The sequence below is a fragment of the Helicobacter sp. 23-1046 genome, assembly GCF_053654635.1.
Map to the genome: position 1 here is coordinate 801960 of NZ_JBSIUS010000001.1, position 57219 is coordinate 859178.

Annotated in this window: 59 protein-coding genes and 1 other RNA gene (2 of these 60 running past the window's edge); 28 read left to right on the forward strand and 32 right to left on the reverse strand. The window is 40.1% G+C overall.

What is annotated here, in order from left to right:
* Positions 1-134: the end of a glutamine-hydrolyzing GMP synthase gene (guaA, locus tag ACWIUJ_RS03910; RefSeq protein ID WP_454169718.1), read on the forward strand. The gene continues 2368 nt to the left of window position 1, outside the view; the window shows 134 of its 2502 coding nt (coding positions 2369-2502); its start codon lies beyond the left edge, outside the window; its stop codon occupies positions 132-134.
* 72 nt (positions 135-206) lie between these two features.
* Here the strand turns inward: guaA and ACWIUJ_RS03915 are convergent, their stop codons facing one another.
* Positions 207-1340 carry a hypothetical protein gene (locus ACWIUJ_RS03915; RefSeq protein ID WP_454169090.1) on the reverse strand — a complete coding sequence of 378 codons (1134 nt, stop codon included), beginning with the start codon at positions 1338-1340 and terminating at the stop codon, positions 207-209.
* Between the two features lie 267 nt (positions 1341-1607).
* Between ACWIUJ_RS03915 and ACWIUJ_RS03920 the strand changes: the two genes are divergently transcribed.
* The gene (locus ACWIUJ_RS03920; RefSeq protein WP_454169092.1) at positions 1608-2423 is read left to right on the forward strand and encodes a peptidylprolyl isomerase; all 816 of its coding nucleotides are present in this window, start codon (positions 1608-1610) and stop codon (positions 2421-2423) included.
* Positions 2424-2591: 168 nt separating this feature from the next.
* Positions 2592-3989, forward strand: a complete 1398-nt coding sequence (locus tag ACWIUJ_RS03925) for a coproporphyrinogen III oxidase family protein (RefSeq protein WP_454169094.1) — start codon at positions 2592-2594, stop codon at positions 3987-3989.
* 81 nt (positions 3990-4070) lie between these two features.
* Here the strand turns inward: ACWIUJ_RS03925 and ACWIUJ_RS03930 are convergent, their stop codons facing one another.
* The 4 genes from ACWIUJ_RS03930 to ACWIUJ_RS03945 all read right to left on the reverse strand — a co-directional run bounded on the left by ACWIUJ_RS03930 (position 4071) and on the right by ACWIUJ_RS03945 (position 7478).
* Positions 4071-4733 carry an outer membrane beta-barrel protein gene (locus tag ACWIUJ_RS03930; protein WP_454169096.1) on the reverse strand — a complete coding sequence of 221 codons (663 nt, stop codon included), beginning with the start codon at positions 4731-4733 and terminating at the stop codon, positions 4071-4073.
* A gap of 141 nt (positions 4734-4874) precedes the next feature.
* Positions 4875-5516 carry a hypothetical protein gene (locus ACWIUJ_RS03935; protein ID WP_454169098.1) on the reverse strand — a complete coding sequence of 214 codons (642 nt, stop codon included), beginning with the start codon at positions 5514-5516 and terminating at the stop codon, positions 4875-4877.
* Positions 5517-5820: 304 nt separating this feature from the next.
* On the reverse strand, positions 5821-6864 hold the full coding sequence (locus ACWIUJ_RS03940; protein WP_454169100.1) for a UDP-N-acetylglucosamine--N-acetylmuramyl-(pentapeptide) pyrophosphoryl-undecaprenol N-acetylglucosamine transferase: 1044 nt from the start codon (positions 6862-6864) through the stop codon (positions 5821-5823).
* Positions 6864-7478 (reverse strand): rhodanese-like domain-containing protein, encoded by a 615-nt coding sequence (locus ACWIUJ_RS03945; RefSeq protein ID WP_454151544.1) that lies wholly within the window; start codon positions 7476-7478, stop codon positions 6864-6866. The genes ACWIUJ_RS03940 and ACWIUJ_RS03945 overlap by 1 nt, the downstream gene beginning before the upstream one ends.
* Before the next feature lie 96 nt (positions 7479-7574).
* Between ACWIUJ_RS03945 and ACWIUJ_RS03950 the strand changes: the two genes are divergently transcribed.
* From ACWIUJ_RS03950 to ACWIUJ_RS03960, 3 genes are all read left to right on the forward strand, one after another.
* Entirely contained in the window at positions 7575-9080 is a 1506-nt protein-coding gene (locus tag ACWIUJ_RS03950) for an anthranilate synthase component I family protein (protein WP_454169102.1), read from the forward strand.
* A 197-nt stretch (positions 9081-9277) separates the two neighbouring features.
* Positions 9278-10387, forward strand: a complete 1110-nt coding sequence (locus tag ACWIUJ_RS03955) for a BspA family leucine-rich repeat surface protein (RefSeq protein WP_454169104.1) — start codon at positions 9278-9280, stop codon at positions 10385-10387.
* A 28-nt stretch (positions 10388-10415) separates the two neighbouring features.
* On the forward strand, positions 10416-11009 hold the full coding sequence (locus ACWIUJ_RS03960; protein WP_454151538.1) for an anthranilate synthase component II: 594 nt from the start codon (positions 10416-10418) through the stop codon (positions 11007-11009).
* Positions 11010-11087: 78 nt separating this feature from the next.
* Here the strand turns inward: ACWIUJ_RS03960 and tsf are convergent, their stop codons facing one another.
* The 4 genes from tsf to ACWIUJ_RS03980 all read right to left on the reverse strand — a co-directional run bounded on the left by tsf (position 11088) and on the right by ACWIUJ_RS03980 (position 15327).
* The gene (gene tsf / locus ACWIUJ_RS03965) at positions 11088-12149 is read right to left on the reverse strand and encodes a translation elongation factor Ts (RefSeq protein ID WP_454169106.1); all 1062 of its coding nucleotides are present in this window, start codon (positions 12147-12149) and stop codon (positions 11088-11090) included.
* A 17-nt stretch (positions 12150-12166) separates the two neighbouring features.
* Positions 12167-13048, reverse strand: a complete 882-nt coding sequence (gene rpsB / locus ACWIUJ_RS03970) for a 30S ribosomal protein S2 (RefSeq protein WP_454151532.1) — start codon at positions 13046-13048, stop codon at positions 12167-12169.
* A 234-nt stretch (positions 13049-13282) separates the two neighbouring features.
* Complete coding sequence (locus ACWIUJ_RS03975) at positions 13283-14944, reverse strand: cation acetate symporter (RefSeq protein ID WP_454151530.1); 1662 nt, start codon at positions 14942-14944, stop codon at positions 13283-13285.
* Positions 14941-15327, reverse strand: coding sequence for a DUF485 domain-containing protein (locus ACWIUJ_RS03980; protein WP_454169108.1), 387 nt, complete (start codon positions 15325-15327; stop codon positions 14941-14943). The genes ACWIUJ_RS03975 and ACWIUJ_RS03980 overlap by 4 nt, the downstream gene beginning before the upstream one ends.
* Before the next feature lie 423 nt (positions 15328-15750).
* Here ACWIUJ_RS03980 and ACWIUJ_RS03985 point away from each other — a divergent pair, with 423 nt between their 5' ends.
* Complete coding sequence (locus ACWIUJ_RS03985; protein WP_454169109.1) at positions 15751-16731, forward strand: hypothetical protein; 981 nt, start codon at positions 15751-15753, stop codon at positions 16729-16731.
* A gap of 122 nt (positions 16732-16853) precedes the next feature.
* On the forward strand, positions 16854-17315 hold the full coding sequence (locus ACWIUJ_RS03990; protein WP_454151525.1) for a low molecular weight protein-tyrosine-phosphatase: 462 nt from the start codon (positions 16854-16856) through the stop codon (positions 17313-17315).
* Between the two features lie 8 nt (positions 17316-17323).
* On the opposite strand, the gene hemE is transcribed toward ACWIUJ_RS03990, so the two are convergent.
* The 11 genes from hemE to ffh form a co-directional block, all read right to left on the reverse strand.
* On the reverse strand, positions 17324-18343 hold the full coding sequence (hemE, locus tag ACWIUJ_RS03995; protein ID WP_454169720.1) for a uroporphyrinogen decarboxylase: 1020 nt from the start codon (positions 18341-18343) through the stop codon (positions 17324-17326).
* Complete coding sequence (locus ACWIUJ_RS04000; protein ID WP_454169111.1) at positions 18343-19374, reverse strand: aspartate-semialdehyde dehydrogenase; 1032 nt, start codon at positions 19372-19374, stop codon at positions 18343-18345. The genes hemE and ACWIUJ_RS04000 overlap by 1 nt, the downstream gene beginning before the upstream one ends.
* Before the next feature lie 114 nt (positions 19375-19488).
* Positions 19489-20136 carry a YiiX/YebB-like N1pC/P60 family cysteine hydrolase gene (locus ACWIUJ_RS04005; protein ID WP_454169113.1) on the reverse strand — a complete coding sequence of 216 codons (648 nt, stop codon included), beginning with the start codon at positions 20134-20136 and terminating at the stop codon, positions 19489-19491.
* A gap of 50 nt (positions 20137-20186) precedes the next feature.
* Positions 20187-20588: a DUF4878 domain-containing protein gene (locus tag ACWIUJ_RS04010; protein WP_454169115.1), complete on the reverse strand. Its 402-nt coding sequence runs from the start codon at positions 20586-20588 to the stop codon at positions 20187-20189.
* A gap of 110 nt (positions 20589-20698) precedes the next feature.
* Positions 20699-21580, reverse strand: a complete 882-nt coding sequence (gene fdhD, locus ACWIUJ_RS04015) for a formate dehydrogenase accessory sulfurtransferase FdhD (protein WP_454151518.1) — start codon at positions 21578-21580, stop codon at positions 20699-20701.
* 87 nt (positions 21581-21667) lie between these two features.
* A complete protein-coding gene (gene rplS / locus ACWIUJ_RS04020) occupies positions 21668-22033 on the reverse strand; it encodes a 50S ribosomal protein L19 (protein WP_454151517.1) in 366 nt (121 codons plus the stop codon).
* Positions 22034-22043: 10 nt separating this feature from the next.
* A complete protein-coding gene (gene trmD, locus ACWIUJ_RS04025; protein WP_454169117.1) occupies positions 22044-22754 on the reverse strand; it encodes a tRNA (guanosine(37)-N1)-methyltransferase TrmD in 711 nt (236 codons plus the stop codon).
* Positions 22755-23387, reverse strand: coding sequence for a ribosome maturation factor RimM (rimM, locus tag ACWIUJ_RS04030; RefSeq protein ID WP_454169119.1), 633 nt, complete (start codon positions 23385-23387; stop codon positions 22755-22757). It abuts the gene before it with no gap.
* A complete protein-coding gene (locus ACWIUJ_RS04035) occupies positions 23344-23601 on the reverse strand; it encodes a KH domain-containing protein (RefSeq protein ID WP_454151511.1) in 258 nt (85 codons plus the stop codon). The genes rimM and ACWIUJ_RS04035 overlap by 44 nt, the downstream gene beginning before the upstream one ends.
* A 55-nt stretch (positions 23602-23656) precedes the next feature.
* Positions 23657-23890 carry a 30S ribosomal protein S16 gene (gene rpsP / locus ACWIUJ_RS04040; protein ID WP_454169121.1) on the reverse strand — a complete coding sequence of 78 codons (234 nt, stop codon included), beginning with the start codon at positions 23888-23890 and terminating at the stop codon, positions 23657-23659.
* Positions 23891-24026: 136 nt separating this feature from the next.
* Positions 24027-25367 carry a signal recognition particle protein gene (ffh, locus tag ACWIUJ_RS04045; protein ID WP_454169123.1) on the reverse strand — a complete coding sequence of 447 codons (1341 nt, stop codon included), beginning with the start codon at positions 25365-25367 and terminating at the stop codon, positions 24027-24029.
* Between the two features lie 195 nt (positions 25368-25562).
* Between ffh and ACWIUJ_RS04050 the strand changes: the two genes are divergently transcribed.
* The 15 genes from ACWIUJ_RS04050 to ACWIUJ_RS04120 all read left to right on the forward strand — a co-directional run bounded on the left by ACWIUJ_RS04050 (position 25563) and on the right by ACWIUJ_RS04120 (position 42871).
* Entirely contained in the window at positions 25563-27080 is a 1518-nt protein-coding gene (locus ACWIUJ_RS04050) for a CDP-glycerol glycerophosphotransferase family protein (protein ID WP_454169125.1), read from the forward strand.
* Positions 27080-30196: a YidC/Oxa1 family membrane protein insertase gene (locus ACWIUJ_RS04055; protein WP_454169127.1), complete on the forward strand. Its 3117-nt coding sequence runs from the start codon at positions 27080-27082 to the stop codon at positions 30194-30196. Before ACWIUJ_RS04050 ends, ACWIUJ_RS04055 begins: the two co-directional genes overlap by 1 nt.
* 38 nt (positions 30197-30234) lie before the next feature.
* The gene (locus ACWIUJ_RS04060) at positions 30235-31032 is read left to right on the forward strand and encodes a class I SAM-dependent methyltransferase (RefSeq protein ID WP_454169129.1); all 798 of its coding nucleotides are present in this window, start codon (positions 30235-30237) and stop codon (positions 31030-31032) included.
* Between the two features lie 181 nt (positions 31033-31213).
* Positions 31214-32509, forward strand: coding sequence for a phosphoenolpyruvate mutase (aepX, locus tag ACWIUJ_RS04065; RefSeq protein ID WP_454169721.1), 1296 nt, complete (start codon positions 31214-31216; stop codon positions 32507-32509).
* The gene (locus tag ACWIUJ_RS04070) at positions 32461-32715 is read left to right on the forward strand and encodes a hypothetical protein (protein WP_454169131.1); all 255 of its coding nucleotides are present in this window, start codon (positions 32461-32463) and stop codon (positions 32713-32715) included. Before aepX ends, ACWIUJ_RS04070 begins: the two co-directional genes overlap by 49 nt.
* A 31-nt stretch (positions 32716-32746) precedes the next feature.
* Positions 32747-33649, forward strand: a complete 903-nt coding sequence (locus tag ACWIUJ_RS04075) for a TylF/MycF/NovP-related O-methyltransferase (protein WP_454169133.1) — start codon at positions 32747-32749, stop codon at positions 33647-33649.
* Positions 33650-33669: 20 nt separating this feature from the next.
* The gene (locus ACWIUJ_RS04080) at positions 33670-35172 is read left to right on the forward strand and encodes a thiamine pyrophosphate-dependent enzyme (RefSeq protein ID WP_454169135.1); all 1503 of its coding nucleotides are present in this window, start codon (positions 33670-33672) and stop codon (positions 35170-35172) included.
* Positions 35173-35187: 15 nt separating this feature from the next.
* A complete protein-coding gene (locus ACWIUJ_RS04085; protein WP_454169137.1) occupies positions 35188-36243 on the forward strand; it encodes a phosphonoacetaldehyde reductase in 1056 nt (351 codons plus the stop codon).
* Between the two features lie 173 nt (positions 36244-36416).
* Positions 36417-36866: a Fur family transcriptional regulator gene (locus ACWIUJ_RS04090; protein ID WP_454151499.1), complete on the forward strand. Its 450-nt coding sequence runs from the start codon at positions 36417-36419 to the stop codon at positions 36864-36866.
* Between the two features lie 33 nt (positions 36867-36899).
* Positions 36900-38165: a molybdopterin molybdotransferase MoeA gene (locus ACWIUJ_RS04095; protein ID WP_454169139.1), complete on the forward strand. Its 1266-nt coding sequence runs from the start codon at positions 36900-36902 to the stop codon at positions 38163-38165.
* 3 nt (positions 38166-38168) lie between these two features.
* Positions 38169-38585 carry a universal stress protein gene (locus ACWIUJ_RS04100; RefSeq protein WP_454151495.1) on the forward strand — a complete coding sequence of 139 codons (417 nt, stop codon included), beginning with the start codon at positions 38169-38171 and terminating at the stop codon, positions 38583-38585.
* A gap of 67 nt (positions 38586-38652) precedes the next feature.
* The gene (locus ACWIUJ_RS04105; RefSeq protein ID WP_454169141.1) at positions 38653-40383 is read left to right on the forward strand and encodes an McrB family protein; all 1731 of its coding nucleotides are present in this window, start codon (positions 38653-38655) and stop codon (positions 40381-40383) included.
* Entirely contained in the window at positions 40376-42175 is a 1800-nt protein-coding gene (locus ACWIUJ_RS04110; protein ID WP_454169142.1) for an McrC family protein, read from the forward strand. Before ACWIUJ_RS04105 ends, ACWIUJ_RS04110 begins: the two co-directional genes overlap by 8 nt.
* Positions 42176-42270: 95 nt before the next feature.
* Entirely contained in the window at positions 42271-42474 is a 204-nt protein-coding gene (locus ACWIUJ_RS04115; RefSeq protein ID WP_454151489.1) for a hypothetical protein, read from the forward strand.
* Positions 42446-42871, forward strand: coding sequence for a hypothetical protein (locus tag ACWIUJ_RS04120; protein ID WP_454169144.1), 426 nt, complete (start codon positions 42446-42448; stop codon positions 42869-42871). The genes ACWIUJ_RS04115 and ACWIUJ_RS04120 overlap by 29 nt, the downstream gene beginning before the upstream one ends.
* Before the next feature lie 16 nt (positions 42872-42887).
* On the opposite strand, the gene surE is transcribed toward ACWIUJ_RS04120, so the two are convergent.
* From surE to ACWIUJ_RS04160, 8 genes are all read right to left on the reverse strand, one after another.
* Positions 42888-43661, reverse strand: coding sequence for a 5'/3'-nucleotidase SurE (surE, locus tag ACWIUJ_RS04125; RefSeq protein WP_454169146.1), 774 nt, complete (start codon positions 43659-43661; stop codon positions 42888-42890).
* Positions 43658-44581, reverse strand: coding sequence for a polyprenyl synthetase family protein (locus ACWIUJ_RS04130; protein WP_454169148.1), 924 nt, complete (start codon positions 44579-44581; stop codon positions 43658-43660). Before ACWIUJ_RS04130 ends, surE begins: the two co-directional genes overlap by 4 nt.
* A gap of 15 nt (positions 44582-44596) precedes the next feature.
* Positions 44597-45877, reverse strand: coding sequence for a DUF7488 domain-containing protein (locus tag ACWIUJ_RS04135; RefSeq protein ID WP_454169149.1), 1281 nt, complete (start codon positions 45875-45877; stop codon positions 44597-44599).
* Positions 45878-45887: 10 nt separating this feature from the next.
* The gene (locus ACWIUJ_RS04140) at positions 45888-46196 is read right to left on the reverse strand and encodes a YbaB/EbfC family nucleoid-associated protein (protein ID WP_454169151.1); all 309 of its coding nucleotides are present in this window, start codon (positions 46194-46196) and stop codon (positions 45888-45890) included.
* A gap of 17 nt (positions 46197-46213) precedes the next feature.
* Positions 46214-46576, reverse strand: a complete 363-nt coding sequence (gene panD / locus ACWIUJ_RS04145) for an aspartate 1-decarboxylase (protein WP_454169152.1) — start codon at positions 46574-46576, stop codon at positions 46214-46216.
* Between the two features lie 53 nt (positions 46577-46629).
* Positions 46630-47916 (reverse strand): hypothetical protein, encoded by a 1287-nt coding sequence (locus tag ACWIUJ_RS04150; RefSeq protein ID WP_454169153.1) that lies wholly within the window; start codon positions 47914-47916, stop codon positions 46630-46632.
* 114 nt (positions 47917-48030) lie between these two features.
* Positions 48031-48399, reverse strand: a transfer-messenger RNA (tmRNA) gene (gene ssrA / locus ACWIUJ_RS04155).
* A gap of 77 nt (positions 48400-48476) precedes the next feature.
* On the reverse strand, positions 48477-49481 hold the full coding sequence (locus tag ACWIUJ_RS04160; protein WP_454169723.1) for an agmatine deiminase family protein: 1005 nt from the start codon (positions 49479-49481) through the stop codon (positions 48477-48479).
* A 96-nt stretch (positions 49482-49577) separates the two neighbouring features.
* Here ACWIUJ_RS04160 and tsaD point away from each other — a divergent pair, with 96 nt between their 5' ends.
* The 3 genes from tsaD (at position 49578) to ACWIUJ_RS04175 (ending at position 52628) form a co-directional block, all read left to right on the forward strand.
* Positions 49578-50645, forward strand: a complete 1068-nt coding sequence (tsaD, locus tag ACWIUJ_RS04165; RefSeq protein ID WP_454169155.1) for a tRNA (adenosine(37)-N6)-threonylcarbamoyltransferase complex transferase subunit TsaD — start codon at positions 49578-49580, stop codon at positions 50643-50645.
* Between the two features lie 79 nt (positions 50646-50724).
* Positions 50725-51822, forward strand: a complete 1098-nt coding sequence (locus ACWIUJ_RS04170) for a tyrosine-type recombinase/integrase (RefSeq protein ID WP_454151472.1) — start codon at positions 50725-50727, stop codon at positions 51820-51822.
* The gene (locus ACWIUJ_RS04175) at positions 51822-52628 is read left to right on the forward strand and encodes an endonuclease (RefSeq protein WP_454151470.1); all 807 of its coding nucleotides are present in this window, start codon (positions 51822-51824) and stop codon (positions 52626-52628) included. The genes ACWIUJ_RS04170 and ACWIUJ_RS04175 overlap by 1 nt, the downstream gene beginning before the upstream one ends.
* A 66-nt stretch (positions 52629-52694) precedes the next feature.
* On the opposite strand, the gene ACWIUJ_RS04180 is transcribed toward ACWIUJ_RS04175, so the two are convergent.
* Positions 52695-54371, reverse strand: coding sequence for a methyl-accepting chemotaxis protein (locus tag ACWIUJ_RS04180; RefSeq protein WP_454169157.1), 1677 nt, complete (start codon positions 54369-54371; stop codon positions 52695-52697).
* A gap of 203 nt (positions 54372-54574) precedes the next feature.
* Between ACWIUJ_RS04180 and ACWIUJ_RS04185 the strand changes: the two genes are divergently transcribed.
* On the forward strand, positions 54575-54967 hold the full coding sequence (locus tag ACWIUJ_RS04185; RefSeq protein ID WP_454169159.1) for a hypothetical protein: 393 nt from the start codon (positions 54575-54577) through the stop codon (positions 54965-54967).
* 78 nt (positions 54968-55045) lie between these two features.
* Here ACWIUJ_RS04185 and vapD read toward each other — a convergent pair whose 3' ends face one another.
* Positions 55046-55468, reverse strand: coding sequence for a VapD family protein (vapD, locus tag ACWIUJ_RS04190; protein ID WP_454169161.1), 423 nt, complete (start codon positions 55466-55468; stop codon positions 55046-55048).
* Positions 55459-55791 carry a hypothetical protein gene (locus ACWIUJ_RS04195; RefSeq protein WP_454169163.1) on the reverse strand — a complete coding sequence of 111 codons (333 nt, stop codon included), beginning with the start codon at positions 55789-55791 and terminating at the stop codon, positions 55459-55461. The genes vapD and ACWIUJ_RS04195 overlap by 10 nt, the downstream gene beginning before the upstream one ends.
* A 318-nt stretch (positions 55792-56109) precedes the next feature.
* Between ACWIUJ_RS04195 and ACWIUJ_RS04200 the strand changes: the two genes are divergently transcribed.
* Positions 56110-57084: a hypothetical protein gene (locus ACWIUJ_RS04200; protein ID WP_454169165.1), complete on the forward strand. Its 975-nt coding sequence runs from the start codon at positions 56110-56112 to the stop codon at positions 57082-57084.
* A 59-nt stretch (positions 57085-57143) separates the two neighbouring features.
* Here ACWIUJ_RS04200 and acnB read toward each other — a convergent pair whose 3' ends face one another.
* Positions 57144-57219, reverse strand: the 3' end of a protein-coding gene (gene acnB, locus ACWIUJ_RS04205; RefSeq protein ID WP_454169167.1) for a bifunctional aconitate hydratase 2/2-methylisocitrate dehydratase. Its footprint extends 2498 nt past the window's final position; only the last 76 of its 2574 coding nucleotides appear in the window; the start codon falls outside the window, past its right edge — the gene reads right to left on this strand; its stop codon occupies positions 57144-57146.

Sequence of the window (57219 nt, forward strand, 5' to 3'; positions counted from 1 at the left end):
CAGCGAGATTTTCGCATTTGAGCTTTGAGTTTTTAGAAAAAGTCAGTAATAGAATCATAAACGAAGTAGAGGGGATAAATCGCGTAGTCTATGACATAAGCTCCAAGCCCCCAGCCACGATAGAGTGGGAGTGAGTAAACCCAATCGTTTCATAGCGATTGGGTGAGAATCCAAGTCCTTAAAGGAGTGTAAAACTCCCTTAAGCCTTATATATCAAAGCGGAATCGCACGATACCAATAGCACTGCCTCTATGCACATCTGCTCTTCGCAAATATGCGTTATAGTAGCCAATTTGTGGGACTATGCTAAAGTTCTTAGACACTTTGTAAGGTGTTTGGAGAGAGACTTTATAGCTTAGGATATGCTCGTCCGCTCCTGAGGCGGTATATCCTGTGCCTCCACCATTACCACCATAAGTAAGCTGGAATCCTGAGCCAAGTGTAATGGCGAGCTTTTGTGAAGCCGCATAGCTTAACTCAAAAAATCCACCACCGCGCTTCGCATTTAGCCCAGCATCGATAGTAGCGTAGTTAAACTCGCCCTGCCCCGCGCTTGTGCGCATTTCTCCATACAGATGTGCATTCACACCATAGCTAAGGAATACAGAGAGAGAGAGAGGACCAAATTGTGGCTTAATCCCCGCAAGCACATTCCACGCGTGCGCTCCACCTACACCTGTGGGAGTTGTTACATTTGTGGGAAGTGGCCCTACGCTGTGGTTGTAATACTTATAAGTCGCACCAACTTTGAAGTTTTTGATTATGCCTTTGTTGCGAAATTGATATGCCATTGAGATTCTAGGAATCTCGCTCTTTCTATAATGGTCAGTGATAAGGGCTACTTTATACCCTCCGTTACTGTATGCTACTTGCATATCGCGATTCCCCGTGATGACAGAGCCAAAACCTGTGCTCCCTGTATCGGTGGCCAAGAAGTCAGAGTTGAACCCTCCCTCAACGGTAGGGCTATCATCTCTCCCCACAGAAATTTTCCCAGCTGAGCCAAGGTCATACTGCCAGAAAAATTTACGAATCCCTGGTGCGTTTGTAGTAGCTCCAGTGAGTATATTTGGCTCTACTGCACCAAGCTCAAAACGGATAAAGAACTTATCAATCGTAGTATCAAAGCCCAAGCGAGAATTGAGCTGTAATCCTTGTAAATAATCCGCTCCTACCGTGCTCTCCTGCCCTGTCTTGCCAGCCGCCCCACTATAGCCATAAAGCACACCATACATTTTCACACTTGTCTGTGTCTCGCTATCGCTATACACCTCTACTGCTGCCATTGCTGGCATTGCCATTGCCGCGCTTAATGCGCAAGAAACCATAAGTTTCCTCATATTCAACTCCTTAGTAAAAATTCGCCTCCTTAAAGATAGCAAGGCTTAGGAGTCATTGTAACGAAATGTGAAAGAAAAGTGAAATTTTTATAAAGAGTTATGAGGGGGGGGGGGTAAAAATGTTACATTATAATTTCACAATGATTTCACAACAAAGATTCACGCAAAAGAAAAGAGATTAACTTTTTGTTAGCTTTCGCGGGATAGAATGCGCGTGATTGTCATAGCACAAATCGCACAAATCCACTCAAACTAAAGGAGCTGTCAATGAAAAAACTCGCTATCGTATGTTTATTAAGCCTATTAAGTTTGCCAGCTATGGCGAAAACTTATGCCACGCTTAATGGCAAGGCTATCACGGAAAAGGACTTTGAGATGTATAATGTCAAGCAATCTGACTTTGAAAAACTCCCAAAAGAGCAAAGAGAAGCATTCCTCAACACTATCATCAATGATAAACTCGTGCTAGAATCTGCCCGCACTGAGGGAATCGAGCGGAGCAAAGACTACACGCAGGCATTAGAGGGCTTCAAAATGCAAATGCTCTTCCAAATGTGGCAACAAAATCTTGCCAAAAAGGCAAAAATGCCAAACATCAGCGACTCTCAACTACGAGAAATCTACAACAACAACAAAGACCAATTTGTCGACCAAACAGGTAGAGCGCGTCATATCCTCGTAAATAACGAGCTTGAAGCAAAAAACATCATCGCCGAGCTTAACAAGGTGCGAGGCAAGGCTGAAGCGAAGTTCATCGACTTAGCAAACCAAAAAACGCTCGACCCAGCAGCAAAGCAACAAAAAAATGGTGGCGACTTGGGCGAGTTTCACCGCTCGGCTATGGACCCTATATTTTCCAAAGCAGCGTTTGACTTAAAGCCGGGCACTTATACTAAAGAGCCTGTGAGGACGCAATTTGGCTACCATATCATTTATTTAGAGAGCAAGAGCGAGGCTAAGACGATTCCCTACGAGCAGGCAAAGCAAATCATCTTGCAAAATGCGCAAATGCAAGCCGTAGGCAAAGTCATCAATGATAAAATTATGGAGCTCCGCTCTAAAGCACAAATCAAAATCAATTAACTTCTCATATCCTATAAACCACATAGATTCTCTAATCGCAGGGAATTTATGTGGATTTTACAATTCCTTTGTATCTTTTTGATTTATTTTGGTTATAATCGCCTCTTTGTTTCAAATAGCCTCAAATTTCAATTTCACGCCTTATATTTAAACGAATGGAGCTAAGCTATGTTTGCCACTTTTATCCAATCCCTTGCTACGCGCTATGCGAGCCACTCTATGCAAAGAGTGCTTAAGCGCAGTTTCAAAGTGCGCTTGCACGCGAGCGAGATTCTCCCAAATGGCAAGCCCACAATGCTTTATATCCACATTCCCTTTTGCCACACGCTTTGCCCCTATTGTAGTTTCCACAAATACATTTATGATGAGAACTTAGCGCGGGCGTATTTTGAGGCATTGAGAGAAGAGCTAAAACTCATTAAGGCAAAGGGCTTTGATTTCCACACGCTTGTGGTGGGTGGCGGGACTACGCTTATCAATGAGGACGAGCTATTAAAGACTTTGGAGCTGTGTAAAAATCTCTTTGGCATACAAGAGATTTCGTGTGAGAGCGACCCGACACATATCGCACCTGCGCAATTAGAGCGATTTAAGGGGCTTATCACGCGTCTAAGCTGTGGGGTGCAGAGCTTTGATGATGAGATTTTACGCAAAATTGGGCGATATGAGAAATTTGGCTCAAGTGCGCAGTTGCAAGAAAAACTCGCAAAAGCGCAAGGAATCTTGCCAACTTTAAGCATTGATTTAATTTTTAACTTCCCAAACCAAACAAAAGAGCAACTTTTGCGTGATTTAGCTATCGCTAAATCGCTAGGTGCGGAGCAAATCACCACTTACCCGCTTATGCGCTCCGCACTCACGCGCTCCAAAATCCAATCCGCGCTAGGCGTGGCTCTAAGCGACAATGAACGCGAATTTTATGAGCTCATTTGCGCGGAATTTAGCGGGTGGAAGCGCAACAATGCGTGGGGGTTTGGCAAAATAAATCCTAATGCAACAATCAAAGGCGATACCCCACAAAGCAATCTTAGCGATGAATATGTAAGCTCCAATCATCAATATTTGGGCGCGGGCAGTGGGGCGTTTAGCTTTATCAATGGCAAACTGTATATCAATACATTTAACCTCAAAGACTACTGCTCGGCTATCGCGCACAAGCACAATGCAAATATGGCAAACGCAGAATTTAGCAGGCGCGATATTTTGCGCTATGTGTTTTTGTGTGAGCTATTTGAAGGCAGGCTTAATGTAGCGGAGTTTAACGCAAATATGCAGTGTAATTTGGAGTGGGATTTGGCATTAGAGTTAGCGGGCTTGCGACTAAGCGGGGCGATAACAAATGCGACAAATAGCGCGGGGGAGAAGATATTGCAATGCACGGATTTTGGGCATTATGTCTGCGTGGTGCTGATGAAAGAATTTTACGCGGGAATGGACTTGGTGCGTGCGACATTTCGCGATGAAGCGAGACTAGAAAATGCGCAAAAAGAGGAGCTCCAAAACCAAAGCAGGATTAGTGTCATTGACATTATGAAAAACGCACACGAATACGCAAAAAGTATCTAAAAGTATGTAAAGAGGGAATCTCCCAAACAATAAGCACGGCAAGAGGGCAATGCCACTTACTCAAGCATTGCCCTAAGATTCTTAGAATTTATAAGAATATCCTAGCGTAATGATGAGATTTCTCACCTCTGTCGTAGTAGCGGCGGTATCTGTGCCTTTGTAAGCAATCGTTGGAATCTTAAAGTTTAAGCCCAAAGTGTGATTGCCTCCTATGTAAGTCTCCACACCGACATTCACAGGGATAACCATTCCACTTGCGACATTAGTCGTGGTGGTTACATTATCCGTAGTGCTAACGCTACTATAAGAGCCATAGCCCACGCCCGCACCTATATACGCGCCAAACATATCTGTAAATTTCCATAGCACATCGACATTACCCGCGATTTGATGATATGAAAGCAAAGTCCCTTCGTTCGTAGCTGCAGTCCCCTGCGCTGGGTCTGCTGGGGTGCTGGTATTGCTTGTGCTATAAGCCCAATTATAGCCAAGATACACCCTTAGTCCAAATTTATCATTAAGCGGGGCTATATAGCCAAACTTCGCACCGAGATTCCCAAGTGGGAAAGTTGAAGCAGATTTATTATCTAGTGTAGTCTTGCTAAATATCGCACTGTATCCTAGCTCACCACCGATAAAAAACCCTGCTCCACTATCAGCTGGCTTCAGCGTGCTCAAACCTGATAAGCCCACGCCAGCCACAACGACTACACGAAATAGAACCTTTGCGATGAAATTTTGCATTTTGTCTCCTTTTGAAGTGTTTTTCAACTTCTTTATGAAAATGTAGCACTTTTGTGAATTTTTATAAAAAAAAAACACCACTAAAGGCAAGTTGCATTCTCGTGTAGTATGGTTAATAAAAAGTTAATACTTTATTGTAATTTAATGCGATAAATGTCTGGAATCTCGCGCCCTATTATACGCTTCTAACACGATGTCTGCCACAGGCTGCCATAGCGTAATCTCGCCATACTCCTCCTCGAAAACTTTGCCGTGATTGGTGGGAAGCATATTACGCATATTATGGTAGTTGGTGATGAAATTTGAGACATCTTTACACGATTCTTCGAGCTCATATCGCTTGACGGGGCGCGTATTTTGCGCGGAGAGCTCTAAAAATCGCACCAAAATTGTCCCGTTGCAAGGGTTTAACCCAGCGAAATATTTGTGAATCCAAGTCGCCACACGCTTTTGCACCTTTTTGACTTGCCTTTTTTCCTCGACTATCGGCACGCCTGCGTTTGTGCTATCGTCATTTGTTTGAGCACTAAGCTCAAAGTGTGGTTGCTCTACTTGGGCGAGCATTTCTTTGAGAGATTGCTTTTCTTGGGCGAGAGATTCTATAAGTTTGATTTTGTTGGTTAAATCGCTGGCTTGGGCTATGCGAGATTCCAAACTTGTGATTTTTTCTTGGAGATTGAGAGATTCGAGCACTTCGAGTTGCTTTTTAAGCGCGGTGAGTGCGGAGAGCATTTGTAATGTATGGGTCTCAAAGTCCCTATTTATCGCATCTATGTAAGTCATAGTAACTCCTTTAAGTGGTATTTTGCCTAAGCATTCCTTAAAAACACAAAAATCTCAATGCAAAGAATCTAGGCGGTATAAAAATGCTATAATTCTACTAAATAAAAGTAAATTAAAATAAATAAATTAACAAAATATAAATTTTATAAATAAAACTAAAATAAGATAATAATATAAATAATAAATGAAATATAAAAATTACAAAAAAAGGCGAAAAACTTTTTATTTAAGAGAGAAAACAGCGTTTATTTCAGTAAATGTGAAGTTTATTGGGGTTGGGGAGGCAATCACAAATCCCGCTACCTTAAGAAGTCAAATCCTTAATGCGTGCGATGATTTCCCTCGCACCATTTGGAGTGATTTTGCTTTGTAGGGTGCTTGAAATATCCGCTATATTGCCTTGTTTAAGAGAATCTATAAACTCCAACACCTTTTGCGCGCTTAACTCCGCTTGCGGACAAAGCCCGCATAGCCACTCATCGGCTAATGTCCGCGCATTGAGATATTGATGATTTTTATGCGCGTAAGGATAGGGGATAAAAAAGCACGGAAGTCCATTCGCGCAAGATTCCCATACGCTAGAAGCACCCGCTCGTCCAACGCACACATCAGCTTGACAAAGTGCTTCTACGATATTAGGACTAAAGGCAAAGAGATTGATAGAATCGAGCAATCCAAGATTCTTATACTGCTCGCTCACTCGCTCAAAATCGCGCTCTCCGCATTGATGTGCTATGCTTAATCCCTGCTTGATAAGCATAGGCGCGAGCTCTAATGCTAAATCGTTAATCGCTAGCGCACCCTGCGAGCCTCCCAAAAATAGAATGTGCCTTATCGTGCTTCTTGTGCGCGCTTTAGTGAAAAATTCCTCTCTCACGGGATAATCACAAGCCACAAACTTCGCACTAGGCAAAGCAAAAGAGCCAAAAACCGCCTTACAAAAAGGGAAAAGCACACTATTAAGCGTGCCAGATACGGCATTTTGCTCGTGGATAAAAAGCGGGATTGACTTACTTATCGCTGCCACAGACGCACCAGCCGCACTAAATCCCCCGACACTAATCACCGCCTTTATGCTATGTACCTTAAAAATCGCCCTACACTCACACACAGCCTTATAAACTTTATACAAAGCCTTGATTTTGCCAAGTCCGTGCTTATTTACCACGCCCGTGCTATCAAGAAAATGTGTCTGTGTGAATACATCGCTCCCCTCAAACCACTGCCTATCCTGCCCGCTAAGCGAGCCTATGTAAATACAGGGGATTTGTTGGGATTTGAGCTCTAAAGCCAATGCCTTAGCAATCGCTAAATGCCCGCCTGTGCCACCACCTGTGATGACAAACATTAGTATTTATGCTCGCTTGTGTGAGAATCTTTGGCGTGTGGATTCACACAGCATTCTGGCATTTGGGTAGTAATAGGCAACCCAAGCCCTTTCCACGCACCAAATCCTCCAACCAAACGATAGAGATTCTCATATCCTAAATGTCGCGCCCAAATCAACGCTGTGTGCGCACTACCAAAAGGCGCGAAAATATCCTCGCCCTCATCATAAAAGACAATCATCGCACCCTTATCCTCTCCCAAAAATTCAACAAACTCGCTTTTATCCCTGCTTAACGCGTCCTTATCCCAATTCCACTCGCTCCCATTGTCATTAAATGTAATGCTTTTAGCAAATTCAAAATGCTTCGCGCCCTCTATAAGTCCTAGATTGTAGATTCCACGCGGGAGGGTAGCGATGATAATCGCCTCCTGTGCCTCCTCAAGTTGTGGCGCAGTGATGAGCTTATATCCGCTCGCGTTTGCTCTTTGTTGTAGTGCTACGACTTCTTCACTTTGCTTTTGCGCGACAAAGTCATTATGCAACGCTAGAGCCTTATTTGCCTCGCCCTGCTCCTTTTCCCCGCACGCGATAAACACCACTGCTACTATCACACAAGAGAGAAATTTTTTCATACCTGCACTCCTAATTTTTACTTAACATTATAACCTAATAAATTCCTTGATTTTGCTATAATTCACACACAAATCACTTAAACATAAGGAAACTAAATGCCACAAATCTATCCTACGATTAGTGAAATCCGTGCGATTCCAAATCTACACATATATAAGCGTGTAAGCGTGGCAATGGAGCTTTTGAGCGACTTTATCACACCCATAGAAGCTATGCGGATTTTAAAATCACACTCCACGCATACATTTTTGCTTGAGAGCGTGGAGGACAGAAAACAATGGGGGCGATGGAGCTTTTTGGGATTTGAGCCAACGCTAGAAATCACTGCGAGGGGCGAAAGTGTCTATCTAAATGGCGTTGAATCTCCTGCGCACAAAGGCAATCCAAATGCATTAATCCGCGAGATTCTCGCGGAATATAAAAGCCCAAAGATTGATTCGTTGCCCCCATTTTGTGGCGGACTTGTGGGGTATTTTTCATATTCATATTTGCGATATAGCGAGCCTAAATTAGATAAAATGTTTGCAGATTCTGTGCGAAACACAGAATCTAGCCCATTTAACGACATAGATTTAATGCTCTTTGATTCGCTCATCGCCTTTGATAATTTGCGCCAAAAAATCGTCCTTATCACAAATGTCGCCCTTGATAATTTGGAAAACTCTTACCAAAAGGCGCAAGATAAGCTCGAAAATTTATGCGCGATTCTCACAAAACGCAAGGCATTAGGCACAATTCCTCCGCCATTGCCACTCAAACTCACAAGCGACATTACGCCAGACTTCACGCAAGACGCATTTTGTGCTATGGTAGAGAGAGCAAAGGATTACATTAAAGAGGGTGATATTTTCCAAGTGGTGCTTAGCAACCCACTTCGCGCAAAGGCGAGTGGTAGCCTCTTTGATACTTATCGAATCTTGCGTAGCACAAATCCTTCGCCGTATATGTTTTATTTTAGTAGCGATTGTATCGAAATGGCTGGGGCTTCGCCTGAGACGCTTACCAAACTTCAAAATGGGATTTTACGGACTTATCCGCTCGCTGGGTCGCGTCCGCGTGGGGCAAATGAAATCGAGGATAAAGCCTTAGAGTGCGAACTTTTGAGCGATGAAAAAGAATGCGCGGAGCATAATATGCTCGTGGATTTGGGGCGCAACGACATTGGCAAAGTGGCTAAAATAGGCTCTGTGGCGGTGGAAAAATATATGCAAGTCGTGCGCTACTCTCACATTATGCACATCGCTTCAAGTGTGCGGGGCGAAATACGCGAGGATTTGGACGCACTTGATGCACTTAGCGCGGTGCTACCTGCGGGGACACTCTCTGGTGCGCCTAAGATTCGCGCGTGTGAGATTATCAACGAGTTAGAAAAAAGTCCGCGCGGTGTGTATGGTGGAGCGATTGGGTATTTGGATTTTAGCGGAAATATGGATAGTTGCATTGCGATTCGGCTGGTGTATAAAAAGGGTGATGAGCTTGTGGTGCGCTCAGGTGCGGGAATCGTAGCTGATAGCGTGGGTGAAACCGAACATACAGAGTGCCTAAACAAAGCCAAAGCCGTCCTAAATGCACTCAATGAAGCAAATGACGGGATACAATAAAGTCAAAACACCTAAAAATACGAAAATCTGGCAAAAAAATTTTAGATTCCACTAATTAAAGCCCAAAAATGCTACAATCATACAAGTTAAACAAGGCGAGATTAGCACGAGTAGCATACAGATATGAGTTTTTGTTTCTAAAATAGAGATGTGTCTTGGTGCAATAATTCTCAAATGAGATGATTTAAGGAGTAAAAATGCGTTTATATAACATTATGACACTTGTGTGGATTCTCGTTGTAGCAGGCTATATAAACGGGTGCTCGATTATACAAAACTTGCAAAATATGGATTTAGGCACAAATGCTAAGCCAGATTCACAAATACAATCTAAATCTTCCTGTCCCAAAAAATACTGCCCCAACACGAGAGATAAACTCGTAAGACTCCTTAAAAATCAAAATGTCTCTTTAAGCGACATTGACACGAGCAAAATTACTGATATGAGTTTTTTGTTTGCTAATTTCAATGATGAAAATGGGAAAAATCTATGTGATAAAATTTCTACATTTTCAAAAAAACAACAAGAAAAATGCGAACACTCCGCGTCATATAGAAGGGATTTTAGCGGGATAGAATCGTGGGATACAAGCAAGGTCAAAAATATGAGCTATATGTTTTACAATCAACCTACATTTAACCAAGACATACAAATATGGAATGTGAGTAAGGTTACGAATATGGATTCTACATTTGCCAAAGCACAATCATTTAACCAGCCTTTAGAATCTTGGAATGTCGCTAATGTAAAAAATATGGATTCGTTATTTGCCTATGCGGAGTCATTTAACCAGCCACTTGATAAATGGAATGTAAGCAATGTGGAAAATATGGCACTTTTGTTTAGCGGAGCGAAGTCCTTTAACCAGCCTTTAGTATCGTGGAATGTGAGTAAGGTTAAAAATATGAGCTATATGTTTTCTTACGCGCAAGCCTTTAACCAACCGCTCAATAATTGGAATGTCAGCAAAGTAGAAAAAATGTATAATATGTTTAGCTACGCGCACAATTTTAACCAGCCATTAGATAAATGGAATGTGAGTAAGGTTACAGATATGGCAAATATGTTTTTTGAGGCGAAGTCCTTTAATCAGCCTTTAGTATCGTGGAATGTCGCTAATGTAAGGGATATGTCTTTTATGTTTGCTCACGCGCATTCTTTCAACCAAAACATACAATCGTGGAATATTGCAAAAGTCCAAAATATGTCGTGGATGTTTGAATACTCGCCATTGCGATATAATCCACCAAAATGGTATGCCCCGTGGAAAAGACACAAAGTGGCAAAACAAACAGAATCTAAGTAGCTAATAAAACAAAGAAAGTGGGGAAACAATGACATTACTTATTGATAATTACGACAGCTTTGCTTATAATCTCTATCAGTTACTCGGAGATTCCTTGCGTGAGATAGGCGATGAAAGCCACCAAGAAATTCGTGTAGTGCGAAATGATGAGCTGACATTGAGTGAAATCGAAGCACTATCTCCAAGCCTTATCGTCCTCTCACCGGGTCCGGGTAAGCCTGAAAATGCAGGGATTTGCGTAGATGTGGTAAAACACTTCACGGGGAAGATTCCTATTTTTGGCGTGTGTTTAGGACACCAAGCAATCGCCATAGCCTTTGGTGCGAAAGTAAGCTATGCCAAAAGTATAATGCACGGCAAAACCTCACAAGTTACGCTTGATACAAGCTCGCGACTTTTTGCAGGATTCCCATCTATGACAAGTGTAGCACGCTACCATTCTTTAGCCGTGGTAGAATCCACTCTGCCACAAGAGCTTATTGTTACTGCTAGAAGTAATGATAATGAAATAATGGCATTAGAACACAAAGATTACGCACTTTTTGGTGTGCAATTCCACCCTGAATCTGTGCTCACACAAAAAGGCAAAATGATGATGAAAAATATTTTGGGGAAGCAATAACTTGTTTTGTTGTGGAGATTTAGATTCTTAAAGCAATGCGACACACCTCAAGTGCCACATTGCCATATTGTGTCAAAATTAAAGCTGTGCTGCGACTTCAGCAGCGAAGTCCTCGACCTTTTTCTCAATACCCTCACCAAGCTCAAAGCGCACATATTTTGTGATTTCTAGCTCATCGTTGATTTCTTTTGACACACTTTGGAGCACTTGGGCTATGGTCTTTTTATCGTCCATTACATAAAACTGCCCTAAAAGTGTAAGTCTTTGGTCTAATAATGTGCTATCTGCGATAAATCGCTCCATTTGTCCGGGCAAAATCTTATCCCAAATTGCTTCAGGCTTGTTTTGCGCTTTGAGATTCTCTTGGAGTTCTTTTTTCATAGAATCCAACACTTCTTGTGTCAGCTCACTCGCGCTTACATATTGTGGGATTTTGTGTAACGGCTTGCCAAGTCGCTTCAACTCCTCATTTTCTTTAGTAAGTTCTGCGATGAGTGCAACTTTTTCTTTTTGGATAAATTCGCTATCAAGCTCCTTGTAGCTCAACACTTGTGGCTTCATCGCTGCAGCGTGCATACAGAGATTTCTTGCAAGCTCGCTTGCTTTTGACTTAGAATTTGCGTTATTAAACTTCATTGCTATAAGCACGCCCACGCGTCCGTTTGAATGCACATACCCATTGACTATCGCGTTTCCTTGCACTTGGATACTATCAATCCTGCGCACGACAATATTCTCACCAATCTTAGCGATATTTTGCTGTAAAAACTCCGTAAAATTTGTGCCATCAATACTCGCGTTATGCAAAGAATCAATCTCCCTTAAGCCATTGTCAAAGACAATTTTTGTGCTTTTTGCTACGAGTTCTTTGAAGTTATCATTTTTCGCTACGAAGTCTGTTTCAGAGTTAATCTCAAGCATTGAGGCTTTAGAAAAATCACTTGAGACTTCCACGCTAATAATACCCTCGCTCGCTACTCTATCGGCTTTTTTTGCTGCTTTACTTAGTCCTTTTTCGCGGAGATATTCTACCGCCTTATCAATGTCTCCACCGACTTCTACAAGGGCTTTTTTACAATCCATCATTCCTGCATCAGTCATATCGCGCAGTTGTTTTACTAATTGTGCTGAAATTTCCATTGCCTAGCTCCTTTACACTACTCTGCTGTGCTAGCTTTTTTGGTTGCGCGAGGTTTTCTTGTCTTTGGTTTGGTTTCTTTCTCCTCTTGCAACTCACTTTCTAACATTTCTGGATTCTCGCTCAAAGTCTCTTCGATTGCTTCTTTGATGACTTCTTGCATTTCCTCTTCACTCGTGCTTAATGGTGCATTTTGCGTGAATTCTTGCTCTATATTATCCTTATTTTGCGCCCTACCCTCTACGATAGCCTCTGTGATTTCTTTACAAAAAAGCTGGATAGAACGAATCGCATCATCATTTCCCGGAATCGGATAATCCACAAGGTCTGGGTCGCAGTTCGTATCAAGTGGCGCGACTACGGGGATATTCAGTCGTCTTGCCTCTTCTACGGCGATTCTCTCTTTCACCACATCGATGACAAACAACACATCAGGCACACCTTTAAGGAATCTCACACCACCCAAATACTTTGTTAGTTTATCTTTTTTGCGCATAAGCATAAGTTTTTCTTTCTTTGTAAGTAAGTCAATCTGTCCGCTTTCTTCCATTTGTTCGATAATCTCAAGTTTGCGCACAGATTTTCTAATCGTGCTAAAGTTTGTAAGCATTCCGCCTAACCAGCGGAAATTCACATACGGAGCATTGATAGAATCTGCATATTGTCTAATAGTCTCGCTTGCTTGCTTTTTTGTGCCTACAAACATTATCGTCTTGCCACTAGCAGCATATTCCTTGACGATATTGTAAGTATATCGAAAGTATCGTAAGGTCTTTTGTAAGTCAATAATGTGGATATTCTTGCGCTCGCCAAAGATAAATCGTTGCATCTTTGGATTCCATCTTCTTGTTTGATGCCCGAAATGCACGCCACATTCCAGCAAATCTTTCATTGTTACCATTTGTTCTCCTTGTTTGTAAGTTTGGTTTATCCGCCATACCCATTAGCGCGCACTCGTTGCACGCGCAACCACTTAAAGGATTGGTATGTGTGAATTTAAAGATAAGCGTGAATTGTAGTAAAAAAAACTTTAAAAAAGACTTAAAGTAAGTAAAAAATTAGAAATTTCTTAAAAATCTCGCGCAAGATTCTGTCAAAAGACAGAATCTTAAAAACATAGCGGTAGCGTAGAGGTTTAATGCGCCACTGCTTCGCTAGCACCTATGCCACTTTGTGCGCGGAAGTCTTGCGCGCTAAATCCAGCCTTATCGATTTTAGCGCGTTTGCTTACATCCATCTTTGAAATCGCCCAAATTGCCACAAATGTGAGAGGCATAGAAAAAATCGCAGGGTGATTATATGGGAAAATCGCACTCTCAAATCCTAGCACACTCACCCACACGCTAGGACTTAGCACCACGAGCGCAAGGACAGCTACTAATCCTATGATTCCGCCATAAAGCACGCCATTTGTGGTTAAATCTTTCCAATAAATGCAAAGCAAAATTATGGGAAAATTCACGCTTGCTGCGATAGCAAAGGCTAATCCCACGGTAAAGGCGACATTTTGCCCCTCAAAGCCAAGCCCTAAAATGATTGCCAAGATTCCAAGCCCGATAGTCGCGCCCTTTGTTACGCGCATTTCGGTTTTTGGGTCGCATTTGCCGTCCTTGCAGACATTGACAAACAAATCGTGGCTTATCGCACTCGCTCCAGAAATCGCTAGCCCAGCCACTACCGCGAGAATCGTAGCAAACGCCACTGCTGAGATAAAGCCTAGCAAAATATCGCCACCAAGCACTTTTGCCAAAAGCACAGCTTCCATATTTGGCGGGATTGTGAATTGCCCTGCTTCATTGATAAAATCAGGGTTGCCAAGCAAAAATGCAATCGCCCCAAAGCCAATCACAAAGGTAAGAATGTAGAAATACCCGATTAGTCCTGTGGCGTAAAACACCGATTTTCGCGCTTCTTTTGCGTTTTTGACCGTGAAAAATCGCATTAAAATATGAGGCAATCCCGCCGTGCCAAACATTAGCGCAAGCCCTAGTGAAATCGCACTCACAGGGTCTGGCAAGAAAGTGCCCGGCTCCATTATCGCTGCGCCTTTGGCGTGATTGCTAATTGCCATTTCAAAGTAACGCGTTAAGTCAAATCCGCTTAAATAAAGAATCATTATCGCCATAAATGTCGCGCCACCGAGTAAAAGACACGCTTTGATAATTTGCACCCAAGTGGTGGCGTGCATTCCGCCAAAGGTTACATAGCAAATCATCAAGATTCCCACGATGATGACAGCATACGAGTAAGGCAATCCAAAAAGCACTTGGATTAGTCCGCCTGCGCCCACCATTTGTGCGATGAGATAAAACACCACCACGCTTAAGCCAGAAATCGCCGAAATCGTGCGCACGCGTTTTGATTCCAAACGATAGGCGATAATATCTGCAAAGGTGTATTTGCCTAAATTGCGAAACTTCTCAGCGATGAGGAAGAGCACAATGGGCCACCCTACCAAAAAGCCAATCGCATAGATAAGTCCATCAAAGCCGTTTGCAAACACAAGCCCTACTATGCCTAAAAAGCTCGCTGCACTCATATAATCCCCCGCTATGGCAATGCCATTTTGCATTCCCGTGATATTGCCCCCAGCGGTGTAAAATCCTGCGGCGGATTGTGATTTTTTACTCGAAAAATAAGTAATGCCAAGCGTGGCAAGGACAAATACCAAAAACATTCCAATGGCAAAGTAATTGCGCTCGCCCTGCGTGAAGCTCGCCGTATCCAATCCTGCGCCGTTTGCTACACTCGCAAACCCAAGCGCGATAAATGCCATAAAGACTAGCAATTTTTTCATTTTGCACCTCCATTGGTGGAATCTTTATTTGCGCGGTGTGCGCCTTGCGTGTCGCCTGCTATCATTCCTTCTAATGCGCCACTCTCTTTTAAATCCTCTAAAATTTCATCTTGCTCTTTGTCAAAGTATTTGTTTGCAAAAAGCGTGTAAATACCTGTGCTTACGATACTTATGGCAATAATCGCAATGCCAAGTATAATGCCTAGCGTGATAGAGCTAGGCCCCAAACGATAGCCGAGCACTTCGGGGAAAAATCCTACACTTGCTACAAAACCATAGTAACAAACTAAAATCACAAGCGAGAGATATAGGCAAAATTTATTTCTAAATGAAACAAATTTGTAGAATCTCGCTTTTGCATTTTTTTGCGTGATTTCTTTCATATTGACTCCTTATAGTTTGATTTATGGACTTATTGGAGTTGAAGTCCATAAAGTTATTATGTTTAAAAAAGTAAAACAAAAATCTAAATATTTCAATATTTATTTTAAATGTATTAAAAAGTAACATTTAAATTATTTTTATTAGTAGATTGTCATTTATGTGTAAAAATTATAATATTAAAATAATTGAGAAAAATTACGACAAAATATGGGGAGATTCTGCCATTTTGTAGCCACGCTTCGCTTTATTATTTTGGCTTAGCGATTTTGATTTAGTTGTGTTTGTTGGCTATTTTGGATAAATTCGCTCAATCTCTCATCATTGTTTGTAAAAATAGCAATTTTTTGCGCTAACCACTTGACACCCCCCCCCCCCCATTTGCTAAAATACGCATTTTAAAATTTCAAACGCAAGGACTTCAAATGACAGGCAAAATTTTAGGACAAGGGGCGATTCGCGGTGAAGATGGCGTGAGATACTACTACGATGAAGGTGCAATCAAAAATCTACAAGATGTGCAAAATATCAATGGTTGTGAAGTGGATTTTGAGATTGAAAATGGCAAGGCGGTGGATATTTTCATCATCAAAAGTGGTGAATCTAGCAACGAATCTAAACAAAACAACAATGCACTAGGGCAAACTTTGGGTAATTTAGGGAATCTGGCTGGTGGTTTGGGTGGTTTGAGAGCTAGTCAGCTTGGGAGCAATATAAACACAAAAGACAACAAGCCCAAATTGGATCCCAATCAGCAAAAAATTAGTGCAGATAATGTTGATGATTTTATTTTTAGTGGCATTGTAAGTAATAGCAAAAATACACTCTTAGGACAAACATTATTTGACATTGACAATACAAGTTTTATATGGAATGATACTCTCATAAATAGTAGTCCCATAAGTGATGGCGATGAAGTCGCAGTATGTGCTACACCTACATCCAATGGACAATACAAAGTGCAGAGTTTAAAAAACAATACAAAAGGATTATTTTTTGAAAAAAGTTTTTGGGGACCTGCCATTCTGCTTAAGATTCCTATCACTGCAATATTGGGGTTTATAGCTATATGGTGCTATTATCCACTATCAGCGGGTTCATATAAAAATGGTTTTGGTTTGGTATTTGATCTATTATTTATTGCCTGTGTTGTATTGGGTTACTTTATTTTTAAAAAAATCAAGAGCAAAAGTTCTAGTTGGCTTTTTGCCCTATTGATAAGCTTTATGCTTTTTATGCTCCCTGCTTTATTGGTCCTTACTAGAATGGATTTATTGCAAGGTTATCATTGGGTTTTTATGTTTGGTGTTATTTCAAGTGTTTTAACCATCGCAGTCATTGTATTGTTAAAATCAGAATACAGCCTCACAAAACTAAATGACACGATAAAAAACTACAAATTTTGATTTGTTAGATTCTTATAAATCTAGCAAATCAAATCTTATTAAATATTTTATCGCTTTTGGTGTTTTGACTTTGCATTGCGCGCTTGTTTAGCTATAATTGCAAAAATTTATAAGGAATCCAAATGCCCACACCAAAGCCCCACTCCATTCTCTTTGTCTGTCTTGGTAATATCTGTCGCTCGCCTCTTGCGGAGGGGATTGCACGAGAAATCAACAAAAAGCACGATTTGGGTTTGCGCATTGACTCCGCTGGGACAAGTCGCTGGCATATCGATGAGCCACCTTGCGATGGCTCACGCAATGTCGCTAAAAAGCACGGCTTTAGCATTGATGACTTGCGCGGGAGACAAATTAGCGTGTATAGCGATTTGGAGTTTGATATGGTTGTCGCGCTAGATTCTCAAAATTACCGCGATATTCTCAATCTCGGGTTTGAATCTGCTAAAGTGCGAAAACTTGGCGAGTTTGGATTGGATAATAAAGATGTGCCAGACCCGTATGGATTCCGCGATGTGGAGGGGTTTGAAATGGTCTATGAGATGATAAAAATAGGCGTTGAGAATCTACTTGGCAAAACACTCTAAATTCACACTTAACGCTTTGTCTTTTCGCGCACGATTTGTATAAGCTCTATGGCATTCTCTCTTGGCAAGTCTGGCAACATTCCGTGCCCGAGATTAAAGATATGGGGCTCATTACCCACCACGCGTAAAATCTCCTCCACACCTGCTATCATCGCCTCTTTATCATATAATCTCGCGGGCTCTAGATTTCCCTGCAAGACATATTTGCTTCCAAGTTTTGCTTTCGCAAGCTCCATAGGCGTGCTCCAATCCACGCCAAAGACATCAAAATTCCCGTTGATATGCTCTAAAAAGCCAGCAATTCCTTTGGGGAATAGCATTACAGGAATGTGTGGATACTTGCCCTTTAAAAAACGCGCAATGTCGCTCATATAACGCCAACTAAACTCCATATATGCACTGCACTCTAATGCACCCGCCCAACTATCAAAAATCTGCACCGCATTTACGCCAGATTCTATTTGTTTAGAGAGATAGCCTTTGAGCTCATCGCTCAATTTTGCAAGAAGTTTATGCAAAAGTTTGGGATTGGTATAGAGCATTTTTTTGCTCTTTGTGTAAGTCTTGCTCCCCTCGCCCTCAATCATATAAGTCGCCAGCGTCCAAGGCGAGCCACAAAACCCAATAAGTGCTTTATCTTTGGGGAGTTTTGAGCGAGTCAAACTCACACAATCATACACATACTCGAGATTCCGAAACGCGCCAACCTTAAGCCTATCTATATCACTATCGCTTTGGATAGTTTGTGAAAATTTCGGTCCCTCACCCGCAAGGAACTGCAAATCCAATCCCATTTCTAATGGCACAACCAAAATATCACTAAACAAAATCGCCGCATCAACGCCCAAAATATCCACAGGTTGGAGTGTAACTTCGCTCGCTAATGCGACATTTTGACACAAATCTAAAAAGCTCCCTGCCTGCGCCCTTGTCGCTTTGTATTCACTTAAATATCGCCCTGCTTGACGCATTAACCAAGTAGGCATATAGGGCGTTTGCTTCTTAAAGCACGCATCGATAAAAATCATCATTTATCCTTTTGCAATGAAATCCATTTTTGTGCGATTCTCACCGCGTTTGTCGCTGCACCCACGCGAATCTGGTCAGCGACACACCAAAAATGCAAAATATGAGGATTAAAGCAATCCACGCGGATTCTCCCCACATAAGTCTCATCGGTATCAGTGGCGACACTTGGCATTGGATAGAGATTTGCGCTTGGATTATCAAGCACCACGATATTTGGTGCAGATTTTAGCACTTCTTGTGCGCGCTTGCAAGTTACTTCTTTTTTGCAAGTTATGCTAATGCTTTCGCTATGGCTTCGCAAAATCGGCACACGCACACAAGTAGCACTTATCGCAAAATCCTCGTGCATAATCTTTTGTGTTTCTTTTATCATTTTCATCTCTTCTTTGGTGTAGCCATTATCTTGGAATACATCAATATGTGGGATAGCATTAAGTGCGATTCTATGTGGGAAAACACTTGGTGAAGTAGAATCTAGCTCAAAGGCAAAGAATTTTTGCATTTGCAAGACAAGCTCCTCCATTCCGCTTTTTCCCGCGCCAGAGACCGCTTGATAAGTGCTTACATCTACGCGCGTGATTCCAAATTCTTTATGTAGTGGGGCTAAGGCTTGCACCATTTGGATTGTCGAGCAATTTGGATTAGCGATGATTCCACGCTTCTCCCACAATGCAATGTCTTGTGGATTAACTTCAGGCACAACCAATGGCACATCACTATCCATACGATAAAAGCTCGTATTATCTATCACTACGGCTTTTGCACGCACTGCTGAGGGCACAAATCGCTCACTCACACTCCCACCAGCAGAGAAAAACGCGATTTCAATGCCCTGCTTAGCAAACACTTCATCAGTAGTCTCTATAATCTCATAGTTCTTGCCCTTAAATTCTACAAGCTCGCCAGCACTTCTCGCACTCGCTAGAGGCACGATTTTTTTTACGGGGAAGTCTTGCTCTTCTAAAATCTTTAGAATCTCCTCTCCCACTGCGCCACTCGCACCCACAATGCCTACAACATATTTTCTCATTTTCACTCCAAAGTCTCATTAAAAATGCGAAAATTATACTAAAAGTTTGGATAATGCGTGTTTTAAGATTTGTTTCTCATTGATAAAACTTAGGCTACAATACATTATAAAAATCTAAAATTCGCTTACTTCAAGGACTTTGAGTGTTTTTTGGTGATTCCAAAATGCGCTCGGAAACAAATACTCTCCACCCAAAAATGCAAAATCTACATTGATAAAATCCACCTCAAATTCTGTTTGCTGTGAAATGACTTCAAGCAAAAATGTCGTGCAATAAAAACGCGTAGAATCCGTGCTTAGCACAAAAGGCTTAGCAAGATAACGCAAGGAATCACGAGCCATAGCAGTGCGAATCTCTTGTGGTAAATCAAGCCTCCTTAGCCCAACTGCTTGTGCTTGCGATAAAAAATTTTCTAACGAACTAATAATCACCTGATTTGGCGCATTTTTATCATCATCGGTAGTCGCGTGAATGACAGAAAGTGGCTCTAATGAAACAATCATACCAATGTGTGAAAAAGGAGAATGACTAATATATGTGATAATATCGCTCTCGGTGTTTAGCCCCTTGCGGAAAATTAAATCCCCAACTTCCGCATTTTGGCTAATTTTTAATGCGATTGGCTCAATGTCCGCTGAAGTTCTCTTGGTGCTTTGATTGGGCTTAAAAACAATGCCAAACACACAAAGACAAGCAATAAGTGCTATGGCAAATACGATAGCAAGTTTTTTATATGTGTGGAAAGGCTCACCAACTCGCAATCTATCTCCCAATGATTGACTTTATTAAGTTATGCAATGCTTCACACCCACTAAAACATAAACACTACGCGCCATTCTCCATCGATAAGCCAAATATTGCTATATCGCTCCGTTTCAACCACTCCATTGCTAAATTCTACCACCACTTCCATGCTCGCTTTGGTGTCTTCTTTATACTCAAGATTCTGCGTCCTAATGGCTTTAACCTCGCCATTTTGCTTCCATTGCTCACTAATGCTTGCGAGTTTTTGATTCATAAGCGCGATTCTCTCTTTATCACCAAATGGCTTGCCATCTCTGTCGCGAACTTCTTTTATCACTTTATCAATATCGCCATCAATAGTGTATTTAGCAATGCGTATCGCCGCGTCTTCTGGCGTTTTAGAGCCACTACTACAACCTACAAATCCTAAAAATGCACTAAGCAATAGAAAAGAAAATAATTTTTTCATTCTAATCCTTTTTAAGTAAGATAATCAAAATTGTGCGTTATAAAGCCTTAAAATACACTTAAATTCGCATTTTTCTTATAAAATTTTGCATTATATTTCAACAAACACGACTACATATTGCAAAACAGCTCTTTTGCTTCCTTTTCTCTCTCTTTGGCTTTGGTTGTCTTATTATGAGAATCTACCATACCTTGCTCGCCTAAGATTCTATACGGGTGGGTATAAATATTACATCGATTACCTCGTGCGAAGCCAACAAGCGTGATTCCTAGCAGTGCGGCTGCTTTAATACCAAGCTCCGTAGTCGCAGAGCGCGAAATCACAATCGCAATATCGTGCATCGCTGCCTTTATAACCATCTCCATAGAAAGTCGCCCACTCACTACCAAAACCGCCTCGCTAATATCAATGCCCTGCAAGCGTGCCTTGCCAACGACTTTATCAATGGCATTATGTCGCCCCACATCTTCGCTCTCAATCCTACTTTCATCGCTCAACACAAGTATCGCTCTATGCACGCAACCTGTCTTAGCAAACAAATCGCTATCTACTTCAAAGTTTTCAATAAGATTCCACAAGCGGGGAAGTGGCAAATGAAGTGGCGTGGAGATGAATTTTTGGATAATTTTTCCCTCAAAATTTGCACTCACTCCTACACAACACCCAGAAGTAAGCGTCTTTTCGTGGAAAAGATTGACGATTTTTTCCTCATTGATTTTTGCCTCCACAGACACACTCAAGCCATCTTGTGCCACTTCGATATGTGTAATGTCTTTGGCAGATTCTATCACGCCCTCACTCATTAAAAATCCTACCGCGTGGGCGTCTTGGTCCTTTGGGAGCGACATTGTAGAGAGGAGTTTTTGTCCATTGAGATACAGCGCGATGCGTTGCTCGGTGATGACATAATCACTTGATTGCTTTGTCGTGCTATCCCCACTCACGCTGTCTTTTTGTAAGGTTATTGCTGGAATTTGTTTGATAAAATCCACTTAAGAATCCTTAAACTTAATAATTTTATAAAGCACAATTTATCATAAAATCACGCTAAATATTGCATTAACGCTTTTTAAAGAATCTTATTTTACCTCTTTGCGCAATTCTTTAATACGAGCACTCTTGCCACTGCGAGAACGCAAGTAATACAACTTTGCTCTGCGCACGCGTCCCTTGCGTAATACTTGTATAGAATCTAAACTCTCACTATACAATGGGAAAATCTTTTCCACTCCTACATTGTTCGCGCCAATTTTACGCACGGTAAAAGTTGTATCCACACTCCCACCGTGTATAGCTATACACACACCCTCGAAGTTTTGGATACGACTTTTGTCACCCTCTTGAATCTTAATGCCAAGTCGCAAAGTATCTCCAGCCTTAAATTCTGGGACTTTCTTATCACCAATTTGCGCTTTTTCAAAATTTTGTATGTATCGATTTTTCATTTATGCTTCCTTAATTGCCCTGCTTTGTGCGCTTACGCCACAAATCTGGGCGAAAATATTTAGTCTTACACATTGCTAAGCGGTTTTTTAAATCCGTGATTTTACTATGATTTCCCTTTAAAAATTCTAAAGGAACATAAAAATTTGTAAATTTTTGTAAATTTTGTTGCATTTTTGATGAATTTTTTGCAAAACTTAAAGATTGCAGCATATTGGATTCAAAACTTTCCCCGCGCAACGACTCTTCATTGCCAAGCACACCGCTTACCTGCCTCGCAATAGAATCTGCAAGGCATAACGCACCAAGCTCCCCGCCCGTCAAAATAAAATCCCCCACGCTAAACACTTCATCGCCAAAAGATTCCACCAATCGCTCATCAAAGCCCTCATACCGCCCACAAACAAAACTGATATGATTTTTTTTGGCTAGTCGCACACTATCTTGTTGTGTGAATGGCTTACCACAGGGACTTAAAAAAATAATATGAGAATCAAGATACCCTTGCAAAGCATAAGCTAACGCTTCAAAGCCTATAACCTGCCCCGCTCCACCACTTATTGGTGGATTATCAACCTTTTTATACACATTTTGCGCAAAATCTCTAAAATCAATACATTCAACGCTTATCAACCCATTATCAATCGCGCGCTTTAGCATAGAATCTTCAAAATACGGCGCAATGAGATGAGGAAAAAGCGTAAAAAAACTATATTGAAGCATTCAACTACTCCGCAAAATATCAAGCCCATAGCGCACCTCTATACGCTTATCTTGTATATCAGTGGTTATAATATATCGTTGTGTATAAGGGAGTAAAAAACTCTTTGGTGCATTAGGGACACAGGAATTCACACACAAATAATCAATATCTCCAATGCGCTCAATATCGCTCACTTCCCCAAGCAACAAAGAATCTTCAACCACTTCACACCCAATAATCTCACACCAAAAAAACTCCCCATCGCCAAGCTCACACTGCTCCTTGCTTTGCGCTAAAGTGGAGTAAAGTTTATGATTTGTGAGAATCTGCGCTTGCTCTTTAGTGGTAATTTCTTCAAAGGCGATTTTGACAAACTCTTTTGTGCGGGTAGATTCTGATATATGAGAATCTAACAATGCCTTTGGAAACACACAAGAGCGAATGTGAAGCGTGGGATATTGCAACGAGGAGCTAAGAAACTCACGACCCTTCTTTAACACTTGAGGAAAGTCGCTGTATATAAAAAGTCGCAAACTTCCATCTATGCCGATACTACGACCAAATATGCCAATAAGGAGTTTTTGATTTTGTGTATCCAAGCAGACAGACTCATTGCTGTGTGGGCTTGATGATGATTTTATAGTTTTGTCCATCTTTGGCTTTTGCTCCTGATATGAGCGTTTTAAGCGAACCAATCATCTTGCCTTCTTTGCCAATAAGCCGTCCCACATCGTTAGGGTGAGCAAAAATACAAATCTCTTTAAAACTTAGACCTTTGGAATCTTTATCCACACGGCTTTGGATTTTTATGCAATCTGGCTTTGTTACAATTTTTTGCGTGTATTTTTCAACAAAAGTCTCTACCATACCCATATTTTCCTAATTTTTTGTGTATTTATTTAGATTTTAAACAATGCAATACCTACTTTAAGGCTGTTATCTTGCTTACGCGCTCACTCATCTTCGCCCCCACACTCTTCCAATACGCTAATCGCTCTGCATCAAACTTTATCACCACAGGTTCGCTTAGTGGATTGTAATGCCCGATAGATTCTATCCAGCCCCCATCGCGTTTCTTACGAGAATCTGTAACGACTATGCGATAAAAAGGTTTTTTCTTGCGCCCCATTCTTGTCAAACGAATTACGGTTGCCATATTTTCTCCTTGTTGTTTTTATGTTTGTCCGTCTTTGGATTGTTTGGCATTATACCTAAAGACAAACAAAAACGCGGATTATAAACTATTTTTGCTTAAATGCGCCTTATATTTTACCTAAACTTCAATCTTTATGCTACCTCATTGGCATTTTTGCCCCGCCAAGCATACCCATAAGCTCCTGCATACCACCTTTTTGACTGAGTTTTTTTGCCATTTTTTGCGCATTATCAAACTGCTTGATAATGCGATTGATGTCTTGGACTTCCAATCCGCTTCCTTGAGCTATCCTTTTACGGCGCGAGCCATTGAGGATTTCTGGATTCTCTCTTTCTTTGCGCGTCATAGAATTTACCATTGCTTTGATATTTTTTACTTCCTTAGAATTATCTAAATCTACATCTTTTAGCCCGCTTGCTACATTATTAAGTCCGGGCACCATTGAGAGTATAGAGCTTACAGAGCCAAGTTTTTTGATATTTTCAATTTGAGTTATAAAATCCTCAAAGCTAAACTGCCCTTTTTTAAGTTTTTTGCCAATGTCTTTTGCTTCTTTTTCACTCATCACTGTGGCGGTTTTTTCTGCGAGGGATTGTATATCTCCCGCGCCCATAAGGCGTGAGACAATACGCTCAGGCAAGAAAATATCTAAATCAGGGATTTTCTCTCCACTTCCTATGAAGCGCAATGGAACGCCAATTTGATACGCGATAGAAAGCGCAATCCCTCCTTTAGAATCACTATCAAATTTGCTTAAAATAACGCCATCAATGCCAATTTTTTCATTAAATATCGCCGCGCTTTTCACGCCATCTTGTCCAACTAGAGAATCTGCGACAAAAAAACACTCGCTTGGTTTGATAGTATCTTTTATTTCTTGTAGCTCGCTCATCAATGCCTCATCGATACTCAATCGTCCAGCTGTGTCGATAAGCAAGACATCATAGAGTTCATCGATTGCTTTTTGCTTGGCTTCCTTAGCTACTTGTAACGCACTATGCGATGAATCTCGCGCACTAAAAACACCCACCTCAATAGATTCTCCAAGTTGTTGTAACTGCGTAACAGCAGCAAGCCTTTGCAAATCACACGCACACATCAACACTTTTTTGCCACGCGCTTTGAGATAGTTTGCTAGCTTTGCCGTGCTTGTCGTCTTTCCACTACCTTGCAAGCCCATCATCAAAATAATCGTAGGCGGTTTGGGAGCGTAAGTGAAGCCATAATGTTTAGAGGTTTGCAAAATCTCAAGTAGGCTTTTTTGCAATGCGTCCATAAAATTTTGCTTGCCGATGCCTTTTGCTTTTGTCTCTTGCTCTACGCGAGTGAGAATCTCTTTAGTCGCCTTATGATAGACATCATTTTTGAGCAGGGATTTTTTGAGCTCCTCTAAGGCAGATTTGAGCGCACGCTCATCATCACTAAAGCGAATTTTATTCGCCACTGCTTTGAAAGATTGGGTCAATGAATCAAACAACAACATCTCCTTGAAAATAAAAATATGAAAATACGGAAAAATTCAGCCAAAATTTAAGATTTAATGTAGAATTATAGAGTATTTTATAGAATCTTTAGTAGGGAAAATACAATATTTTACTTTAGATTTGTAGAAATTATATTCTAACTCTTAGGATTAAGAATATGAAAAATTACTTTGGAGGAAAATTTGTTAATGTCGCTAAAATCTTATAGTAGAGCATCGTTCGCTCTTTTTGTGCTCTTATCTCTCTCTCCTAGTGTGTGCTTAGCGTATTTGGACCCCGGCACGGGTTCATTGCTTCTTAGCTCTATTGTGGCGATTTTTGCCTCATTGCTTTACTTTGTAAAAAATCTATTTTATAAAATCACTAGCTTTTCGCCTAAATCTTTGAAATTCTCTAACGCAATCAAGGGGGGGGGGGATGTCCATAATTTAGGTAAATCTACCCAAAATTTCAATTCACACTCAAATCCTAACTCCATCGTCTTTTACTGCGAAGGGGCGCGATATTATGGTTCGTTTAAACCCATTTTAGACACGCTAGATTTACTAAAACACCCCTATACTTATCTCACCAGCGATGAATCTGACCCCGCATTCAAACGCGAATCTAATAATTTTAGCATTAAGGAATTTATCGGCATTGGCAATAAAGCCTACACGCGCCTAAATATGCTAAATGCCGATATTTGTGTGCTTACCACACCTAGCCTTGAAGTCCTCCAAATCAAACGCAGTCGTGGCGTAAAGCATTATTGTCATATCGTGCATTCACTCACGCCGATGACTTATCGCACCTTTGGGGTGGATTATTTTGACTCGGTGCTAGTTGCAAATGAAGTGCAAGAAAATTTCGTGCGCGAAATTGAAAAGGCACACAATGTCAAAGCTAAATATATCACCGTTGTGGGTAGCACTTATTTAGATGAATTAGCGATTTTGCGTGAATCTATCAAAGAAAAAGCACACAAAAAAGACAAACCTACCATTTTAGTCTCCCCATCTTGGGGCAAAGAAACGCTACTTAGCAAATATGGTATGCGACTTTTAGAGCCTTTGGCAAAGTCCCCCTATAATATTATTATCCGCCCTCACCCACAAAGCCTAATAGGCGAAACTGAAGGCACAAATATCAAACACCTCCAAAACGCGCTCTCAAATTACAGCAATGTAGAGTGGGACATAAACACGCTAAATGTCATAGCATTCGCAAAAGCGGATTTGATGATTGGTGATTTTTCAAGTGTGATTTTTGATTTTGTGTGTTTGGAGGGCAAACCTGTGATTACGATAGATTTTGCCTTTGATAGCGCGGGATATGATTTGGCAGATATTTATGATAAGAGCAATATAGGCGAATTTTGGACTTTTAAGGCATTAAAGCAAATCGGTGGTAAGATAAGCGAAAATGATTTTGCAAACTTGCAAACTATCATCGATTCTGCGATTCAATCTAACATAAAGGGCGCGAATCTAACAAATATCGCTAAAACTCTTTGGCAACACCCGCATAATTCAGGAATTCAATCAACGATAGAGATTTTAAAGATTGAGAGAGATTTGCTTGAATCACAGCTAAATAAAAGCATTTTAAATCATTTAGATTCGACTAAAAATGCTATTTTGGCACTTGAAACACACGAATCACACAAAGATTCACACGAATCAAACAGCAAATCCCACACAGATTCGCCCAAAAAGGATTCATAATGTTAATTGATATTTTATACTACACATTTATTTTTCCATTGCAATCCGTGCTTGGATTCGCGCTAGATTCACTGCATTCACTCACACACAACTACGGATTAAGCATAATTCTTTTAAGCCTTTTGGTCAATCTCTTTTTGCTCAAACTCGCCAAAATCGCCGAATCCAAAGCCACAAAAATAAACGCCCTAAAATCTGTGTGTGATAAAAAAATCGCTGAATTTAAACGCGTATTTAAGGGTGCGGAGTTGCAAAGCTATATCCGCACTCTTTACAAACAAAAGCATTATCACCCCATTTTCGCGCTATCTGCGCTTGGTGGATTGGCATTACAAGTGCCGTTTTTTATCGCAGTGCTGTGTTTATTACAAGAATTTGATGGGATTAAGGGCGTTTCGTTTCTTTGGATTGCTGATTTGAGTGCGCCCGATAGTGTGCTTGGAGTGCATTTATTGCCCATTTTGATGACGATTATTTCGCTTGCAAATGTGTGGATTGTGGCAAAAGAGAGGGGTGCGAAGATTCAAGGTGTGCTGATTTCGCTTATCTTTTTGGTGCTACTCTATCAAATGCCTAGTGCGCTAGTGTTATATTGGACTACAAATATGGCATTTTCGCTATTAAGGGCAATTTGGGGCAAGATTGCTCTCAATCGTCATACTGAGCGTAGCGAAGTATCTCAAACAAAAATTAAAAATAAAGATATTTCACCTACGGCTCAATATAACAAAGATTTAGATTCTTCGCTCACTGCGTCCGACCAAAACAACAAATGGGGGTTTTTTATCCATCACAAACCTTTTAAAATCGCCATCATTGCATTAAGTAGCATTTTGGCTATCGGGCTTTGCCTAACTTTCGCACTAATGCTTTATACGAAAGATAGGATTTACACTGCGTCTATCACGCTAGATGACTATAACAAAGCACGAATCCATTTTAACAAATTAGATTTTTTGGCGCGTTCTAGTAGTATTTCCAAAGTTGAGTTAGTAGGTGTGGAGTGGGACAAAAGCATAAATTCAAGCACAATAAATATTACACACAATGTGGGGCGATTTGCATTTTTTGAACCATATCTAGTTTTAGAACAAGACATAAATCTGGGGCAAATTTCCTATACAATACACTTTATACCATTACTGAAAAATATCTTTAAATACTATTTTGGCATTTTTGGCTTTATGCTTGGATTTTATCTTTTACTTTGTGTGATTGCGCGATTTCAAGCATATAGCGAATCTTATGCGCAAATCTATCGTGCTATCTCCATTTACGCCACCCTTTGCATTGCATTTCTCATTTGTGTTTTTACGCCTTATCAGCTGTATAGCACGGATATTACGCAGTTTGATTCATCGCAGACGATTGCCACGCTATCTGCACTATTTGGGGCATTTTTGCTAATTAGCTTTATTGTGATTTACGCGCTTTCATTTGTGCCAAAGCGATTTAGTAATATCATCGCATTTGTTTTAAGCGTGATTTTGTTTAGTGGACTTGTGTATAGCTTTATTTTGGTGGGCGATTATGGTGCTATGGATAGGTTTATTTTACAAATTGCTCCGCAAAAAAGCACGGGGCAAATATTTGAATGCATCACGGTTTTGTCGCTTGGCATCGCAATTATGGCATTTGCGCTCACAAGGCTAAAACGCGCTTTGCAAATAATCTTTGTAACTTTATTTATCGTAAGTGGCGTGAATGCGGTGCAGATTACCACAAAAAGATTCGAATCAACCCAAATCGCACAAGAAACAAATCAAAGCGATAAAAATAAGCCACCATTCGCCGATTCGCCACTTTTTTCATACTCTAAAAATGATAAAAATATCGTAGTCATCGTGCTAGATATGTTTAGTGGTTCACATATGCCATATATTTTAGAGCAGTTTCCAGAGTTTAGGACCAAACTTGATGGATTTACGCTGTTTCCAAATGCGATTAGCACAACAGATGCAACAATACATAGTATATCAACACTAATTAGTGGAGAATATTATGCAGTCTATAATATGAATCAAAGAAAACAAAATTTAAGACAAAGTATTGATAAGGCGTATATTGACACTAGCGATGCTTTTGCGAAAAATAAATTTAGCGTTGGTTTAATGATTGAGGCTGGAACTAACATATCAAACATAACAAAACAAGTGGAAGGAATTTTTGCAATACCAGCTTGGGGTGATGATTTTACAGATTACTATATCCATAATAGTGGTGAAATACATTTGGGGAGTATTGTCAAAACAAAACAGCATATTATCAATGATGACTTAATTCATTTTTTTAATTTTGGGATTTTCAGATTTGCACCAAAAACTTTTAGGACAAAAATTTACAAAGAAGGTTATTGGTTTTTACCAACAAATTTAAATGTTGCTAACACTATTTTGTCGATTAAATCAACCTCTCCAAATTATGTATTAGCACACACTATAAATGCAAATTCAACCAAACCAACTTTTAAATTTTTACATACCCTTATGACACATTTCCCTTGTGTGATGTATTTTGATGGCAAGAAAATTGATTTTTTTAAGAATAAAAGCGCGTGGAATGACTATCCACATAAGGCAATTATGCCAAAAATAGCAACCATTGGACAATCTTTTTATCAGCATTATGATGCTGAGGTTTATGCTCTAAAATACTTAGCAGATTATATAGAGAATCTCAAAAAGTTAGGTATTTATGATAATACGCAGATTTTTGTGGTAAGCGACCACGCTGGTGAGGATAGTATTGGCATACCAAAACTTCCAAACAAATCATCAAATCGTTGGATGGACACATTGCTTTTGTTTAAAGATTTTGGCACAAGTGGAAAGTTAAAAATAGATTCTCGTCTTATGGCAAATTATGACATTGCAAGTATTTTTTGTGAAAACTTGCCCAATGGCTGTCCAAATGTGCCACCAAATATTTTAAAAAATTACCCAACAAACAGAGAAATTATAAGCACAATTCCAATAAGTTTTGACCTAAAACAACACAAAGAAAATGAATGGTTATTAGAAAAAGCCTATAAAGTGCGTGGAAATATCTATGATGAGAAAAATTGGATAGACATAAGCGATGAATCTTATGGAATCGTAAATGTAAAAAATAACTAAATGGGATATAATACAAATATCAATAAAAGGACAAGAATATGGACAAAAGTTATTGGAGCAAATTTTATGCAAAACATAAAGTAGGTGAGAAGCCGTCATTATTCGCAGAGTTTGTATGGGAGAATTACCTATCCACACGCAAAGATTCGTGCCTACTTGAGCTAGGCTGTGGTAATGGACGAGATGCGCTATATTTTGCCAAACAAGGCATACAAACCACTGCCATAGACCAAGTCCAAGAGGAAATAAACTATCTTGCTACACATTGTGCCACTACGAGAAATGGCGTAACAAATCCGCGTTTTATTGCAGGAAATTTTACCAACCTTGATGAAATTTTTAAAAATTTAACCTCTCTCTCGAGTAACACTCAAAGCAGAGGCATTGTATTTGATTGTATCTATTCACGCTTTACCTTACACTCTATCACGCACGCCCAGCAAGAAAGCCTCCTCTCTCAGATTCCAAACTTTATCGCACCAAACGGGATTCTCGCCATAGAAGCGCGTGGCAAGAAAAACTCACTCTACAAGCAAGGAGAACCCGTAGAAAATGAGGCAAATGCCTTTATCCACGACAATCATTATCGCAGGTTTGTAGATTTTGACAATCTTTGCGAGATAGTAGAATCTCAACTAAACCTTGAAATTCACTTTGCTAAAGAAGACAGGGGCTTTGCGCCATTTAATGGCGAAGATGACTACTTTTTCCGCATAGTTGGAATCACGCGCCACGAGAGAGAGAGAGAGAGAGTAGAACGCGCTAGGGCGTTTGTAGTTTTCATTGCCTTTATCAAGCTAGATTCTAGCGACAAAAGGGTTTCTTATGTCGCGTGAATCTAGCAAAAATAATAAAAATATAACACTTAATAAGAAAAATGATAGGCGAAGTATTTCGGCGATAAAATCGGGGTTTTGCGAAACGAGTAACGAAGATAGGACAGGTAGTCCATCAAGGAAGCGAGTTGAAGTAATCTCCGATTTTAGCCCGAAAGACAAGCCTAGCGTATATGTCGCAATGAGTGCGGATTTAATCCACCCCGGACACATCAATATCCTAAAAATCGCCAGAGATTACGCCACCAAAATAGATGGCGAAGTAGTCGTGGGGCTTCTCACCGACAAGGCAATCGCCTCTTACAAACGCCTACCCTATATGAACTACGACCAGCGCAAAGCTGTGCTTGAATCTATCGCGCTCATCGATAGAGTAATCCCGCAAGACACGCTAAGCTATGAAGGCAATATCCGTGCGTTAAAGCCACGCTTTGTCATTCACGGCGATGATTGGCAAAGTGGCGCACAAGCAAAAACGCGCCAAAATGTGATAGATACGCTAAATGAGCTAGGTTGCGGTGAGCTAGTTGAGCCGCATTACACACAGGGCATTAGCTCCACACAACTAAACGAAAATGCCCGTGCCATAGGCATTAGCACCAATGCTAGATTATCGCTACTGCGCAGACTAATTCACGCCAAAACGCCATTGCGCTTTATCGAAACGCATTCGGCGATTTCAGCACTCATCGCGCAAAATGCGTTTGTGAATCAAAATGGCACAAAAATCGAGTTTGATGGCTTTTGGAGTAGTTCGCTTACAGATTCGACTTCGCGCGGGAAGCCAGATATTGAAGCAGTGGAGCTACAAAGTCGCCTAAATACGATAAATGAAATTTTTGAAGTAACCTCAAAGCCCTTAATTTATGACGCTGATACGGGCGGGAAAGTGGAGCATTTTGCCTTTGCGGTGCGGAGTTTGGAACGCACGGGGGTGAGCGCGTGCATTATCGAGGATAAGACAGGCTTAAAGAAAAATTCGCTTTTAGGCAATGAAGTGGCGCAAACGCAGGATAATATAGAGGATTTTTGCGACAAGATTCGCGCAGGCAAAGACGTCCAAATCACGCAGGATTTTATGATTATCGCACGAATTGAATCGCTGATTTTGGATAAAGGAATGGAGGACGCGCTAAATCGGGCGTTCGCCTATGTCGATGCGGGGGCTGATGGGATAATGATACACTCGCGCCACAAAAGCCCAAATGAGATTTTGGAATTTATCGCCAAATTTCGCGCCAAAAATAGCCTAACGCCTATCGTAGTCGTGCCGACAAGTTTCAATGAAATCACGGCGCGTGAGCTAGGCGAGGCTGGGGCAAATATCATCATCTATGCAAATCACTTGCTTCGGGCGAGTTTTGTAGCGATGAAACAAGTCGCGCAAGGGATTTTAGAAAATGACAGAAGCGCGGAGGTAGAATCGCAATGTATGAGTGTGAAAGAGATTCTCTCGCTAATCCCGGGCACGATTTAATGCGTGCTTGTCTTTGCGCGATAAATCGTGGATTCTGCGCACAGGGCTTTGGTTACATACGATATAGTATGCACCCTCGTCCCGCGCTTGAAAACCACAATTTCTCATCGCAAATACTTCTCACACTTTTTTATCATTGCGAGAATCTAAAAACACAGATTTTTGGCAATCTAGATTCTAGAATACACACAAGCGAAAACTTGTAAAACTAAAAATTTAAAATGTAAAGGACATACTATGAGTAAAATCGTAATTTTTGGTGCAGGTAACTGCGGACGGCTAATCGCACAAAATCTAGCCCAAAAGGGTGAGCAAATTTTGTGCTTTATTGATAATGACCCATTAAAAGCAAATTCTAGTATAAAGCTAGATTCTAACGGGGGGGGGAATAGTGCTTTGAGTGCGCCATTAACCTTTCAAATCCACACAAGCGAAGCATTGCAAGACATAGATTTTGATTCTATTGTCATTGGCACTTTCACGGGATTTTATGAAATCCGCGCACAACTTGAAAAACTAGGCATAGCGTGGGACAAAATCGATGTGAGCTATATCGAGCTAAGTGTAAGGGCAAGAGAAATATTTTTAGAAAATTTCGCCACAGAAATACACGCGCAAAATCTAGCAGGTAATGTCGCAGAACTAGGCGTCTATCGTGGGGATTTTGCACGGCGCATAAATGAATGCTTCAAAGATAAAATCTTGTATTTATTTGACACATTTGAGGGTTTTGAGGACAAAGATTTATCTCAAAGCAAAGACGGCGCAATGGGCGCAAGTCTAGGCAAAAAGCACTTTTCAAACACAAGCGTAGAACTCGTGCTAAGCAAAATGCCCTACCCAAAGCAATGCGTGGTAAAAAAGGGCTGGTTTCCACAAAGCGCAGAAAATGGCTTAGAAAATGAGCAATTTTGCTTTGTCAATCTTGACGCGGATTTATACGAGCCTATTTTGGCAGGGCTAAAATTTTTCTACCCCAAAATGGTGTGCGGTGGCGTGATACTAATCCACGAGTATTTTTCGGCTGGATATGTGGGTGTGAGAGAAGCGGTGAGCGAGTTTATGGGCGAATATGGCTTATCAAACACTCAAAAACTCCCCATAGGCGATAATTTAAGCATAGCGATAATAAAAAATTAAAATTTCAAAAAAGGGGCAAAATGCGGACAGAGGATTTTGGAGCGGAGCTACAAAGGCTAGGATTTAGCGATTTTGCAGGTGTGCCGTGTAGCTATCTTGCGCCACTGATAAATTGGGCGATAAATGAGAATGCCTTTATAATGGCAAATAATGAGGGAGAAGCAGTGGCGATTGCTAGTGGGATAAGCCTAGCCTGTGCGTTGCCTTTGAGCGATAAATCGGGGAGTGCTTCGGCTCACTCACTGCAACGCACGGCAAGTGCATCTCATTCGTTCGCCTCGCATAACCCCGATTTCTCATCTCAAATGCTACCGCACGAATCTGCTATTGTAAAAAATTCAAGCGATTTGTCATTGCGAGAATCGCGAAGCGATTCGTGGCAATCCACAAAAAACAATCGCAAGTATGGAGTCGTTTTAATGCAAAACAGCGGATTAAGCAATGCCTTATCCCCGCTTACAAGCCTAAATCACACTTTTAGCATTCCCATACTTGGCTTTGTATCCCTGCGTGGTGAGCCAAATGAGCAAGGGCAAAATACCGATGAGCCACAGCACGAATTATTAGGACGAATCACCGATAATCTTTTGCAAACTTGCGAAGTGGAATGTGCATTTTTGGATTCGCGATTAGAAGTGGCAAAACAGCAGTTAGCCCACGCAAAAGAGATTTTAGAATCCAATAAAAGTTTTTTCTTTATAGTCCGCAATAATTGCTTTGAAAAAGTCGCGCTGATAAATAATCCACTTGATTTAAATTTTAAAAACGCTGAATCTAATACGCACACCACTTCAAATACAAACGCCCAGCGCGGAAGTATTTTGCGATGGATTTGTGGGTTGTGCAGTTGTGAGCGAGGGAATAGAACCAATAGTTCATTGACGAAGCAAACAACAAATCTCCCACAAATACACGCAAAAGACAACGCGCCACCACACAATAAACCCACACGCTTACAAGCACTGCAAATTATCCAAAATCTAGGGCAAAATTGTGCCATACTCGCCACCACAGGCAAATGCGGACGCGAACTCTACGAACTAGGCGACACACCAAATCAGCTCTATATGGTAGGCTCTATGGGCTGTGTAAGCGCGTTAGGGCTAGGAATCGCGCTAAAATCGCACAAAAAAGTCATCGCCATTGATGGCGATAGTGCGCTTTTAATGCGACTTGGCACACTTGCTGGCAATGCGTATTATGCAAGGTGCGCAAACAAGGGCAATTTCTGCCATATCTTGCTAGATAATCAAAGCCACGATAGCACGGGAGGGCAGTTTAATATCTCGCCATTTGTGGATTTTGTCGCAGTGGCAAAATCCTGTGGTTACGAAGTGGCAAAAAAAGCGCAAAATTTAGATGAATTTAACGCGATTTTAGCGGAGTTTTTGGACGCACAAAATGGCGGGGCGTATTTTATCTACCTTGATATTGCAAAGGGAAGCAAAAAGGATTTAGGACGCCCCAAAATCACACCAAAGCAAGTGGCACAGAGATTTAGTGCGTGGCTTAATGAATCGTAATTTCAAAGAGTGGCGATGAAATTTACTTATTACAATCCTGTGAAAATCCGCTTTGGCGTAGATTATTTAGAGGCGATTAAAAGCGTGGCGAATCGTTTGCAAGGTGCGCGATTTTTGCTCGTTACAAGCAAGGGATTTAGTAAAAGAGGGTTAAGCGATAAGATTGCAAACGCGCTAGGGACGCAACTTGTCGGTATTATAGATGAGATTACACCAAATCCGCAAGTTAAGCATTTGCGGGGGATAAAATCTACATTGGCAGAATTTGATGCGATTATCGCACTTGGTGGAGGGAGCGTAATTGATAGCGCGAAATTTTTAAGCGTGGATAGTGTGCTTGAAAATGGAAATTTTATAATCAAATCGCAACCTAAATATCTCTATGCTCTGCCGACTACTTCAGGCACTAGCTCTGAGCTAACCCATTGGGCAACTATCTGGGACAATGACGCCTTTATCAAGCATTCTTTGAGCGATGAGATTCTCTATCCAAAAGAAGCGATTTATGACCCGCGACTTACGCTAAGTCTGCCACGAGAAACTACGATACACACGGCACTTGACGCGCTAAGCCATAGCTTTGAATCTATTTGGAATAATAATGCAAACCCCATATCCACGCATTACGCGCTAAATGCGATAGAGATTATCTTGCGTGATTTGGTGGATTTAAGCCACAATTTAGATTCGCTCCCCTTGCGAACTCATATAATGCAAGCGAGTATGTATGCAGGACTTGCTTTTAGCAATACCCAAACCGCTCTAGCCCACGCGCTAAGCTATCCGCTAACTATGCGCTTTGGCACTCCGCACGGGTTAGCGTGTAGTTTTAGCCTGCCTTTACTTTTGGATTGCTTGCCACGCACAAGCCACGCGGACGCGCTTTTATCGCCATTTAGGGAGCGACTTTTATGGCTTTTTGACACGCTAGAAATTTCTACGAATCCAAAAGATTATGGACTAGATTTGGCATTTATCGATGAAATCTTTGCTACACTAAACGCCAGAGCAAAAAACGGGATTTTTGATATAGCTCGAGTAAGAGATATGTTAAAAAGACAATCAAAATAAAAATTTAAACTTTTTTGGTTATATTCCTTGATAATAGCCTTTTGGAAAAACACAACTTATAAAATATTTACAGGCAAAAAACACATAAATTTTTATAGATTTATCAAAAAATTAAATTTTATGTTTATAATGCCAAAATTCAATACATTAAATATTTTGTTTCGGAGAGAATTATGAACACACAATGGATAAAAGATTTGCAAGCAAAAAAACTCAAAGTAACGCCACAAAGAATCGCAATGCTTGATGAGCTCAAACGCAACGGGCATATGGATGTCGATGAAATGTATGAAAATATTAGAGAATTTTACCCATCTATTTCCCTTGCTACTGTGTATAAAAATTTGGGGGTATTGTGCGAGGCTGGCATTTTACGAGAGGTAAAAGCCCCAAGTCAAAAGCAAAAATACGAGCTTTCCTGCGATAAGCACATTCACGCTTCTTGCGAAAAATGTGGAAAGTTGCAAGATATTGTCATTGATACAAGCGCGTTAGAGAGTGCCATATCTGCAAAAAGTGGCTTTGTGCTTTATGATACCTCAGCCGTGTTTATTGGTATCTGCCCAGAATGCCTAAAACAAGGTGCAAAAAAGCACGATAATCCAAACTTTGCCACCGCATAACAATAAAATCTAATGCCACTCTAAAGGAGCAAAATGCGTAAAAATTTAAATATTGATGAAGTTTTTGCGCTTATATGGGACAAATGTGCCTTTATCGCAAAGGATTCTCGCACAACTTGTGAGGAGGTTGATATATTTGAGGCGCGGGGGCGGATTTTGGCTGATGATATTATCGCTTCGCGCGCTCTCCCGCCTTTTGATAACTCTGCAATGGACGGATATGCTGTGCGTTTAGCTGATAGCGGTCGCGTTGCTACCTTGCAGGGGCGCACACTAGCAGGAGAAAGCGCGCAGGACATAACACTACAAGACGGAATGTGCCAAAAAGTAATGACAGGCTCGCCCGTGCCAGCTGGCACGCAGGCGATAGTCCCAATCGAAAAAGTCCAAATCACGCAATCTAAAGAATCTACGCATATCGCCCTGCCACAAGACATTCTCCCAAACCAACACATTCGATTACAAGGCGAAGAAATCGCTCTAGATTCTGTGATTTTACCACGCTACACAAGATTAAAGCCACTTGACTTGGGATTGCTTGCTTCGCAAGGATTGCGCACGATTAAAGTGTGTAAAAGATTATCTATCGCGCTCTTTTCAAGTGGCGATGAAGTCATAGAGCCCGGGACAAAAGCACTTCCTCATCAAATTTATAATACAAATGCAATCAGCTTGGATTCTATCCTTTCTCACTATCATCACAACGCACAATACTTGGGAATCTTGCCCGATGATAAATCCACACTCCTCACTAAATTGCAAAATCTTACTCAATACAATGTAGTCATTACCACAGGTGGGGCAAGTGTGGGCGATGCAGATTTGCTTAAATCAACTTTAAGCGAGCTTGGCGCGGATTTTCTCTTTGACGGAGTGAATGTCAAACCGGGCAAACATTTAAGCATAGCGATTTTAGGCAAAAGTATATTTATAATGCTACCGGGTAACCCGCTTGCTTCGTTGTTGCATTTTTACACCATAATTCTCAGTATTTTAGAGTTCCTTAGTGGGGCGAGATTATGCTTCATAAAGGCGCAATACGCGAATGCAGATTCTCAAGCTTCGCTTGCAAATGGAGTGCAAAAAATCATTTTAGGGCGTTTAGAAAGTGGCAAATTTTATATTTTCAATAAAGGCAAATTTGGCTCCAGCGCGCTTATAAATGTATGGAAAAATAACGCGTTAGCGATTCTTAACAGACAATATGATACAATCAAACCAAATGATACTCTTGCTTGTATTGCCTTTGAGAGTGAATTTGAGGAATCGTGTAACTTTATCAATGATTTAAGGAGGTAGCAAATGACAAAAATTTTATTTGGGGTGAGTGATACACAAGAATGTAGGAAAGCTATCGGCACTATCATTAAGCTCTTTGGCAAGCGAGAGGACATTGAGCTCACGCTCCTACACGCAAGCCAAGACATCGTAATGTATGCTCAAAGCGGTATCGTGGATTATGAAATGATTGAAAATATCGAGCAAGAGCACTCCCACGAGATTATCAATGAATTTGAAAACATATTCAAACAAGAGGGCATATCGTGCAAGACACTCTTGCGCACGGGTAATCCAATCGATGTCGTGCTCGAAATCGCCGAGCAATACGACTTACTTGTCATCGGCGAAAGCGAATCTTCTCTCCTATATAGAATCTTTAGCTCCCATCAAAATAGCTTTGTGAATTCATCTCCAATCTCTGTGCTTGTGGCGAAGTAGAGAATCTCATTCGCAAGATTCTCACGCTAATGCTTTTGTAGAATTACAAACACAAAAAGGAGTGAAAATGACAGAGCAAACACAATGGAAAGAAAGCAAAGTAACAAATAGAGGCAATCAATATTTTCATTCCCCACAAGATGAAAACGAATTTAAAAATGAAGTCGTAAAAGGTGGTGGGTGGATAGCACATATTCACAAAAATGGTGCTTTTGTGGATAAAGTAGAAGCAGATTCTAGTGTGATATGGCAAGCACCTATTTTTACAAATATCAAAACAACTAAGAGAAATAACAAAGATATTGAACAAATTTATGAAAATTGTAAGTTTTATGCTGTGCCAAAGGGTTATGAGGATATGTTGCCACAAATAACACAAAATAATCTTAAACCAAAAGGAAAAAATGTGATAACTAATCCGCCACTTAATCAAATCCTTTATGGACCGCCGGGCACGGGCAAGACTTACAGCACGATTGATAGGGCTTTGGAGATTTTGCACCACTATGATGAGTCAATGCAGATTCCCGAATCTAGAGAGGATAAAAAGGCGATTTTTGAAAAATATAAAGAATGTGGGCAAATTGAATTTGTAACCTTTCATCAAAGTTTTTCTTATGAGGAATTTGTCGAGGGGATAAAGCCAAAACTTATAGATTCTAGCGATGGGCTAGAATCTAGCGAGATGAGCTATGAAATCAAAAGCGGAATCTTTAAGCAACTTTGCAAAAACGCGCTAGAAAATTTGGAAAATTCGCTAAAAAGCCAAGAGATTCTACAATATGAGAAAAATTTTGAAAACAAACTTAATGAATTTTTAAGTGATTTAGCAGAAAATCAAAGAGAGATTGAGAAAAGCAATGTCGGTAGTTTTCGCATTAAAGATTTTGATGAAACAAAAATCTATATTGATACGCAAGACACAAAAATAAATTTGTTTTTGAATATAGATTTTCTAAAAAAGGTTTTGCAAAGCGATGAGAAATTTCAAACTTCAAAAGAAATGATGGCAAAAATAGCAAAGAAGAAAAATCAATGGCAATCAAGCACATATTATTTTCAGCTATACAAGTTATTTCAAGAATTTAAACCACAAGAAATATTAGAAAATAGCGATGAGAAAATCGAGCTAAAGTCCTACATTCTCATTATCGATGAAATCAATCGGGGGAATATCGCTAAGATTTTGGGCGAACTCATCACGCTTATCGAGTCTAGTAAGCGAATCGGTGGCGATGAGGAACTGCGTGTAACCCTGCCATATAGCAACGAAACTTTTGGAGTGCCGAGCAATCTCTACATAATCGGCACGATGAATACGGCTGATAGAAGCATCGCATTGCTTGATACCGCGCTTCGTAGGCGGTTTGAGTTTGTAGAGATGATGCCTGATTGTAGCATTTTGAGTGAAAATTGCGATGGCGTGAATCTGCGTAAATTGCTACAATATATAAATGTGCGAATCGAATTTTTGCTTGATAGGGAGCATACCATTGGGCATAGCTTTTTTATCGGTGTGGATTCTATGGGGGATTTGCGCGAAGTCTTTGGGCTAAAGATTATCCCGCTGTTGCAAGAGTATTTTTATGATGATTATGCCAAAATTAGAGCGGTGCTAAATGGGAATGAAATGATTAAGGCTTTTTCACAAGGCGATTTGGGCGTGAATTTGAGCGATGATTTTGTGGATAACGAAAAGCGCGTGTATCGCATTAGCGATTCTCATTCGTGGGATATAGAGACTTTCACTAAAATCTATCAATCAAAAGATTCACGCGAATCTAGCGACAATGAGTAAAAATAACACCCTTTGTATCGCCGAGTGGCAAGTATTTGGCGTGGAGGATATATTTCACGCTATAAAACCTTGTCATATAAAAAACTTGCCTTGTCATACTGAGCGTAGCGAAGTATCCAAAAACGATAATAAAGACTTGCACGCTGTTTTAGATTCTTCGGTCGCTTCGCTCCCTCAGAATGACAAAGAAAAACTACACGACAAAGCCCAAAAGTTTTTCAATGAACTTAAAAATTTCGCTGATGACAAAGGCAACCACATATTTTTAAATTCTTATGGCAAAAATCGCCTTAAAGCGCGGAATTATGTCGGGCTTATCCAAACCAAAAGTGGATTTTGTTTGGAAATTTTGCCAAAGACTTTTCGCACGGCAAGTGAAAATGATGGCTTTAAAATTCAAAATTGCGCCTGCTCGTCATTGCAAGACAAAACAAACTTATTTTCTTGTCATACTGAGCGTAGCGAAGTATCTCAAAACCTTAATAAAAATAGAGATATTTCGGTTTCTACGAAACCTCAATATGACAATGTAAATTTTTTACCTACAGCTCAAAATGATAAAAAAATGGATTGCCACGCCGACAAATCGGCTCGCAATGACAACGCCTACCCCCTGCGACACCCTAACGCAAGGGAGGGGGAATCTTTGCCAAATAAGCGCAAAAAATGCCCCGTGTGCGAGGCAAAGAATATTTTGCTAAATATGTTACAAACTTTGCGCGATTCGCCCTTTAAGCAAAGCCATATTTCAAACCTCAAAACGCACAAATTCCCCTTGCTTGAAATCTTTGCTAATATGTTTTTAGATGAGTTAGAGTGCCTTATCAAAAGGGGGATAAAGAGCGATTATGTCGAGCGCGAGGAAAATCGTGCGTTTCTCAAAGGCAAATTGCTTTTTAACGAGAATTTAAAGCACAATTTCGCGCACAAAGAGCGATTTTACACCGCAAGTGATGAATTTATCGCTGATATTGCGCCAAATCGCCTTATTGTGAGCACACTTTTGCTTCTAAGCAAGTGTAATTTTAGTGCCAAAACAAGTGGGCGCATTTTGCAAAGTCGCTTTGTGTTTGATGAGATTTGCCCTAGTCAAAATTATGACAAAGATTTCGCCAAATGCGAGAATCTAAGGCATTTTAAGAGCTATGAGATTTTGCTTTTGTGGTGCAAAATTTTCCTCAAACGCCATAATTTTATGCCCTATCAAGGCGGGGATAAGGCGTTCGCGCTACTTTTTGATATGAATGCGCTGTTTGAGAGTTTTGTCGCGTGGCATCTCAAAAGAGAATGTGGCGAGGGACACAGCATAAAAGCACAGGAAAAAAGCAAATATTTGGTAGAAATAAATGGTGAGCGTAAATTTCAAATCAACCCCGATTTAGTGTGCTATGAAAACGGCGCGAAATCCGCGCGTTTTATCGCTGATACCAAGTGGAAGATTCTAGATTCTAGTCGAAATGATTATGGAATCTCACAGGGCGATTTATATCAGCTCTTTGCGTATTTGGCGAAATATCAGTGCGACAAAGGCTACCTCATCTACCCCAAAATCACGGATACAAGCAGAGAATCTAACTCTACGCAAGAGGCACAAATCCCGCGAAAATTTACCTACAAAGCACGCATTTGCTTTTTTGATGAAAATCGATTTGATGAAAAACAACTTGATGAGAATCAAAAAGAGAATCCAAAAACCCACAAAAAGCAAAATTTTACTTTGCAAATCTACTTTTTTGATTGCCAAGAGGTGAAAAACAGCCTAGATTCCATAAAATTACTCTTTAACCCATAATTTTACAACAACCTTACAAAAACCACATTGTATTTTTTACATTTGTTGCATAGCATTTTATTTGTAATTTATATTTCAAAGATAAGGAGAACCCTATGACACGATTTGGTTTGTTTTGTAAAATTATCTGCATCACATTGCTATGTAGTGTAGTTTTTGGTGTTGATAATTCATCATTGCAAGGTAGAAATTTGGGCAAGCACTATAAAACTTATGGTTTGGTTTATATAGTCCCACAAGAGGCGATAAATAAAATTGAGACTTTGAGTTTTGGGCTACCAAAGCATTATGGAATTTAACGAACTTGCAACTCAAGCACTTTCACCCTTAAGAGATTCCCCACTTCCAAGAGTAAGTGGCAGGATTTATGCAGACTTGCCAAAACAAGCACAAGAACAAATTAAAGATTTAGGAGTAAATGGTTTAAATCGCACGATAAATGGAAATCAAGAGTGGCTACACCGCCCACATATCACCCTAAGTTATAGTATGCAAACGCTTGATAGTAATTTAGAAATAGAGTTGTCAAACTTAGCTAATGAATTTAATGAAATCTTTACCAAAGGGGTGATAGCAAAGTTTGAAAGTGTTTCTATTGTCGAGTTAGGTATAACGGGGAATGTTTTACGCGAGATTTATCGCATAAATTTGCACAATGGACAAATTACACATATATCACATTCCTTGCAAAATTAACATACAAGTAAGAATCTCACTCACTCGTCCATCGAGTGAGATTCTCTAAATCTTCATAGCTTGTCATATCCACGCTTAGTGGTGTTATAGAAACAAATCCTTGCTTGAGTGCCTCAAAATCGCTCATTTTTTTACTACGAGGCTCGAATTTAAGTGGGTGCGTGCCAAGCCAATAGTATTCTTGCCCTCGAGGCGAACGACCCTTTTTTGCGTCATTGCCATAGAGACGATAGCCAAGCTCTGTAACCTTGTATCCCTTAAACTCCTTTGAAAGTGGAACATTGACATTGAGAAACTTTCGATTCCCAAGCGGATTAGAATCTAAGAGTTTGCGTGCAACTTCATAAGCCACCTTTTTAGCAAGGTTAAAATCACAATCTTTTGCATCGCCCTCCTTATTGACAAGCTGTGAAATCGCTATACTAGGAATCCCAGCAATCGCTCCCTCCATAGCCCCTGCCACCGTGCCAGAGTAAGTTACATCTTCGCCCATATTACAGCCTAAATTTATGCCTGAAACAACTAAATCAGGGCGCATTCCATTACTATACATTGCATTAAGCGCGAGATACACACAATCTGTGGGCGAACCATCATCGAGTTTATAAAAATCCTCCCTCACAGCGTGGAAAAATAATGGTTTAGTGATACAAAGTCCGTGTCCGCACGCAGATTTTTCATTCGCGGGGGCGACTACTAGCACGCGTCCTAATGGAGAAAGGGCTTCTTTTAACGCGCTTAATCCCTTAGAATCAAAGCCATCATCATTAGTAAGTAAAATATTTTTCATTTTTTCTCCTTTGTAGGATTTATCTCTTGAAAATATGGTTGCAAAAATTCCCTAAGATGAAACGCAAGAGAATCTGGAAATTCATCAAGCTGATTTTTTAGAGAATCGGTGAGGTTTTTATGCTCTTGTTGTGCGCCACTTATGCCAAGTAGATTGACATAAGTGTTTTTGAGTGTGTCATTTTGCAACGCCTTGCCCTCAATCGCGCTATCACCAAGCACATCGATTAAATCATCGCGCACTTGGAAAAAGAGCCCTAAATCCTTGCCAAACCGTGCAAGTTGCTCCAAAAGACAATCACTAACATTGCCAATCAATCCGCCCATTTTAAGCGAAGCAATGATAAGTTGTGAGGTTTTGTTGTGGTGGATACATTGGAGTTTGTCAATCTCTAATTTTGTGTTCTCAAACTCGCAATCAAGCACTTGTCCAAGCACCATAGCCCCAGCACTTTTAGAAAGCTCAAGCATAAGCGCGACTTTAATATGAGAATCTAACCTCGCACAAGAAAGGAGCTCGAAGGCATAAGTGTTGAGCGCATCGCCCACAAGGAGTGCGAGCGTCTCATTATAAGTCGTATGCAGTGTAGGATAGCCACGGCGCAATGGAGAGTTATCCATACAGGGCAAATCATCGTGGATAAGCGAATAAGTATGGATAGATTCTATGGCGAGAGCTGGCAAAAAGGCGTTTTGGAGCATTTGCGGCGCAAGCGAGCCAACCACACACAAACAAAGAGCAGGACGAAACCTCTTGCCACCAGCAAGCACCATTTCCCACAATGCTTTTTGGTAATGCGGGTGAAAACTCTGCGCGCGCGGAGCATTATGTGTGATAAAGTCCTCAAACTCGCGCATTGTAGAGTGAAGATTAAAACTAGATTGAGAATCTATACATTGTGAAGAATTTTTACTTGGCATTATTGTGGAGATTCCTTAGATTTTAATAAAAAACTCTGCTTCACCACGATGAATGAGTAATTGAATCTTACCTCCATATTGTTGCAATTCCTCATCGCTTTGAGAGTTTGATAAGAGTTCTTTAATGTTGTGTATATTTGCTTCTTTTTTATTTATCCATACGATTTTATCGCCCTCTTTTAAGAATCCTAAGCGCAAATGTCCGCTATCATTTAAACTTAACACTTCTAAATCCTCGCCAAACGCCACTCCAAATCGCTCTAAAAATGTATCACTCAAAAGCAATCCACCATACATTTTATCTGGCTTAATGGTAATTGTATGCACCTTGCCATCACGCTTAAAGGCAATCTTTGCGCTTGTATTTTGTGCTAGATTAGTAATAACCCATATCGTATCAAGCACACTGCCGACTTTTTTGCCATTCACGCTCACTATTTCATCACCCACCATAAATGGATTATTAGGGAAAAATGGGTCGATTAAACGCACAAGTGGTTTTTTTGCATTCATATCAAAGCGCACGCCTATATCACTATAACTTGCGCCAACATTTAAAAATCTATCAATGTATTTTTTCTCTAAAAAGCCATTCCCGCCCACGCCGATTCCATAAATTTGATAGCAAATATTGCCAATAACACTGTTTTGCGCTAATGGAGAGGAAAACTTCGCATAATTAAGATACCCGCTTTGGCGTGCGGTGATTTTGCCTTTTTTGACTTCTTTAGCACTGATAGTAGCAAGATTTGGGTCTTTTAGCGTGCGAGAATCGAGCGCAAGTAAATTATAGCTTAGTTTGCTTGTCCCAGATTCCACAAGATAGAGCCCCACAAATGGGTCGGCTTTGAGAATCTTTGCATTAGGGCGCGTCTTGGATTGAAGTAAATAAACCTTTTTGCCTTTATGTTTGAGGGCTATCGCACGCGTATCGCCCACAGGCACGCTTGCATTAAGATAGTAGTTTTTGCAATGCGAGTAGTTGAAATTTTGAGCGGGGGCTTTGGGTGTGGGTGCATTGGTGGCTTGGGTTGGTTTAGGTTGTGTGGTTGTTTGAGTAGCTGTGGCGGAGGGTGTCTTTGTTGGCGTGATTTGTATGTCTTCTTGCTTTTTGGGTTGAGACTTTTGCGAATCTCCAGAATCTATATTCTCGCGCTCTTTAAGGTCTTTTAGCGTTTGGAAATTTTTTAGCTTATCCTGTGGATTTAAGACATCTTTGGTAGCCTCACTTCCATCGCCATCTGCACCCAACACAATGCCAAACGCCAAACAAAACAATAAACAAACTTTTTTCAAAGCCACAACCTTAGGATTTTTTCTCAAATAAATTTAATCCACCAAGCATATCAAACGCACTATTTTGCTTGTTTTGCTCCACCGATTTATAAGCGTCATTAAGCGCACTTAAGAGCAAAATTTGCAACGAGTCTTTGTCTTCAAGCAAACTCTCATCGATTTGCAAATCTACCAATTCTCCCGTGCCATTAAAGCTCACGCTCACTAGCCCACCACCACTTTTAGCAGTAAAAACATTTTGCTTCGCCTTTTCATTGAGCTCACGCAAACTCTCTTGCACATTCATAAGCATATCGCCAAATTGTTTAGAATCAAACATTTTGCTCCTTTGAAGTATTAAATTTCATAACCCACGCCTACAATCGCGTTGTTTTCATCTACTTGCACGATACTTGGTTTAAAGGATTGCGCCTCATCGACTTCCATACTCGCATAGGCAATAATGATGACTATATCGCCGACTTGCACCTTTCTTGCAGCTGCACCATTGAGGCAGATTTCTCCGCTTTTTTTCCCCAAAATCACATAGGTGCTAAACCGCTCTCCATTATTGATATTCACCACATCAACTTTCATTCCACTATAAAGCTTGGCGGCACGAGCAAGATTCTCATCAATAGTAATAGAACCTGTGTAATTGAGATTTGCATCGCTCACGCGCGCTCGATGAATTTTTGAGTAAAGCACTTCCACACGCATTATTCACTCCACATTAAGAATCTAAAAAGTTGCATTGTAACATATTTTCTTAATCACTCATAACTCACGACAAAAACCTCAGAATGTGCCCTATCATCTTTACGCACGATTTGTTTGACTTTTGCTTGTTTATTTGTCGCATTCAGTGCTTTTAAAAAGTGCATAATTTGGGCTTGATTGAGCGCGTGAATATGCAGATTTATCACACTTACTTCCTCACTTTTGGCAAGCACAATGTGCTCAAGAGCAATATCAAAGGTTTTTAGCAAGCTAAAAATTTCACTTATATGCACGCTTAGCGGGGTGTTTATGTTTTGAGCAAGGGAGTTGAGCTTTTTATGCAAAGTGGCATTTTTATTTTGCAATTCTTTTATTTCATTATCCTGTGCGGTAGCACTTGATTGCAAATCATCAAAGTTAAAATCCTTGCTTTGCAACGCCCCAAGTTCAGAATCTAAGAGTGTGTTTTGGATAAATATCGCACTTGGATACATAAAACACACACAAAAACACAACGCAACAAGACTATCGCGTAAAATATGTGTCTTACCCCGTGTGAAAAAACCACAATAATTGAGTGCAAAAAATCTTTGGTTCTTTAATAGCGCATTTTTGTGGCTCTCCCATTCATTGATAATATCTTGTTTCACGCGCTCCCACGCACTATATCCTCTCACTTGGTGGAAAGCTATCTCTAGTAAAATCCGCACTTCATCACGCAGACAAATCTTATGCAAATCAAAATCCCCATACATATCACGCAAAATTTCAATCTTTTGTCCTAATTCTTCCTTGCTTGTATGCAAAGTGCTACAAACCACGCCATTTTCAATCAATAGCACCTCCTCATAATCACTCACATATAAAAATCCTTTTTGTATCTCACTGCCAAGCAAAAAGCTATCAATGCCAATGATAACCTTACGCCCAAGCAAAGAATCTAATGGCGTCAAAATCTCTTTTTCATTGATAAAATAGGCGCGAATTTCTTGGAGATTCTCATCATAAAAATGCTTGTTAATACAAAGGGCTATTTCATATACACATTCCTTGTTAATTACGCCCTGCTCTTTTGCCTTTTGGAGCGCAATTTTGATAATTTCTTGTATGCTATCGATGTGCTTTTGACACTCAAAATGAATGCTTGGGATTGTGTGAGATTCTACAATGACATAAGTTGTAGTGCGAGGGAAAAGCACGCTAATAATACGACACAATAAATCAAAAACTTTGACAACAAAAGAGAGATTTTTAGGAGTTGGGGCTACACTTGGAATCTTTTCTACTTCACGGAGCATTTCATCATAGATAATTCCCTTATAGTAGAGATTTTTAAGCATTCAAATCCTTTTATGATAATCTTTGTCAAAATGCAAAAAATATTCCTTTTGGCAATGAGAATCTTTGTTAAATTATGAATTGGATTTTTATCTAAGGTTAAGATTTAAGCGGAATGGTGGAGCTGTGGGGGATTGAACCCCAGTCCAAAAATCAAATCCTCTAAGAATCTACATGTTTAGATGAGATTTTTGTCTTTTCGCCTGCGAGCTAATCCCCAAACTCCTGCCTGCGAGCAATCTCTAAGTCTTTTAGCCTAAGTGAGATACATTAGGCTAGCATCTAGCGAAATGATGGCAACACTAATAAAGCTAGAATCTATCAGTAAGCCAGCTCCAAAAGTAAGGTTAAACCTACGCTACTTTTGCGTAAGCTGGAGCGTAATTTGCATTGTTTGCGTTTAAATTTAAAAAGCGGTTTTAGAGCCCGCCACGCTCACATGCACTTAGTCTCTTTTAATTCCTGTCGAAAGCCACTTCAGCCCCTCTACACAAACAAGTCAGCAATATACATACCAACTCTTAACCAATCGACAACGCTAAGCAATTTTGTAGAAAATACGCTAATACATTTGCATAGTGGCGCAGTGCAAACTCCCATTCCATTTAATTAACTCCACGCAATCTACGCCGATGACTTGCAAATGTGGGAGAGCATTTTGCAAGGTTTTTAATGCTCTTGTATCGCTTTTTTTGTCCTTATAGGTTGGCATAAGCAATGCACCATTGACAAACAAAAAATTCACATAGCTCGCTGGCTTACGCTCTTTTTGATACAGTCTCGCCTTTGGCAAATGGAGTGGGATAAGGTTAAACGCATTTCCCTTGTCATCTCTTAGTGCGCGAAGTTCGTCTTGCATTGCTTGGAGTGCCTCATAGTGCTCATCATCTCTATCCTCGCACGCACTGTATGCAATCGTGCGTTCATCAATGAAGCGCGCAAGCGTATCAATGTGGCTATCTGTATCATCACCGCGCAAAAATCCGCAATGCAACCACAAAACCTTTTTTACACCCAATCTCTCGCGCAATAGAGAATCTAACGCGCCTTTATCTAAATGTGGATTGCGATTGCGCTCTAAGAGACATTGCGTGTTTGTAAGCAAAAGTCCCGCACCATTGCAATCAATACTCCCGCCCTCTAAGATAATCCCTTCATTGCGTAGATTCTTAAGCACGCCGAGCTTTTGAAGTTCGCCATTTAGCGCATTATCATAATTTGCTGCATATTTTAATCCCCAACCATTAAACCCGAAGTTTAAGAGTGTATTTTTACCAGCATTATCTAAAGTAATCACACCATAATCACGCACCCAAGTGTCATTATAACGCACTTTAAGGATTTTTAATCTCCCCTTGCCTATTGCGTTTTTAAACTGAGATTCCAAAAATTTTTTCGCACTTTTATCGCGTGGGTCGGCACACACCCACACTTCCTCAAACCTTAAAATATGAGAGATAATCCTCGCAAAACATTCTCGTGCTTTAGGTAAAATGGATTCCCAATCACTTTTTTTATGTGGGAGGGCGAGTAAAATTGCCCTTTGCTTTTCCCATTCTGCTCGCATTCTCATTAGCCACCCCTCAAAATTAACGATATTAAATTATAGCCGAATTTAACGAGCCTTTGCTATAATGACGCGAATTTCAACAAAAGGCGCAAAATGATTTTAAGCATAGAATCTAGCTGTGATGATAGCTCACTCGCTCTTACGCGCGTGAATGATTGCGCACTTTTGTGGCATTATAAAATCTCTCAAGATTCTCATCATAGCCAATATGGGGGCGTAGTGCCAGAAATTGCTTCACGCCTGCACGCGCTCGCCCTGCCAAACTTGCTAGAAAAATGCGCAGAATTTCTACACACACATAATCTAAGCAATGATTCTACAAACCCCTTTGGCGCAATCAAAGCAATCGCTGTTACAAATCGTCCGGGTTTAAGCATTACGCTTAGCGAGGGAGTATGTATGGCAAACGCACTCGCACTAAGCCTTAATGTGCCCATTATGTATATCAATCACCTAAAAGGACATATTTACTCGCTTTTTATCAATCAAAAAGATATTTGCGTGGGTAGCGGACTTGCTGTATTGCTTGTCTCTGGCGGGCATACGCAAATTTTAGAGTTTCAAAGTTATGAGCACATTAAACTTATAGCTTGCAGTCTTGATGATAGTTTTGGGGAGAGTTTTGATAAAGTCGCTAAAATGCTCTCTTTGGGTTATCCCGGTGGTCCAATCGTGGAATCTTATGCCACCAAACACCCACAAGACGCGCCACTTTTCCCATTTTCTCTCCCACTTTTACACGATAAACGATTAGCCTTTAGTTTTTCTGGGCTTAAAAATGCCGTAAGGCTTACGATAGAGCAAGAGAAGCGTGAGAGAGCAAGGCTAGATTCCAAAACCATAGCAAAAATTTGCGCGAGCTTTCAAAATACCGCGTGCGAACACCTCCTCAATAAATTGGAAAAATATTTTGACAAAAAGGCGGGTGCATTCTCGCATTTTGCTATTGTGGGTGGAGCGAGTGCAAACGCATTTTTGCGCACTCAAATTGCTAATCTTTGTGAAAAATTTGAAAAAAAACTCCTTTTAGCAGATTTGGAATTTTGCGCAGATAATGCTGCTATGATAGGACGAATAGCGTGTGAATCTTACCGCAGAGGTGAGTTTAGCCCTATTAGTGATACCATTGCTTCAAAAAGCCTGCCAAATGACTTTGAGTAGGTTTGTAAAATCCCTATAAAATGCTACAATCACAATGTATCACAAATGCCTAATTACTAGATGAAAGACAGAGGAATAAATGCGACACACTTTAGAACCTTATGAGAGTTTTAATGAGAATCTATTGGCGTGGATGGGGAGATTTGTCCGCTATAAGCTTAATACACTCTCAAATCATCAAGTGCGTGATAAAGAGTGTTTGCTTGCCTGTCTTAATGCCCTTAAACAAAAACCAAATGACCTTAATGAACTTATAAGTATTTGTAAAATGGCGCGTGGTAGCGGACTTATAGGAATCAATATCTTTATAACGCCACTAAGCAAACTCTATGAATACCTCACAACACTCAACCTTACTTCGCTTAAGCAAATCGATGAGGAGATTCTCATTGATTTTATTAGCGTGCATACCGCGAACTTAAGTGATGCGAGCAAAAAAAACTACCGCATTGTATTGCTTGGATTCTTTGGATTTATCGACAAAAATAATAGCGATGAGAAAAAAGGGGGTTCGTTTGTCTTTAATATCACGCTTTCTATTAAATATTTACAACGGCAAAATAGCGGGCAAAAACTCCCAACTTATTTAGATGAAAATGAATTAGAAGCGTTTTTACAAGCTATCGATGAAACGCCAATGCCCTATGAACGCGTAAATCGCGATAAACTTATCATTAAAATAATCGTTTATACAGGCGTGCGCGTAAGTGAAGTGCTTAATCTACGAATCAAGGACTTTATCCCCCAAGATGATATTTGGCTTTTCCAAGTGCGCGGCAAGGGAAATAAAATGCGTGTGGTAATGATGAAAAAACAAAAGATTGAGGGCTTAATGAATGCGTGGATAAGCCAACGAGCACAAATTGAACTTAAGAGCAAAATCGAGGACAATCTCATCTTTTGTAACCCAAAGGGTGGCAAGCTCACCCAAGCAAGAGTGTATCAAGTATTAAGCGAGATTCTTCATTTTGCTGGGATTAAAAAAGAAAAAATGGGGGCACATATGCTCCGCCACACTTTTGCCACGATGCTTTATACCAAAAAGCACGATTTAGTGCTTGTCCAAGAAGCATTAGGACACGCTAGTCTTAATACCAGCAGAATCTACACGCACTTCGACAAAGAGCGACTAATGGAGGCTGCTAGCGTAATGGATAGCTTTGAGAGGAGAAAATAATGAAAATACACCAAATATTTTATACAATCGCACTTTTTCTATGCGTTGCTGTGCACTTAGAAGCAAGCACCTTTGATAGGGCGAAAGAAGAGTTGCGAGCGTTTTATTTTTATAACGCACAATACCGCTTTGATTTTTACTGCCAAGCCCCCTTTAAAGTTGAACCAAAAAGTGATTTTAATGGGTTTAAGACGCCAGAGATTATAGAATCTAGCGCATACACTCCAAGCACAAAATCAAACAAAAAGGCTAAAATTATCGAGTTTGAGCATATTGTGCCTGCAAGTGCCTTTGGCAAACATCTCTCTTGCTGGAGTGAAACCTCCAAAAAGGGCAAAAAAGGCAGGGCAAACTGCCAAGACACACAAAACACCTCCAAAGACGCACAGCTCTTTAATCAAATGGAAAGCGATGTGCTTAATATCGTCCCAGCTATTGGCGAGATAAATGCCTCTCGTAGCACATTTGAGTATTTTGACGCGCCACAAGATTTGCAATTTTCACAATACGGCAACTGCAAGGTATTTGTGGATTCCAAAAATAAAAGATTTTATCCTGCGCCATACTCTAAGGGTTACATCGCGCGCAGTTATTTGTATATGATTGAAACTTACTTCATACCAAATGACTTGCCTTACGATAAAGAGGAATTCGCTCGAATGCAAAAATGGGATAAACTCTACCCTCAAGATTCTGCTGAAAAAGTATTACGAGAGAGGCTAGAGCAAATCAACAAAAAACTTAAAGCAAAAGAAATTATCAAAGATATTGATAAGAAACTACGCCTTTTGCAAAATTTGATTTAACAAATAAATTGTAGTAGTTGTGGAATGTGGTCTTATAGCTTTTTAAAGCAATCGCACACTTGGGACTTACGCTGTCTTAAGTGTGCTTGCCTCGCCTTCATCGTTTGATTGTGTGCTTGCTTGAGCTGGTGTCGCCTCGCCACTTGTGCCATTTTCATCAGCAAGATTTCCATTGTTTTCTTCGTTTTGTTCATCTTGCAAGGACTGTGCACTTTGCTGTAATAAGTCAGCAATTTTTTCAAACGCCTCTATGGCCTCATAAGTCTTTTGAGCAATATCAATAGAATCACTGCTTTGCGCGCTAATGTTTTCCACCACCTCACCTAAAGAATTTTGTGTAAGTGTGAGATTCTCTTTAGAATCTTCGCTTTGCTTTGCGAGATTTTCAAAGACTTTGGTATTTTGCGAGACTACATCAGTGATTTCTTGCAGGCTTCCCATTAAAAGGTTGATACTCATCTCGACATCTTTGAGGCTTTTTTGTGTAGATTCTGAAAGTTTGCGCACCTCATCAGCCACTACGGCAAACCCTCGCCCGTGCTCACCTGCGCGCGCTGCTTCAATCGCGGCATTAAGGGCTAAGAGATTGGTTTGTGAGGCGATATTATCGATAAAGACAAGTGCTGTTTTAATGTTTTCGATATTGCCCTCAAACTCTTGAAACTTTAAGCTAAACTCACCTTGTGCGTTAATGCTTTGGTTAATGCCCTCAAGGAGGTTTTGGATAGTTTGATACGCCACTTCAAAATGCTCCTTGCTTTGCAAAATCTTATCCTGCGAAGTCTTTGTAATATCAATGCTTCCTTGCAATCGCGCACTTAGCTCCTTGCTAGATTCTATGCTTTTATTTGCTTCATTTTTGGCGTGGATAAACTGCTCTTGTAAATTCTGTAATTTTTGGTTGAGTTCTTGCGTGTTTGCCTCGTTTTGTTTAGAATCTGCATTATCATTCGCGTCAGATTTTTTTGCCTCGTTTTGTTTAGAATCTACGCTCTCTTGAGCCTGTGCAAACAAACTTGGATTTTTCCCAATCTTACTTACATTAAACCATACTACCAAAACACTCACAACCAAACAAAGGATAATCACTACACCAGCTACACTCGCACTCATCGAGGCTATTTGGATAGAATTTAATTTCTCATAGCCTTGCGGAGTGTGGATAATGCTACCATCAGGGTTGGTTGTCGCATTGGCGAGGAATTCTTTTGCTAAATTTTGAGAATCAAGCGAAGAAATTACAATAGAAGCGTTGCTGTGAGCTTTTTGGATAAGTTTTGCTGTGATAGATTCTAGTAGGCTTTGCATTTTTGTGGCAAATTCCTTTGCATTGGTGATTTCTATGGTGGTATTGACCTCTTCATAAAATTCTTTTATAGAATCGTTATTTTTGATAAAACTCTCATTCCAACTACGAAACATAGCACTTGTAACCGCTCTTTGCGTATCAGCACCCGATGAGATGATATGAGCCAAACGCCCACTCGCTTGGATAATAAAATCAAATTGCTCGACTAAGTCCTCGCTCTCTAACAACACATCAATAAGCACATTAGAATCCGCACTCAAATCCTTTTGATACACCTGAAATGCCCTTGAAAAATCCTTGCCAGAAAGCTCGCTAATCTGGTATGCCTTAAAACTTAAATAACCAAAAACACCACTAAATATGACAATAAAGGCAAGCAAAGCAATCAAACTTGCTCTTGTAGCGCGAATAAATCCCAAATGTGCGTCCTGCATTTTATTAGCCCCCTCGCTTTTTGAATTAAATTTCCTAACATAAATCGCTATTTTTAGCAAAACTTAAAGTGTTATATGCTTAAAATCATCAAAACAACTGCATAAAAGTATCAAAAAAGTATAATTTTTTTGCCACATTTTCAAATAATGTGCTACAATGCGTAGTTTAAGCAGTTTTTAGTAGAACTTGACAAGGAAGTAAAGTGGGGAAAAACTTAAGGACACTCGCAATTTGCGTCATTGTAGCTATGCCAATGCCAGCAAGCGACATCGTAAGCAAGATGCACGATTTAGAATATAGTATGGGCATAATGCAACGAGGCTTCTTCTATAATGACACAGCTGTCATCACAAAGGGATTAAAAGGCTTCAAAAAAACCTACAAAGACTTCAAAAAATACGATGTAATGCAATATATCAAACCCTCACACACCTTAGAAGAAAATGTCGTCCTAAGCACCATTAAGCACGATGAGGAAAATATCATCGCGCTAGAAAAAGCTCTTGCCAAAGGCGATATTTTGCGCGCTGCTGAGTTTCAAACTAGAATCTTTCGCTCTTGCACGAGTTGCCACGCTATCACACGGAGTTGGTAGTTCATTAAAAACGAAGTGTAGCTTTTTAGTTTTTTTGTTTTTAAAAATATCTCAAGATTTTTGTAAGAATGCTTAGTTTTATCGTTTGCGGAGTTTTGGTGCAGTATGTGTGTTGGGTTTAATTAGTGGATTTTGAGTGATTTTGTTAATTTTTTGAATTTTGTTTTGTTTTTCTTGTTGTAACGCGCTATTTATGATTTGGTCTTTTACGCTTACTTCATTTATTACATTTGAGACATCAAATTCTTGTATGCAGTTTTTTAACCAAGTGAATTTTTGTCCTAATTCCTCCATAATGCTGATAATATCATAGTTATCTAATAATTCTTTAGAAATATAGCCCGAATATTGCCTATGTATAAATCCTCTATCCTCAAAGAATTTTTTAATCATAGAGTAAGGCAATCTCGTGCTATCGGGGAATATATCCCTTAATTGATTAGTATCTAAATCAAAGATGATATATTTGATATATTTTTGCTCATTTTTGTCTATTCCCATATCCCATCTCCGCGTCTTTTTGCTGATTCTATGACATTTACATCAAGTGTATCATTCTCAAACCAGAGCCACTCTTTGACATTGCGCGTGATTGCTTCATTTTTGACTGCGTTATTCACAGTAAATATCCCTATGCGCGATAAATCATTTTTATCGCCCTTGCCGACATAGTTGTATTTATCTTGTTTGATTAAATCTGCTTCTTTAGCTATTTCATCTAAATACGCATATAAATCCTCTAGTTTATACTTGCCCTCACGCAAGATTTTTTCCTCATCTAGCACGATTCTTACACTTCTTACGATTTTTTGATTTGCTGACATTGTTTATTCCTTTTATTTGGATTCTAAGGCATAATCGCCTTGTTTGCGAAAGATGATTATAGCACAACGCTACTTAAAAGATGTAAAAATCAGCAAGTTATCATAATGGCTTAGGCATTTAAGGGCATAGAATTAAGGAATCCAAGTCCAACAATTTCAATCGCTACAACTTCTTTTAAGACAATCACGCACTGCACTCCTGTATCTCCACTCACATAGGTCCTATTTTTGCAAATTTCAGCCCCCAAAACCAAAATTTAAGGAGTTTTTAAGGGGGGGGGGATAGAATCTATCCAAATTTTATACCAAAGGCACACAATGCAAAAATGTATTTTTATGATTCTTTCATTTGCTGTGGTGGCGTTTGCCACGCCAAGTAATACAAGCAATATAGAAGCAAGCGTGGCAAAAATAGCGCAAGATATGGCACAAGAACGATACCTAAGTCTTTTTAATAATGATTGGGAAGAATATATTGCTCTCAAAGAAAGTATAAAAGAAAAGAAAAAACTCAATGCAACGATTAAAAATATCTGCGATATGGCAAAGGATCTATATGGAGGTAGTAAGTGCGCTACTTATTCATATTTGGCGTTATTTATCTCCACTCATCAAAATGGCATAGAATACCTTGATATGACAAAGATACAAAAACTCTTTGGATTGCAATATCAAGTGCGCGAGTTTTATCAACAAGGAGCTAATACGCTTTATGTCATAAAATTTAGCAATGCCTTTAAGGATTTTTATGATAATTTTCAATTTACAGATTCTATAAAAGAATCATTTGAAAAAATTCTCTATGACTACGATAAAAAATTATTTGAAGACTATGAGCAAGGTGATTATAATAAAAGCGAGTTGATTGAAGTAGTAGCATTTTTGCAATTTAAGAAAATACCACTTACAAAGGAATCTTTTTCGCAATATTGGGAAGTATTTAGAAATTATGGCGATAGATTGATAGGTGATTTATTTCAAACATTTATTCCATTTAGAATGCGCTATGGCGAGAAACAATCAAATGCAACAACCAGCGATTTTGACATTGCCAAATATTTTGAATCTAAATATTTTGAATCTATGGGTAAGGAATACGAGTATATTAGAACATATTACAAATCTTGCTATGACTACTTCCTCTATGAAGATAATGTTGAGTATATGAAACACACAGTCATAACAAAAAAAGCAACTCCAGAACTCAATAACCCTGTATGCAAGGCATTTTATGATAGCTTTGAGTGGGCAGTGGGCAAATCACTAAGCGACTATCAAGCAATCACTAAATAAGACATAAACATTTTATATAAGCCACATAAGAATCTATGCAATTCTTATGTGGTTACATCTTACAGGGCGAAGTTTTCGATTTTATCAAAGTTAAGGTAAGTATAAACAGTGTTTTTACCCTCTAATTTCTTAGGC

Excerpts from the sequence above, each read along its gene's own strand:
- ACWIUJ_RS03915 (WP_454169090.1), bottom strand. The coding sequence starts at position 1,340 with ATGAGGAAACTTATGGTTTCTTGCGCATTAAGCGCGGCAATGGCAATG.
- ACWIUJ_RS03920 (WP_454169092.1), top strand. The coding sequence starts at position 1,608 with ATGAAAAAACTCGCTATCGTATGTTTATTAAGCCTATTAAGTTTGCCA.
- ACWIUJ_RS03925 (WP_454169094.1), top strand. The coding sequence starts at position 2,592 with ATGTTTGCCACTTTTATCCAATCCCTTGCTACGCGCTATGCGAGCCAC.
- ACWIUJ_RS03930 (WP_454169096.1), bottom strand. The coding sequence starts at position 4,733 with ATGCAAAATTTCATCGCAAAGGTTCTATTTCGTGTAGTCGTTGTGGCT.
- ACWIUJ_RS03935 (WP_454169098.1), bottom strand. The coding sequence starts at position 5,516 with ATGACTTACATAGATGCGATAAATAGGGACTTTGAGACCCATACATTA.
- ACWIUJ_RS03940 (WP_454169100.1), bottom strand. The coding sequence starts at position 6,864 with ATGTTTGTCATCACAGGTGGTGGCACAGGCGGGCATTTAGCGATTGCT.
- ACWIUJ_RS03945 (WP_454151544.1), bottom strand. The coding sequence starts at position 7,478 with ATGAAAAAATTTCTCTCTTGTGTGATAGTAGCAGTGGTGTTTATCGCG.
- ACWIUJ_RS03950 (WP_454169102.1), top strand. The coding sequence starts at position 7,575 with ATGCCACAAATCTATCCTACGATTAGTGAAATCCGTGCGATTCCAAAT.
- ACWIUJ_RS03955 (WP_454169104.1), top strand. The coding sequence starts at position 9,278 with ATGCGTTTATATAACATTATGACACTTGTGTGGATTCTCGTTGTAGCA.
- ACWIUJ_RS03960 (WP_454151538.1), top strand. The coding sequence starts at position 10,416 with ATGACATTACTTATTGATAATTACGACAGCTTTGCTTATAATCTCTAT.
- tsf (WP_454169106.1), bottom strand. The coding sequence starts at position 12,149 with ATGGAAATTTCAGCACAATTAGTAAAACAACTGCGCGATATGACTGAT.
- rpsB (WP_454151532.1), bottom strand. The coding sequence starts at position 13,048 with ATGGTAACAATGAAAGATTTGCTGGAATGTGGCGTGCATTTCGGGCAT.
- ACWIUJ_RS03975 (WP_454151530.1), bottom strand. The coding sequence starts at position 14,944 with ATGAAAAAATTGCTAGTCTTTATGGCATTTATCGCGCTTGGGTTTGCG.
- ACWIUJ_RS03980 (WP_454169108.1), bottom strand. The coding sequence starts at position 15,327 with ATGAAAGAAATCACGCAAAAAAATGCAAAAGCGAGATTCTACAAATTT.
- ACWIUJ_RS03985 (WP_454169109.1), top strand. The coding sequence starts at position 15,751 with ATGACAGGCAAAATTTTAGGACAAGGGGCGATTCGCGGTGAAGATGGC.
- ACWIUJ_RS03990 (WP_454151525.1), top strand. The coding sequence starts at position 16,854 with ATGCCCACACCAAAGCCCCACTCCATTCTCTTTGTCTGTCTTGGTAAT.
- hemE (WP_454169720.1), bottom strand. The coding sequence starts at position 18,343 with ATGATTTTTATCGATGCGTGCTTTAAGAAGCAAACGCCCTATATGCCT.
- ACWIUJ_RS04000 (WP_454169111.1), bottom strand. The coding sequence starts at position 19,374 with ATGAGAAAATATGTTGTAGGCATTGTGGGTGCGAGTGGCGCAGTGGGA.
- ACWIUJ_RS04010 (WP_454169115.1), bottom strand. The coding sequence starts at position 20,588 with ATGAAAAAATTATTTTCTTTTCTATTGCTTAGTGCATTTTTAGGATTT.
- rplS (WP_454151517.1), bottom strand. The coding sequence starts at position 22,033 with ATGAAAAATCGATACATACAAAATTTTGAAAAAGCGCAAATTGGTGAT.
- trmD (WP_454169117.1), bottom strand. The coding sequence starts at position 22,754 with ATGCTTCAATATAGTTTTTTTACGCTTTTTCCTCATCTCATTGCGCCG.
- rimM (WP_454169119.1), bottom strand. The coding sequence starts at position 23,387 with ATGGACAAAACTATAAAATCATCATCAAGCCCACACAGCAATGAGTCT.
- ACWIUJ_RS04035 (WP_454151511.1), bottom strand. The coding sequence starts at position 23,601 with ATGGTAGAGACTTTTGTTGAAAAATACACGCAAAAAATTGTAACAAAG.
- rpsP (WP_454169121.1), bottom strand. The coding sequence starts at position 23,890 with ATGGCAACCGTAATTCGTTTGACAAGAATGGGGCGCAAGAAAAAACCT.
- ACWIUJ_RS04050 (WP_454169125.1), top strand. The coding sequence starts at position 25,563 with ATGTCGCTAAAATCTTATAGTAGAGCATCGTTCGCTCTTTTTGTGCTC.
- ACWIUJ_RS04055 (WP_454169127.1), top strand. The coding sequence starts at position 27,080 with ATGTTAATTGATATTTTATACTACACATTTATTTTTCCATTGCAATCC.
- ACWIUJ_RS04060 (WP_454169129.1), top strand. The coding sequence starts at position 30,235 with ATGGACAAAAGTTATTGGAGCAAATTTTATGCAAAACATAAAGTAGGT.
- aepX (WP_454169721.1), top strand. The coding sequence starts at position 31,214 with ATGAGTGCGGATTTAATCCACCCCGGACACATCAATATCCTAAAAATC.
- ACWIUJ_RS04070 (WP_454169131.1), top strand. The coding sequence starts at position 32,461 with ATGTATGAGTGTGAAAGAGATTCTCTCGCTAATCCCGGGCACGATTTA.
- ACWIUJ_RS04075 (WP_454169133.1), top strand. The coding sequence starts at position 32,747 with ATGAGTAAAATCGTAATTTTTGGTGCAGGTAACTGCGGACGGCTAATC.
- ACWIUJ_RS04080 (WP_454169135.1), top strand. The coding sequence starts at position 33,670 with ATGCGGACAGAGGATTTTGGAGCGGAGCTACAAAGGCTAGGATTTAGC.
- ACWIUJ_RS04085 (WP_454169137.1), top strand. The coding sequence starts at position 35,188 with ATGAAATTTACTTATTACAATCCTGTGAAAATCCGCTTTGGCGTAGAT.
- ACWIUJ_RS04090 (WP_454151499.1), top strand. The coding sequence starts at position 36,417 with ATGAACACACAATGGATAAAAGATTTGCAAGCAAAAAAACTCAAAGTA.
- ACWIUJ_RS04095 (WP_454169139.1), top strand. The coding sequence starts at position 36,900 with ATGCGTAAAAATTTAAATATTGATGAAGTTTTTGCGCTTATATGGGAC.
- ACWIUJ_RS04100 (WP_454151495.1), top strand. The coding sequence starts at position 38,169 with ATGACAAAAATTTTATTTGGGGTGAGTGATACACAAGAATGTAGGAAA.
- ACWIUJ_RS04105 (WP_454169141.1), top strand. The coding sequence starts at position 38,653 with ATGACAGAGCAAACACAATGGAAAGAAAGCAAAGTAACAAATAGAGGC.
- ACWIUJ_RS04110 (WP_454169142.1), top strand. The coding sequence starts at position 40,376 with ATGAGTAAAAATAACACCCTTTGTATCGCCGAGTGGCAAGTATTTGGC.
- ACWIUJ_RS04115 (WP_454151489.1), top strand. The coding sequence starts at position 42,271 with ATGACACGATTTGGTTTGTTTTGTAAAATTATCTGCATCACATTGCTA.
- surE (WP_454169146.1), bottom strand. The coding sequence starts at position 43,661 with ATGAAAAATATTTTACTTACTAATGATGATGGCTTTGATTCTAAGGGA.
- ACWIUJ_RS04130 (WP_454169148.1), bottom strand. The coding sequence starts at position 44,581 with ATGCCAAGTAAAAATTCTTCACAATGTATAGATTCTCAATCTAGTTTT.
- ACWIUJ_RS04140 (WP_454169151.1), bottom strand. The coding sequence starts at position 46,196 with ATGTTTGATTCTAAACAATTTGGCGATATGCTTATGAATGTGCAAGAG.
- panD (WP_454169152.1), bottom strand. The coding sequence starts at position 46,576 with ATGCGTGTGGAAGTGCTTTACTCAAAAATTCATCGAGCGCGCGTGAGC.
- ACWIUJ_RS04150 (WP_454169153.1), bottom strand. The coding sequence starts at position 47,916 with ATGCTTAAAAATCTCTACTATAAGGGAATTATCTATGATGAAATGCTC.
- ACWIUJ_RS04160 (WP_454169723.1), bottom strand. The coding sequence starts at position 49,481 with ATGCGAGCAGAATGGGAAAAGCAAAGGGCAATTTTACTCGCCCTCCCA.
- tsaD (WP_454169155.1), top strand. The coding sequence starts at position 49,578 with ATGATTTTAAGCATAGAATCTAGCTGTGATGATAGCTCACTCGCTCTT.
- ACWIUJ_RS04170 (WP_454151472.1), top strand. The coding sequence starts at position 50,725 with ATGCGACACACTTTAGAACCTTATGAGAGTTTTAATGAGAATCTATTG.
- ACWIUJ_RS04175 (WP_454151470.1), top strand. The coding sequence starts at position 51,822 with ATGAAAATACACCAAATATTTTATACAATCGCACTTTTTCTATGCGTT.
- ACWIUJ_RS04180 (WP_454169157.1), bottom strand. The coding sequence starts at position 54,371 with ATGCAGGACGCACATTTGGGATTTATTCGCGCTACAAGAGCAAGTTTG.
- vapD (WP_454169161.1), bottom strand. The coding sequence starts at position 55,468 with ATGGGAATAGACAAAAATGAGCAAAAATATATCAAATATATCATCTTT.
- ACWIUJ_RS04195 (WP_454169163.1), bottom strand. The coding sequence starts at position 55,791 with ATGTCAGCAAATCAAAAAATCGTAAGAAGTGTAAGAATCGTGCTAGAT.
- ACWIUJ_RS04200 (WP_454169165.1), top strand. The coding sequence starts at position 56,110 with ATGCAAAAATGTATTTTTATGATTCTTTCATTTGCTGTGGTGGCGTTT.